Below are 43680 nucleotides of genomic sequence, written 5' to 3'. Positions count from 1 at the left end.
GCGCGAAATTCCCGCTGTACAAGGGCATGTGAGCATCTGCGCGGGGGGCGCCCCCGCGCGCAGGACCGGCGCGGCGGCGGGGCGGACGGCCCGGCCGCCGCGTTGCGTTTCGGGGTTTTCTCGGCCACGCGGCCGCGATCGCCTTGCGCAGGGCCGCGCCGCCCGTCACGGACGGATCGCCATTCCCGTTCCCGCCCCGCGCCTCAACGGCACAGCGTCGCGACCCACTCCGGCACGACCCGCGTCGCGGGGCCGGTCAGCCGCTCGCCGAAATCGCCCGCGACGGCCGAGGCGGCAAGGTTCAGCTCGACCGTGCGCGCCCCGGCACGGCGCGCGTGCTGCGCCAGCCCCGCCGCCGGATAGACCTGGCCCGAGGTGCCGATGGCGGCAAAGATCTCGGCCGTCTCGACCGCCTGCCAGATCCGCTCCATGTGATAGGGAATCTCGCCGAACCAGACGATGTCGGGGCGGGTCTGCGGCGCGCCGCAATCCGGACAGGCATCCGACATGCGCATGACCAGCGCGGCCGGCCAGCGATGGCCGCAAGCCGCGCAAAGCGCGCCGAGCAGGCTGCCGTGCATGTGGATGACCTCGGCCGAGCCGCCGCGCTCGTGCAGGTCGTCGACGTTCTGGGTGATCAGCGTGACCTGGTGGTGCCGGGCCAGTTCCGCCAGCGCCCGATGCGCGGCATTAGGCTGGGCGCGGGCGGCATCGGCCCGGCGGGTGTTGTAGAAGCGGTGCACCAGCGCGGGGTCGCGGCGAAAGCCCTCGGGCGTCGCCACGTCCTCGATGCGGTGCTCCTCCCACAGCCCGTCGGTGGCGCGGAACGTCCTGATCCCGCTTTCGGCCGAGATCCCGGCCCCGGTCAGCACCGCGATGCGCATCGGATCATCCTCAGCGCGCGCAATAGGCCTCGGCCGCTGACGCGAAATTCTTGTAGCGCGCCCAGAAGGCGTTGTCGGAATCGCTTTTCGACATGCGCACCTCCTGCGCCGCATCCGCGTCGCGGAAGAAGCGCGCGGCGCGGCGCTGGTCGGCGCGCGACAGCGTCTGGTCGGCAACCTGCTGGATGCAGCCGCAGGTCTGGCGGTTGCTGGCGCCGCGATCCGACCGCATGCAGGCGGAATCGATGGGACCGGCGACGGCAAGCGGCGCGGTCAGGACCACCGCGGCGGCGGCGATCATCAGGCGGTTCATCATCTCTGTCTCCTCGGCTCCTGCCACGGCGATGGGGTTCATGCCCCTTTGAGGCCGCAGATCTTATCCGCAGGACTCTAGCAGAAGCCCGCTCTCGGCTCAATCGCGCGGCCGTGACCACGGATCGCGGCGGCGCGAGGGCAGAGACGCAAGATATGCGCCAGGCCCGCCGCTGCCGCTCAGGCCGGCTGCGGCGTATAGCCGGCGTCGCGAATCACCTGCACGGCGCGCTCGGGCTCCAGCCCCTCGACGCTGACGCTGCGCGCGGCCAGGTCGGTCACCGCCCTGCCGCCGGCCTCGGCCACGGCCTTTTCGATGGCGGCGGTGCAATGGCCGCAACTCATGTCCTCGACGCGGAATTTCATTCGCCCATCCTTTCGCCCATCCTTTCGCTCGGTCGCTGATCTGCCTATGATCGCGGCAAGGCGCCACCGGCGCAATTCCCCCCTTTAGCACGAAGGCTGCGGCTGATGGTCACCGAAAATTTCCGCGGCGCGATCCTGATGGTCGTCTCGATGGTGCTGTTCGCCTTCGAGGACATGTTCATCAAGCTGCTCTCGGCCGAGCTGCCCTTTGCACAGGTGCTGGGCCTGATCGGGCTTCTGGGCTTCCTCGCCTTCGCCGCCATGCTGAAGCTCAAGGGCGGGCGGCTGTTCACCCGCGACCTGATGCGCCCCATCGTGCTGTTTCGCGGCTTGATGGAGGCGGTGGGCTCGATCGGCATCGTGGTGGCGCTGGCGCTGACCGAGCTGTCCTCGACCTCGGCGATCATGCAGGCGCTGCCCCTGGCCATCGTGCTGGGCGCGGCGCTGTTTCTGGGCGAGCCGGTCGGCTGGCGGCGCTGGAGCGCGATCATCGCGGGCTTTCTCGGCGTGCTCTTGGTGATCCGGCCGGGGCTGGCGGGGTTCCAGCCGGTGTCGCTGATGGCGCTGCTGGCGGTGCTGGGCCTGGCGGCGCGCGACATCGCCACCCGCCGCGTGCCCGCGCATATCCATTCCGACCAGCTGGCCGCCTCGGCCTTCTTCGCCATCCTGGTCGCCTCGGTGCTGATGGGGCTGGTGCTGGGGCAGGACTTCGTCATGCCGAGCCCGCGGCAATGGCTGCTGTTCCTGGCCTGCATCACCGTCGGCGTCGGCGGCTATGCGCTGCTGGTCGCCGCCACCCGGCTGGGCGAGGCCTCGGCGCTCGCGCCCTATCGCTATGCCCGGCTGGTCTTTGCCCTGTTCCTCGCCTTCCTGGTCTTCGCCGAGCGGCCCGACACGCTGACCCTGACCGGCGCCGCGATCATTGTCGCCTCGGGCTGCTACATGATGTGGCGCGAGGCGGCGCTGCGCCGGCGGCAGCTGCGCGAAGCCGGCTTCGCGACGCTCTGAAACCCCCTTTCCGCAACGCCAAAGCCCCTGTATAGCCCGGCCATGACCGACCTTGACCTCATCCGCAATTTCTCGATCGTGGCCCATATCGACCACGGCAAATCCACCCTGGCCGACCGCCTGATCCAGCTGACGGGGACGGTGGCCGAACGCGACATGAAGGCCCAGCTGCTCGACAGCATGGACATCGAGCGCGAGCGCGGCATCACCATCAAGGCCAACACGGTGCGCATCGAATATCCCGCGCGCGACGGGCGCACCTATGTGCTGAACCTGATCGACACCCCCGGCCACGTCGATTTCGCCTATGAGGTCAGCCGCTCGATGCGCGCGGTCGAGGGCTCGCTCTTGGTCGTCGATGCCAGCCAGGGTGTCGAGGCGCAGACCCTGGCCAACGTCTACCAGGCCATCGACGCCGGGCACGAGATCGTGCCGGTGCTGAACAAGATCGACCTGCCGGCCGCGGAACCCGAGCGGGTCAAGGAAAACATCGAGGAAGTCATCGGCATCGACGCCTCGGACGCGATCCCGATCTCGGCCAAGACCGGGCTCGGCATCCCCGACGTGCTGGAAGCCATCGTCACCCGCCTGCCCGCCCCCAAAGGCGACCGCAACGCGCCCTTGAAGGCGATGCTGGTCGACAGCTGGTATGACGCCTATCTGGGCGTGGTGGTGATGATCCGCGTCATGGACGGCGTGGTGAAAAAGGGCGACCGCATCCGCATGATGCAGACCAATGCCGTCTATGGCATCGACAAGCTCGCCGTGCTGCGCCCGCAGATGCAGGACATCGCCGAGCTTGGCCCGGGCGAGATCGGCGTGTTGACCGCCTCGATCAAGCAGGTCCGCGACACCCGCGTCGGCGATACCATCACCCACGAACGCAAGGGCACCGACACGCCGCTGCCGGGCTTCAAGCCCGCGCAGCCGGTGGTGTTCTGCGGCCTCTTCCCGGTCGATGCCAACGATTTCGAGGCCCTGCGCGACGCCATCGAGAAGCTGGCGCTGAACGACGCGAGCTTCTCCTACGAGATGGAGACCTCGGCCGCCTTGGGCTTCGGCTTCCGCTGCGGCTTCCTGGGCCTGCTGCACCTGGAGGTGATCCGCGACCGGCTGGAACGCGAATACGACCTGGACCTGATCACCACCGCGCCCTCGGTGGTGTTCCGCCTGCACATGAAGGACGGCGAGGTGCGCGAGTTGCACAACCCCGCCGACATGCCCGACCTGACCTATGTCGACCATATCGAGGAGCCGCGCATCAAGGCCACGATCATGGTGCCCGACGAATATCTGGGCGACGTGCTGAAGCTGTGCCAGGACCGCCGCGGCATCCAGATGGACCTGACCTATGCCGGCAACCGCGCCATGGTGGTCTATGACCTTCCCTTGGCCGAGGTGGTGTTCGACTTCTATGACCGGCTGAAATCGGTGACCAAGGGCTATGCCAGCTTCGACTACCAGCTTTCGGAATACCGCGAGGATTTTCTGGTCAAGATGTCGATCCTGGTGAACGACGAGCCGGTCGATGCGCTGTCGATCATGGTCCACCGCGACCGGGCAGAATCGCGCGGCCGGGTCATGGTCGAAAAGCTGAAAGAGCTGATCCCGCGCCACATGTTCAAGATCCCGATCCAGGCCGCGATCGGCTCGCGCGTGATCGCGCGCGAGACGCTGTCGGCGATGCGCAAGGACGTGACGGCGAAATGCTACGGCGGCGACGCGACGCGCAAGAAGAAGCTGCTGGAGAAGCAGAAGGCCGGCAAGAAGAAGATGCGCCAGTTCGGCAAAGTGGAGATCCCGCAGACGGCGTTCATCCAGGCGCTGAAGATGGACGGGTGACGGCGCGACTCACGTTTCCTTGATGGGAATTGGTCCAAGCCACGGCGTCTGGCTGGCCCGCCGGGGGACCACCGATCCCGGTGCGGGCCGGTCGCTGGAACCGCTGCCGAGCAATCTTGAACGTGAAAGGGCCGGGATATGTCCCGTTGGCGGGTGCCACTAAAGCGCAAGGCAGGGAAGTGACCGTCCAGCTGAAGGATGACCCGGTCAACTCCTGGTCGATCGACGATCTGACGCATGCTCGACATCCTCTGGCTTCTTTGCGACATGACCGGCTTCCTTCACGCCAAGGGATGACTGGCTGATTGCTGGGTTCTGCAGGGTTTCGACATCGACAGCGTCAAGGTCGGATCCAACGGTAGCGGCATGAACAACGACGCCGGCGGCATTTTTCCAGCGGGCGAGACCACGTGGCGCCAGCGCGGCTGGCGGCTTGACGAATACGGCGAGTGTCCGAGCAATCGGACGGGTTGCCTTACTGCTTACAGCCCTGAGTTTCGCTTGATCCTCACGGTCCCTTGATTCCCTTAGGACATGCCGGGGGAACCCTGCCACGCCCTGTTTCGTTTGTCCCCCGGAAGCCAATCAGGGAGGGCAGGAACATGGTTCCGATGCTGAGACTGCTTCTGGTTCATATCTGGGTCGGCTGTGTCGCCGGCGTGGTGGTGATCGCCGGCCTGTCAATGGGTTACGACAATTGGGCGACCTTCGTCTGGGCAGCCGTCATCGGCCTTGCGCTGGGCATCCCGGGCGGGCTGCTGAACTGGGCCTATTTGCGACCCAACCGCTCGCGTCAGATCGGCTGGACTTGGCGCATCGCCGATTGGGTGCGCGCTTACGCGAGGCCGCGGCAGGCCCGGCGCTGAAGCGATACCACAAGTAGAGCGGGCTAACCGGCCGGCCGTCATGCTTACCGCCTTGGCTGCGGGCATCCAAACGACATGGCGCACACCCCCGCATGGCCGCCCGCGCGCGTGCGCGACGGCCAGAGTCCGTTGCGAAAATACCACCAGAGCCGCGTCGCCGATGCCAGGATGCGCGTGCGCCTCCTCTGGCCGCGAGCCTCGATGCGGTGGCATGGCCATCCGGCCGGTGTCGGCGTTGTCGCCATGCTGAGAGCGGAAATCCATCCTAACCGCCGCCCCCGGCGCGGTCCTGACGCTTGCCGGTCACCCCGCTGGTTTCAGGCGCCTGCAGCAGGCCGGCTGACCCTCCCGACCGCGAAAGACCGACAGGCGCAGCCTTACCATTTCCGTCCCTTGGGCGCGGCAGGGAACCACATCGCCAGCCAACTCTCGATCCACAACCTTTGCCAATCCAGCATCATCTGGCGCTGGCTTTTCTGCATCTCGGTCATGATCTGGCCCCGCGCCGGAGCCATCAGGCCATTGGCCGCGGACAGCCAGGCGCTCATCCAGGGGTTCTTCATCGGGTCTCCGTCCTCTTGCGGCAGGGCTCACGGGATTAATCCCCGCCGCGGGCCGGAGTTCCCGGCTCAATACGGCGTCGGCGTCACCGCTGGCCCCGGAGGCGCATAGCTGCCGACCTGGGTCTGGCTTTCCGCCGCTTGCTGCGTCAGCAGCGCGCCGGCGGTCTGCATGTCGCGGCCGGCGCCCTGCATGGTCTCGCAGCCGGCAATCGCGGTGACAGCCACGAATGCGGCCAGTGGGAAAATCCTGCTCATCTCGCCCCTCGGGTCTTTGTTGCTTATGCCGGCGCAGCCTAATGCAGGAGACGCCGCGCGACAGCACACGGAAACGCGAGACCGGAGAAAGCCCCCCGCATCGGCAACTTGTTGCCAAGGGAACGGTGCACGAACGGTGGACGCGCGGTGCATGGCCCGTGCATCGCCGGTGCCATGAAAAAGGCGGCCGGGAAGGCCGCCTGCGGGCTCGTCCGAGCCGCGAGCTACAGCCCCTGCGACTGGACCTCGTGGCTTTCGCGCGATACCGCCTGTCCGGCGGCCTGCATGTCGCGGCCAGCGCCCTGCACGGTCTCGCAGGCGGCCAGCGCCAGCAGGGCAAGGATCGGGGTCAGCTTCATCATCCGGCGCATCTGTCACTCCTGAGAAAAAGATGGTGTGTTCAAAGCCATAACGCCCCCTGTCCGACATTGTTCCCGGCCGGTTAACCTCCTGTTAAGGCTTGGCGTGCAATCTGGCGTGCATGCGTATCCTGATGATTCTGCCACTTTTCCTGCTTGCCGCCTGCGCCTCGCCGGCCCCGCAATTCATCGGCGCGCAGCGCCATGACATCACCCTGGACGGCATCCGCTTCGCCGTCTTCCAGAAAGCGACCGAGGCCGAGGTGATCCGCCTCGGCTATCTGACCCGCAGCCAGCGCGCCCCGGTGCCCGAACTGATGGTCGCGGCGGTCGAGCGTACCACCGGCTGCCGGGTGATCCCGAACAGCCTGCGCAGCCGCATCCCCGGCGACACCGGCGAGGCACGGGTCGCGCTGCGCTGCGACAGCGGCTGAGGCGCTCAGGCCAGGAAAGCCTCGACGGCGGCGGCGACCTCGGCCGGCCGGTCGGCGTGCAGCCAATGCCCGGCGCGCTCGATCACACGGATCTCGGCTTGCGGGAAATGGCGCCGGATCGCCTCGGCCTGCGGCGCGCGGCAATAGTCCGATTCGGCGCCGGCCAGGAACAGGGCGGGGCCGTCAAAGCCGCCCGGCGCGATCTCGGGCCAGCCGACCAGCAAGGGCATCTGGTCGCGCAGGGCGTCCAGGTTGAACTTCCAGCGCGGCGGATCGGCCTTCAGGTCCAGCGATTGCAGCAGAAAGGCGCGCACGCCCGGGTCCGAAACATGCGCGGCCAGCCGGGCATCGGCGTCCGAGCGCAGCCGCAAGCCGGTCAGGTCCACCGCCTGCATGGCATCGACAAGGTCGGTCTGGCTGTGACCATAGGCGAAGGGGGCGATGTCCATCACCACCAGCCGCCGCACCCGCTCGGGCCGGGTCAGCGCCAGCGTCATCGCGGCCTTGCCGCCCATGGAATGGCCCAGAACGTCGGCCTTTCCGCCGCTCGCCTCGATCACCCGGGCCAGGTCCTGGGCCAGTGCCGGATAGCTGTGGTCGGGGTCGTGGAAACTGTCGCCGTGATTGCGCATGTCGACCGAGATCACCCGCCGCGTCTCGGCCAGCCGACGGGCGAGCCCGCCGAGATTGCGCCCGGATCCGAACAACCCATGCGCCAGAAGCACCGGCGGCAGGCTCGAATCCACCCCTGTCTCGATCATGTTCAGCATCATGGCGGCACCCTAACGCCACTGGCGAAGCGGCGCCAGAGGCGCTAGCCTTGCATCAAAGAGGGACGCGCAATGGGGATCGAGCATATCCGGCCGATGGCGGACGAGGTGGCGAGCCTGCTGGCCGCCCGCTTCGGCGGCCTGCGGCGCGGCCAGCAGGCGGAACTGGGCGACATGCTGCGCAAGCGGGGCGGCGCGCTGCCGCGCCGGCTGCGGCGCGAGGCGCGCTTCCTGCAGCAGGCCGACCGCATGGCGGGCCAGCCGAAGCTGGCGCGGCAGGTGGATTTCGCCCGGCTGGACCATGCGCACCGGGCGCTGACCGGCTATTTGCGGCCGCTGGGCCAGGGCCGGCGGCTGCAAGGCGGCGCGCTCGGAGTGGCGGCGAGCGTGGTCCTGGGCCTGCTGGTGCTGGGGGGCGTCGCGGTGTGGATCCTGCTCCAGCGCGGGTTGATCTGAGACGCGCCGGCACTGTCTGCCGCCTTCCGAAAGACATGCTTCCGCCCGAGGCACCCTGCCTGACGGGATCCGCGCGATGCCACCTGCGGCGTGCCGGACGGCCAGCCTGGCCATGGCACCCTGTCCGAAGCGCCGGGACAGGTCGGGCAGGTCCGAACGAAGCGGGGGACAAACCGATCAGCACCGGCGCCGAAGCGGCCATTCGCCGACGTCGCGCCACCGGGGCCTGACACCCTGGGACCGTCGACCGAACGGCAGGGCGCGCGGGATCGGGCGCCGCCTCTCTCCGGGCCAGCCGCCGGCCGATGCCGGGCCGTCCCCCTGCAGCCGACGGCTTGACCCGCCCGCCCCGATCGGCCACCCCTTGCAGACCGCAGCCTCGAAGGTCCGCATGACCCGCACCATCCTTGCCAATGCCCGCCTGATCCTGCCCGACGCCGTGATGCCCGGCGCCGTGACCCTGCAGGGCGGCACCATCGCGGCGATCGCCCCGGGCCAGGGCGTGCCGCCCGGCGCCATCGACCTGGCCGGCGATTTCCTGGCCCCCGGCATGGTCGAGCTGCATACCGACAACCTGGAACGCCACATGCGGCCGCGTCCGGGCGTCGACTGGCCGCATGCCGGCGCCATCCTGGCCCATGATGCCGAACTGGCGGCCTGCGGCATCACCACGGTCTTCGACGCCATGCGCGTCGGCTCGATCCCGAACGAGGCGCCGGATGCCGATTACGACAAATATGCCCGTGCGCTCGCGCATGAGCTGGCCGAGATCCGCGCGCGCGGCGTGCTGCGCATCAGCCATCTGCTGCATCTGCGCGCCGAAATCTGCTCCGAGACCCTGCTGGCCGAGCTTGACGAATTCGGCCCCGGCGACCGGGTCGGCATCATCAGCCTGATGGACCACACCCCCGGCCAGCGCCAGTTCCGCGACATCTCGAAACTGGCGCAATACGTGCAGGGCAAATACAAGCTCGGCGACGCGGAATTCGCGGCGCATGTCGCCCGGCTCAAGGCGCTGCGCGCCCGCCACGGCGACGCCCATGAGGCGGCGGCGGTCCAGATCGCGCACCGGCTGGGCGCGGTGCTGGCCAGCCATGACGACACGACGCCCGAGCATGTCGCGACCTCGGCCGGCCGCGGCGTGCGGCTGGCGGAGTTCCCCACCACGCCCGAGGCGGCGGCCGCGTGCCACGCCCATGGCATCATGGTCATGATGGGCGCGCCGAACCTGATCCGGGGCGGCAGCCATTCCGGCAATGTCCCGGCCGCCGAGCTGGCGCGGACCGGGCACCTGGACATTCTCAGCTCGGACTACGTGCCCTCGGCCCTGCTTGCCGGGGCGCTGATCCTGGCGCGGATCTGGGACGACCTGCCGCGCGCCATGGCGACGGTGACGGCCAATCCGGCCGCCGCCTCGGGGCTGTCCGACCGCGGCCGGCTGGAGGCGGGGCTGCGCGCCGACCTGATCCGGTTTTCCATGATGGATGAAATCCCGGTCATGCGCGAAACCTGGGTGCGCGGTCGGCGGGTCTGACTGCATATCTTCGTTAATTCGCAGATAGATTGACCTGGATCATGCCGCACGCCTTGCCGCCGGCCTAGCCTGCCGTGACAGCAAAGGAGAGCAAGCATGGTCTACCAGGCCAGAATCGACGATATGCGCGCCGAGTTGCGGGTGATGAACAAGGCGATTCCCGATGCCATGAAGGGCTTCGGCGCCCTGTCGAAAGCCGTCCACGACAGCGGCGCGCTGGAGGTCAAGGTCAAGGAGATGATCGCGGTCGGCATGGCCGTGGTGCAGCGCTGCGAACCCTGCATCCTGTTCCATGTGGAGGCGCTGATGAAGGCCGGCGCCACGCGCGAGGAGTTTTGCGACGTGATCGCCATGGCCGTGCAGATGAGCGGCGGGCCGGGCGTCATGTATGCCGCCCATGCGCTGGCCTGCTGGGACGAGCTGGCAGCGGGGTGATGCTTCCCGCCGCCGCCGGTCTCAGGTGATGACGTCGGGCTCGGCCCGGCCGGTGCGGGCGCGGATGCCCGCGAGTTCGTCGGCCAGCCGGATGATTGCCGCCAGCGCCTGCTGCGGGTCGTCCTGCATCCGGGCCGGGTCGGTCTCGACCCGCTCCAGATAGACGCGCAGGGTCGCGCCCTCGGTGCCGGTGCCGGACAGGCGCAGCACGATGCGCCCGCCGCCCTCGGTCATGATGCGCAGGCCCTGGCGCTGGGTGCGCGAGCCGTCGACCGGGTCGTCATAGGCGAATTCATCGGCCGCCTCGATGCGCAGCCCGGCGATGGTCTGGCCGGGCAGATCGGCCAGGCGCGCGCGCAGGGCATCGACCAGCCCGTTCGCGGCCGCGGCATCCACCGCCTCGTAGTCGTGCCGGGAATAGTAGTTGCGGCCGTAGCGCGCCCAATGGTCGGCCATGATCTCGGCGACCGGCTGCTTGCGTTCGGCCAGCAGGTTCAGCCAGAACAGCACCGCCCAGAGCCCGTCCTTTTCCCGCACATGGTCCGAGCCGGTGCCGGCGCTTTCCTCGCCGCAGAGCGTGGCCTTGCCGGCATCCAAGAGGTTGCCGAAGAACTTCCAGCCGGTCGGCGTCTCGTAGCAGGCGATGCCCAGGCTCTCGGCCACCCGGTCCAGCGCGCGCGAGGTCGGCATCGACCGCGCCACGCCTTTCAGCCCGCCGGCATAGGCCGGCACCAGCGTCGCATTCGCCGCCAGCACCGCCAGGCTGTCCGAGGGCGTGACATAGGCGCCCCGGCCGACGATCATGTTGCGGTCACCGTCCCCGTCCGAGGCGGCGCCGAAATCGGGCGCGTCCGGCCCGAACATCTCGTCCATCAGCGGCTTGGCCCAGATCGGGTTCGGGTCGGGATGGCCGCCGCCGAAATCGGGCTGCGGCTCCGCGTTCACCACCGAGCCCGGCGCGGCGCCCAGCTCTCCCTCTAGGATCGCCTTGGCATAGGGGCCGGTCACCGCATGCATGGCATCGAAGCGCAGCCGGAAGCCGCCGGCGAACAGCGCCCGGATCTTGGCGAAGTCGAAGATCTCGCGCATCAGCGCGGCGTAGTCGGCGACCGGGTCGACCACCTCGATCTGCATCCCGCCCAGCGCGGTCGTGCCGGGCTGCGACAGGTCCACGTCCTGCGTTTCGAAGATCCGGTATTCGGTCAGCCTTTTCGTCGCCTCGAAGATCTTTTCGGTCACGCCCTCGGGCGCGGGGCCGCCGTTCGCCATGTTGTACTTGACGCCGAAATCCTCGTCCGGGCCGCCGGGGTTGTGGCTGGCGGACATGATGATGCCGCCGTCCGCCCCCCGCAGCCGGATCAGGTGCGAGGCGGCCGGGGTCGAGAGCAGCGCGCCCTGCCCGACGATCACCTTTTTCGCCCCCGAGGCGGCCGCCATGCGCAGGATGACCTGCGCGGCGCGGTCGTTGAAATAGCGGCCGTCGCCGCCCAGCACATAGGTCTTGCCCTGGGCGCCGCCGGTGCCGTTCCAGATCGCCTGGACGAAATTCTCGAGGTAGTGCGGCTGCATGAAGACCGGGGTCTTCTTGCGCAGGCCCGAGGTGCCGGGCTTCTGGCCCTCGATGGGCTTGGTCGGCACTGTCTGAACGCTCATGAACCCTCCTGACGTTCGTTGTCGCGCATGATGCTGGCAGTTCGCGCCACGCTGGGCAAGGCGGCGAAATCCGCCGCCGGCACCGGCAGGCGCATTTGCCAGTTCGGATATTCCGTCGTGGTGCCCGGCAGGTTCGGCTGCTCGGCCAGGTCCAGCAGCACCTCGGCCTGCACCGCCACCAGCCGGGACGGCGTGCGGGCCAGGAAGCCATGCAGCGCGTCCATGTCCGGCGCGGGCAGCAGCGCGTCGAAACCCGCCACCTCTGCGCCACGCTCGGCCAGTTGCGGCGCCGGGTCGTTACCCGACAGCCGGGCCCGGGCGGCGATGTCGCAGCCCTGGCGCCAGCCGCGCCAGGTCGGCAGGTCATGGGTCGAGAAGCTGGCGATGGCGTCGCGGTCATAACCCTCGGCCGGGCGGAAGCGGGGCGGCTGCCAGCCCTCGCGCTCGAACATCGCCACGCGGCAGCCCAGCACGCCCGAGCCGGCCAGCGCGGCGCGCAGCCCCTCGGGGATATTGCCCAGATCCTCGCCGACGATGACGGCCCCGGCGCGGGCGGCCTCGATGCGCACCACCGCCAGCATGGCGTCGCGCGGCATGGCGACATAGGCGCCGGGCGCCGCCTCGGGCACCCAATAGGCGCGCTCGAAGCCCAGGATATGGTCGATGCGCAGGGCGCCGGCGAATTGCAACTGGCGCCGCAGCGTCTCGGCCAGCGGCGCATAGGCCTGCGCGCGCAGCCCCAGCGGGCTGAAGGGCGCCAGGCCCCAGTTCTGGCCATCGGCCGAGAACGCATCCGGCGGCGCGCCGAGCGAGGCGCCGAAGGCGAAGCTGGTGCGATCCTCCCAAGTCTCGGCGCCGAAGGGATGCGTGCCGACGGCCAGGTCCAGGTATAGCCCATGCGCCATGCCCGCGCCGCGCGCCGCCCGGCCCGCCGCCGCCAGCGCCGTCTCGGCGCGCCATTGCAGCCAGGCGTGAAAGCGCATCTCCTCGGCCAGTTCCGCCCGGGCCGCGACGCCCGCCGGCGTGTCGGGCGAGGCATGGGTCGCCGGCCAGTCGCCCCAGAACGGGCCGAAGCGGTCCGACAGCGCCTGGTGCAGGGCAAAGCGTTGCAGGCTTTCGCCCTCGGCCGCTTGCCAGGCGTCGAAACCGGAATCGCCCGGGAAAGCCGCGAACGCGGCCCGCAGCGCCGCCATGCGGGCGGGAATGTCGCGGGCGTAATCGACCAGCGGGCCGGGCGTGCCCTGCCCCGCCGCGATATGGATCACGTTCAGCCGCCGGCGATGCGAGGGCGTATAGGGGCTGAAAAGCCAGGGCACGGTCGGGAAACCGGCATGGACCGGGTTGATGCCCAGGAAGGCCGCGCCCTGCCCGGCCATTCCCGCAGCCAGCCGGCCGAGGTCGTCATAGCTGCCGATGCCGCTGGCCGAGAGCCCGTAGAGCGGCGCGACCAGCCCCCAGCAACGCCCGGGTTCCGGCAGGCGCGGCGGTGCCGCCAGCAGGGTGAAGTCGCGGCCGCCCGCCTGCAGGCGGTGGATGCCCAGCGGCAGCGCGGGCAAGGCGCCGCTGCCTTCCAGCTGGGTGCCGTCCTCGAAGCTCAGCTGCCATGCGGCGGGGGCGAGATCGGGCCGCGCCCCGGCTTCGCAGATCACGTCCTGCGGCAGCAGGTCGGCGTGGGCGTCCAGCGCCGCCTGCGCCTCGGGCTCGCCGGAGACCGACAGGCCCATGGCGGCCAGCAGCGCGACGGCGCTCTCGACCGAGGTCTCGCGCCATTGGCCGGTCAGGTCGTGAAAGCCCGGCAGCACGCCCATGCGGGCCGCGAGTTGCAGTCGCGCGTCAGTCATCGGCGCGCTCGAGATCGAAGGCCAGCACGCAATGCCCGTCGATGCGCATCGGCGCGCGCCCGACCACCTGCGGCACCAGGCCGGGGCGGCTGCTGTCCAGGTGCAACCGCCAGCGCCAGCCCGTCGGGGGATCGGGCGGCACCAGGTCCAGCGCCGCGCCATTGTTGAAGACCAGGAAGATCGCCTCCTCGCGCTGCGCATATTCCGGGGTGCCGGCGGCGATGCGCAGCTCGGCGCAGAGCACGCACAGCTCGGGGTTGCTCCAGTCGGCGGGAGTCATCTCCTCGCCATCGGGGCGCAGCCAGAACAGGTCGGGCAGGCCGTCGACCAGCCGGGTGCGCGAATGCAGGAAGCGCTTCTGGCGCAGGATCGGATGGGCGCGGCGAAAGGCGATCAGCCGGGCGGTGAAGTCCAGGAAACCCTGGTCCGCCGCGTCCCAATCGACCCAGCCGATGGCATTGTCCTGGCAATAGGCATTGTTGTTGCCCTGCTGGCTGTTGCCAAGCTCGTCGCCGGCCAGCAGCATCGGCGTGCCCTGCGACAGGAGCAGCGTCGCCAGCATATTGCGCCGCCGCCGGGCGCGGGCCTCCAGGACGGCGGGATCGTCGCTCGCCCCTTCGACGCCCATGTTGTCCGAAAAATTCTCGGAATGGCCGTCGCGGTTTCCCTCGCCATTGGCCTCGTTGTGCTTGGTGTCATAGCTGACCACGTCCATCAGCGTGAAGCCGTCATGCGCGGTCAGGAAATTCACCGAACTGGTCGCCGGCCGCCCGGAATGGTCGAATTGCACGGCCGAGCCGGCCATGCGGTCGGCAAGCTCGGGCACCTGCCGCGCATCGCCGCGCCAGAAGCGGCGGATGCCGTCGCGATACTTGTCATTCCATTCCAGGAAGGGCGGCGGGAAGCCGCCCAGCTGATAGCCGCCCGGCCCGATGTCCCAGGGCTCGGCGATCAGTTTCACCCGGGTCAGCACCGGGTCCTGCCGGATCGCGTCGAAGAAGGAGGCGCTGCGGTCGAAGCCGCCCCGCGCCCGCCGGCCCAGCGTCGCGCAAAGATCGAAGCGGAAGCCGTCGACATGCATGACCTCGACCCAATAGCGCAGGCTGTCCATGACCATGCGCAGCACCATCGGGTGGTTCACGTTCAGCGTGTTGCCGGTGCCGGTGTCGTTGATGTAATAGCGCGGATCCTCTTGCAGCCGGTAATAGCTGCGGTTGTCGAGGCCGCGGAAGCTCAGCGTCGGGCCCATCTCGTTGCCCTCGCCGGTGTGGTTGTAGACCACATCCATGATGACCTCGATGCCGGCGGCATGCATGCGGGCGACCATGTGCTGGAACTCGGCGATCTGGCCCTTGGCCAGATAGCGCGGATCGGGGGCGAAGAAGCCCAGCGTCTGGTAGCCCCAATAGTTCACCAGCCCCTTTTCCACCAGGAAGCGGTCGTTCAGGAAGGCCTGCGCCGGCAGAAGCTCCAGCGCGGTGATGCCCAGGCGTTGCAGATGCTCGATCACCGGGTCCGAGGCCAGGCCCAGGAACGTGCCGCGATGGGGCACGTCGGGATGCCCTTCGGTCAGGCCCTTGACATGCGCCTCGTAGATCACCGTGTCGGCGATGTCGTGGCGCGGCGGCTGGTCGGTGCCCCAGGAAAAGGCCGGATCCTCGACCACGCAGCGCGGCATGTGGCGGGCGCTGTCGCGCTTGTCGAAGCTGAGGTCGGCCTCGGGCGCGCCCACGGTATAGCCCATCAGCGCGTCGTGCCAGGCCAAATGCCGGGTCAGCCGCTTGGCATAGGGGTCGATCAGCAGCTTGTGATAGTTGAAGCGGTGGCCTTCGGCGGGCGCATAGGGGCCGTCGGCGCGCAGCCCGTAAAGCTGGCCCGGACGCAGCCCCGGGACATAGCCGTGCCAGACGTCGCCGTCGCGTTCCGGCAGGTCCAGCCGATGCGCCTCGGTCCGGCCGTCGGCGCCGAACAGGCACAGCGTCACCCGCGTCGCATGCTGCGAGAAGACGGCGAAGTTCACGCCCTCGCCGTCGAAGGTCGCGCCCAAGGGATCGGCGCGTCCGGCCAGGATCCGCAGGTTCGGCATCAGCGGGTCATGGTCCTGAAGAGTTCGGCATAGGCGGCGGCCGAGGCGTCCCAGCCCACCGGCTGCGCCATGGCGGCATTCGCCATGCGGCTCCAGACCCGGGGCTGGCGCCACAGTTCGCAAAGCCGGCGCAGCGCGCGGGACAGGGCGCTGGCATCGACGGGGTGGAATTGCAGCCCGGTCGCCACCCCCGCCGCCAGCCCGGCGGCCGAGGCGTTGATGACCGTATCGGCCAGCCCGCCGGTCAGCGACACCACCGGCAGCGTGCCGAAGCGCAGCCCGTAAAGCTGGGTCAGCCCGCAGGGCTCGAACCGCGAGGGCACCAGGATCGCGTCGCCGCCGGCGATCATGCGATGGGCCAGCGCCTCATCATAGCCCAGGCGCAGGCCGACGCCGGGATAGCGCTCGGCCGCGGCGCGAAAGGCCGATTCCAGCGCCGAGTCGCCCGAGCCCAGCACCGCGAGCTGCCCGCCGCAGTCCAGAAGCGTGGGCAGCGCCTCCAGCAGCAGGTCCAGCCCTTTCTGCCCGGTCAGGCGCGAGATCACCACGCAAAGCGGCCCGTCCGCCTCGGGCAGGCCGAATTCCTTGCGCAGCGCCCGGCGCAGCGGCGCCTTGCCGGCGGGCTGGCCATAGGGCGGCTTCCAGGCCTCCAGGTCGATGCCGTTCAGGATGCCGGTGAAATCGCCGGCCCGGTCCGCCAGCACGCCTTCCAGCCCCATGCCGAAGGCGGGCGTCAGCAGTTCCTCGGCATAGGTCGGGCTGACAGTCGAGACCTTGTCGGCAAAGACTATCCCCGCCTTCAGCGCCGAGATCTTGCCCCAGTATTCGAAGCCCTGCGGATTGAACAGATGCGCCGGCAGCTGCAAAGCGCCCAAGAGATGCGCCGGCGCGAGGCCCTGGAAGGCGATGTTGTGGATGGTCAGCAGCGTCTTCACATCGGTCGCGCCCAGCTGGCGCAGATAGACCGGGGACAGCCCGGCCTGCCAGTCGTGCAGATGCAGGATCTGCGGACGCCAGCCCTCGATCCCCTCGGCGGCGATCAGCGCGGCGGCGCGATCCAGCGCGGCGAAGCGTTGCGGGTTGTCGGGCCAGTCCTTGCCGTCGGGGCCAAGATAGATCGTGCCGTCGCGGGCATAGAGATGCGGCGCATCCAGCAGATAAAGCACCGTCTTGCCCAGGGTGCCGCGCAGGATGCGCGCCGGGCCGCCGAACAGCTCCGGGATCTGGCGCAACGGCTCGGCGGCTTGCGCGGCCAGGACGGCCGGATAGCCGGGCAGGATGGTCCGCATCTCGACGCCCTGCCCGGCCAGCGCGGCCGGCAGCGCGCCGGCGACATCGGCCAGCCCGCCGGTCTTGACCAGCGGCACGCATTCCGAGGCGACGGACAGAACCCTCATGAAGACGCTTCCCTTCGATCCAGCATATCCTGCGTGATCAGCGTGACGCCGCCTTCGGACACGCGGAACCATTTCGCGTCTTCCTCGGGGTCTTCGCCGACGATCAGGCCTTCGGGGATTCTGACGCCGCGGTCAATGACCACATTGGTCAGCCGCGCATGCCGCGCGACATTGGCATAGGGCAGCACCACCGCGCCTTCCAGGCTGGCATAGGAATTGGTGTGGACCTGCGTGAACAGCAGCGACTGGCGGATCTCGGTCCCCGAGATGATGCAGCCGCCCGAGACCAGCGAGCTGACGGCACTGCCGCGGCGGTCGGGTTCGTCATGGATGAACTTCGCCGGCGGCACCACCTCGGAATAGGTCCAGATCGGCCAGTCGCGGTCCCACAGGTTCAGCTCGGGATTGAAGTCGGTCAGGTCGATATTGGCGCGCCAGAAGGCATCGACCGTGCCCACGTCGCGCCAATAGACCGGCTCGCCCGGTGCCCGCACGCAGCTGTCGGTAAAGCGATGCGCCTGCGCCTTGCCGCCCTTGACGATGGCCGGGATCAGGTCGTTGCCAAAATCATGGCTGGAGTTTTCATCCTGCATGTCGCGGATCAGGAGGTCGCGCAGGAAGTCCCAGCGGAAGACATAGATCCCCATCGAGGCCAGCGTCACATCCGGATCGTCGGGGGTGCCGGGCGGGTCCTTGGGCTTTTCCAGGAAGCTGGTGATGACGTCGTTTTCGTCGATCGCCATGACGCCGAAGGCCGAGGCTTCGGCCCGCGGCACGGTCAGGCAGCCGATGGTGACATCCGCCCGCGCCTGGACGTGGTGGCGGATCATCAGCTCGTAATCCATCTTGTAGATATGGTCGCCGGCCAGGATCAGCACGTAGTCGACGCCGTAGCTGTCGATGATGTCGATGTTCTGCGCCACCGCATCCGCCGTGCCGCGATACCACATCGATTCGTCATAGCGCTGCGAGGCGGGCAGGATGTCGAGGAATTCGTTGCGCTCGGCCCGCAGGAAGTTCCAGCCGCGCTGGACGTGGCGGATCAGGCTGTGGGCCTTGTATTGCGTGGCCAGCGCCATCTTGCGGATGCCCGAGTTCAGCGCATTGGACAGCGCGAAGTCGATGATCCGCGACTTGCCGCCGAAATAGACGGCCGGCTTGACGCGGCGGTCGGTCAGTTCCCGCAGGCGCGAGCCGCGCCCCCCGGCCAGAACGAAGGCCATGGTTCGTCTGGAAAGCCTCTCCTCACGCGGTGCCATATCAATCCCTCCCTGATGCCCGGCCAGGACCGGGCGTGAAAGCGTCAATCAGTCGTCTGGTCGTCCTTGATGAAGATCACGGTGGAAAGCGGCGGCAGCACCACCGCGGCATGGGCCGGCTGGCCGTGGCTGTCGCCGGGCCTGGCGGTGATGCGGCCCAGGTTGCCGCGACCACCGCCGCCATAGCTTTCGCCGTCGCTGTTCAGCGCCTCGCGCCAGACCCCGGGCTGCGGAAAGCCCAGGACATAGGCCGGGCGTTCGATCGGGGTGAAGTTGCAGGCCACCACCACCTCGGGGTCGCCCGGGTTGCCGCGCCGGATCCAGGCATAGACGGAATGGTCGGCGTCATTCGCCTCGATCCACTGGAAGCCGGCGCCGTCGCAGTCCAGGGCATAAAGTGCCGGCGTCGCGGCATAGAGCCGGTTCAGGTCGCGGACGAAGCCCTGCATGCCGTAATGCAGCGGGTTGCCCAGGCAGGCCCAGTCGATCTCGGCATCGTGGTTCCATTCCGCGCCCTGGGCGAATTCCTGGCCCATGAACAAGAGCTTCTTGCCCGGATGGCCCCACATGAAGCCGTAATAGGCGCGCAGGTTGGCGAATTTCTCCCATGCGTTGCCGGGCATGCGGGCCAGCATCGAGCCCTTGCCATGCACCACCTCGTCATGGCTGATCGGCAGGATGAAATTCTCGGAAAAGGCGTAGTGCAGGCCGAAGGTCATCTGGTGGTGATGGTGCCGGCGATGGACCGGGTCGCGGCCCATATAGTCCAGCGTGTCGTTCATCCAACCCATGTTCCACTTGAAGCCGAAGCCCAGGCCGCCTTCATGCACCGGGGCGGAGACCTTGGGGTATGAGGTCGATTCCTCGGCCACCGTCATGATGCCCGGCGCCTCGCCATAGGTCAGGCGGTTCATCTCTTGCAGCATGGCGATGGCTTCGTAATTCTCGCGCCCGCCGTGCTTGTTCGGGACCCACTCGCCCTCGGCGCGGGAATAGTCGCGATACAGCATCGACGCGACCGCATCGACGCGCAGCCCGTCGACGTGATATTCCTGCAGCCAGTACAAGGCGTTGGCGGTCAGGTAGTTCATCACCTCGGCGCGGCCGTAATTGTAGATCAGCGTGTTCCAGTCCTGGTGAAAGCCCTCGCGCGGATCGGCGTGCTCGTAAAGCGCGGTGCCGTCGAACCGCGCCAGCCCGTGCGGATCGGTCGGGAAATGCCCGGGCACCCAGTCGAGGATCACGCCCAGCCCCGCCTTGTGCGCCGCGTTCACCAGGTCGCGGAACTCGTGCGGCGGGCCGAAGCGGATCGTCGGCGCGAACAGTCCGACGGGCTGATAGCCCCAGGAGCCGTCGAAGGGATATTCGCTGATCGGCAGCAGCTCGATATGGGTGAAGCCCATGCCCTTGGCGTATTCGACCAGTTCGACCGCCGCCTCGCGATAGGAGATCGGCCGGCCGCCGTCCTTGCGCCGCCAGCTGCCCAGATGCACCTCATAGATGCTGATCGGCCGGTCGCGGCGCTGCGCCTCGGCCCGCGTGCCCATCCAGCCGCCGTCCGACCAGCCATAGCCCGCGATGTCGCGCACGACCGAGGCCGTGGCCGGCGGATGCTGCGCGCCGAAGCCGACCGGATCCGCCTTTTGCGCCAGGCCGCCATAGGCGCCCATGATCTCGTATTTATAGGCGGTGCCCTCGCCCAGCCCGGGCATGAAGAATTCCCAGACGCCGGTGGCGCCGCGCCGGCGCATGACGTGGCGCCGGCCGTCCCAGGCGTTGAAATCCCCGATCAGCGAGACGCGGCGCGCATTCGGCGCCCAGACCGCGAAATGCGTGCCGCGCACGCCCTCATGCGTGATCACATGCGCGCCGAGCACGGTCCAGAGCCGGCGATGCGTGCCCTCGCCCAGCAGGTATTCGTCCATCTCGCCCAGCACCGGGCCGAAGCGATAGGCATCCTCGACCAGCCATTCCTGGCCCTCGGCGCGGCCGCGCAGCAGATAGGGCCCGGCGCCGGGCACCTTGCCGGAAAACAGCCCCGGCCAGCCCTGGACCGGCGCCAGCGGATGCGCCTTGCCCTCGACCACGGCCGCCATCTCGGTGGCGCCGGGGTCGAAGGTGGTGACATGCCGGACGCGGCCGCGCTGGTGCGGCCCCAGCACGGCAAAGGGGTCGTCAAAGCGGCCCTGCACGATCCGGTCCAGGATCGCCCTGTCCGCCACAATCTCCGGGTCGCTCGCTGCCATGGTATCCCCCTTCGCGTGGCGCCGCCGATGTCATTCCTGGGTGAGCAGGCTCCGCGCGCCCCAGATGTCCTGCATGTAGCCCCGGATCGTGCGGTCGGACGAGAACCAGCCCGAGCGCGTCATGTTCCAGGCCGCCATCCGCGCCCAGCCCTCGTGATCGGCATAGGCGAAATCGACCTCGCGCTGCGCCCGCCAGTAATCGGCGAAATCCGAGGCGACGAGGAAATAGTCCGACTGCGTCAGGTTCTGCACGATGCCGGCATAGCGGTCGGGCTCGCCCGGGCTGAAGGTGCCGCTGCGGATCGCCTCGATGGCGCGCGACAGGCGCGGATCGCCGGCCACCGCCTTGGCGGCATGGTCGGGAACGGTGCGGCGGGCCTCGGCCTCTTCGGCGGTCAGGCCGAAGAGGAAGAAATTCCGCGCCCCGACCCGCTCGCGGATCTCGACATTGGCGCCGTCCAGCGTGCCGATGGTCACCGCGCCGTTCAGCGCCAGTTTCATGTTGCCGGTGCCCGAGGCCTCTTTCCCGGCGGTCGAGATCTGTTCCGACAGGTCCGCCGTCGGGATCAGCCGCTCGGCCAGGGTGACGTTGTAGTTCGGCAGATAGATCACCTGCAGCTTTTCATTCGTCGCCGCATCGGCGTTGATGACGGCGGCCACGTCGTTGATCAGCCGGATGATGTCCTTGGCGAAGAAATAGCCCGGCGCCGCCTTGCCGCCAAAGATCTTGACCCGCGGCGTCCAGTCCGAGGACGGGTTCTCGCGCATCTCCTGCCACAGCGCGATGGCTTCCAGGATGTTCAGGTGCTGCCGCTTGTATTCGTGGATGCGCTTGATCTGGATGTCGAAGATCGCCTCGGGGTTCAGCATCAGCCCGTGCTCGCGCGCCACCCAGTCGCAAAGATCGGCCTTGTTGTCGGCCTTGACCCGGGCGAAGCGCGCCAGCCAGTCGGCATCCTCGACCAGCGGCTCCAGCCGCGCCAGCTGCTCGAGGTCGGCGACCCAGCCCTCGCCGATGCTTTCGGTGATCAGCCGAGACAGCCGCGGGTTGCAACTGTGCAGCCAGCGGCGCGGGGTGACGCCGTTCGTCTCGTTCACGATGCGGTCGGGCCAGATCCGGTTCTGGTCGGCAAAGACCGTGGTCTTCATCAGCCCGGTATGCAGCGCCGAGACGCCGTTCACCCGATTCGACATGATGAAGGACAGCTCGCCCATCCGCACCTTGCCGTCGCTGCGCGCGGCATTCCTGCGGTCGGGATGGGCCTTGGCGTCCGCCTCGTCGATGCGGTCGATGATCTGCAGGTGGCGCGGCAGCAGGCTGGCGAACAGCGCCTCGCCCCAGCTTTCCAGCGCCTCGGGCAGCAGGGTGTGGTTGGTATAGTTGACGCAGCCGCGGGTGATCCCGACCGCCTCGTCGAAGGGCAGGCCGCGTTCGTCATGCAGGATGCGCACCAGTTCCGGCGCGGCGACCGCCGGGTGGGTGTCGTTCATCTGGATCGCCACGCGCTGCGGCAGCAGGCGCAGGTCGGTGTGGTCCTGTTCGAACCGGCGCAGGATGTCGCGGATCGAGGCGGCCGAAAAGAAATATTCCTGCGTCAACCGCAGCCGCTTGCCCTTTTCGGTCGAATCCTCGGGGTAGAGCACGCGCGAGATGGTGCGGGCCAGCGCCTCGGCCTCGGCGGCGGCGGCGAAATCGCCGGCGTTGAAACGCGCCAGGTCGAAGGGATCGACCGCCCGCCCGGCCCAGAGCCGCAGCGTATTGGCCCAGTCGCCCTTCCAGCCGACGACCGGCGTGTCGAAGGCCTCGGCCTGGACGAAATCCTCGGGCTGCCACAGCGCCTTGCCGTCGCGGGTGACGACCTCGCCGCCGAAGCCCAGGGTAAAGCGGGATTCGGGACGCTCGAACTCCCAGACGTTGGGCTGGCGCAGCCAGTCCTCGGGCGCCTCGTGCTGGCGGCCGTCCACGAAGCTCTGCCGGAACAGGCCATTCTCGTAGCGGATGCCATAGCCATAGGCTGGGCAGCCCAGCGTCGCGAGCGATTCCATGAAGCAGGCGGCCAGCCGGCCCAAGCCGCCGTTCCCCAGCGCCGCGTCGGGTTCGTCGCGCAAGACCGCGTCCCAGTTCAGGCCAAAGCCTTCGATCGCCGCCCGGGCCTGGTCGGCCAGCTGCAGGTTGGCGATATTGTCCTCGAGCAGCCGGCCGATCAGGAATTCCATCGACAGGTAATAGACGCGCTTCGGATCGGCGCGATAAGTGCGGCGGGTCGACTCCATCCAGCGGTCGACGATGCGGTCGCGCACCACATGGCTCAGCGCCAGCCGCCAGTCGAAGACCTGCGCATGTTCGGGATCCTTGCCCAGCGTATAGGTCAGATGCCGCAGGATCGCATCGCGGAATTCGGTGGTGGGCATATCCTTGGCCATTCGCTACCTGTCAAAAATCAATACGCCAGCGCGCGCCGGCGCCCCAAGCCAAGTCTGCTTAAAGCACCAGCGAGCGCAACCCGCGCAAGGAAAAATGTTAGCGTTAACCGGAATTCTGGCCGGCGTGGCATGGCTGCGTCAGCGGATTTTCCGCCCCCGCGCTGAAATCACCCGAGGTTTGGCCGGTAAACAAAAGGCAATGCGGGATATTCCCAAAGCGCCGGATTTCCGCTCAGAAATCCAGCCCCAGGTCCAGCGTGCGGGCAGAATGCGTCAGCGCGCCGACCGAGATGTAATCCACCCCCGTCGCCGCCACCTCGGCCACCCGGCCGAGTCGCATGTTGCCCGAGGCTTCCAGCACCAAACGGCCGGCATTCATCGCCACCGCCTCGGCCAGCGTCGGTGTGTCCATGTTGTCCAAGAGCACGACATCAGCGCCGCCCTCATCCAGCACCTCGGCCAGCTGGTCGAGGCGGTCGACCTCGATCTCGACCCGCATCATATGCGAGGCGCGGGCCTTGACCGCCGCCAGCACCGGCCGGATGCCGCCCGCCGCCGCGATGTGGTTGTCCTTGATCAGGATGGCGTCCGACAGGCTGAAGCGGTGGTTGAAGCCGCCGCCATGCAGCACCGCCTGCTTTTCCACCAGCCGCAGGCCCGGCGTGGTCTTGCGGGTGCAGGTGATGCGGGCTTTCGTGCCCCTGGTCGCGGCCACGAACGCGGCCGTCATCGTGGCGATGCCGGTCAGCCGGCCGGCAAAGTTCAGCGCCACCCGTTCCGCCGACAGGATCGAGGCCGCCTCGCCCGCGATCTCGGCCAGCACGGCGCCCTTGTCGAAACGCCCGCCATCCGCGACCAGGGCGCGGAATTGCAGGGACGGATCGACCAGCCGGAAGGCGATGGCCGCCAGCTGCATGCCCGAGGCGACGCCCGGCTCGCGCGCGACGATGCGGGCGGTGTAATGCGTGCCGGCCGGGATCACGGTGCGGGTGGTGATGTCGCCATAGGTGCCCAGATCCTCGGCCAGGGCGGCGCGGATCAGCGGTTCCAGGACCAGGTCGGGCAGCGGGGGCATCGCGGTCATGTCGTCTCCGGTTCAAGGCGGGCGCGGATCGCCAGCGCCTCGGCAAGCCGCAGGCGCGAGCGGCGGGGCGTGGCGTCGGTCTGCGGAAAGTCGCTGCGGCAATGCGCGCCCCGGCTTTCGCGCCGCATCAGCGCGGCAGCGGCGATCAGCGTGGCCGTCGCCGTCATGTTGAGCAAGGCCGGGCAATCGGGCTGGGCGGCCTCGACGGCGGCAATCTCGCGCAGGCAGCGGGTCAGGCCCGCGGCGTCGCGGACGACGCCGGCGCCCGCCGTCATGGCCTGGCGCAACCGGGCGACCAGCGCCGGGTCGGGTCCCGGCGCGGGGGCCAGTTCGGGCAGCACCACCGGCGCGGCATCCCCGGCCTCGGGCAGCGCCGCCTCGATCGCAAGCGCGCAGCGGCGGGCATAGACCAGCGCCTCCAGCAGCCCGTTCGAGGCCAGCCGGTTCGCGCCATGCAGCCCGGTCGAGGAGGCCTCGCCGCAGACCCACAGGCCCGGCAGGCTGGCCCGGCCATCCGCGTCCACCGCCACCCCGCCCATGTGGTAATGCGCGGCGGCCGCCACCGGGATCTGGGACTGGGTGGGGTCGATCCCCGCCCGGGCGCAGGCCCCCGCCACGGCCGGAAACTCGGTCAGGATGCGCGGACCCAGACAGGCGCGCGTGTCCAGCGCCGGCCGCAGCCCGGCTTGCGTCTGGGCATAGATCGCGCGCGCCACCACGTCGCGAGGCGCCAGTTCCGCATCGGGATGCAGCGCCAGCATGAAGCGCTCGCCCAAGGCGTTGACCAGATGCGCGCCCTCGCCGCGCAGGGCCTCGGTCGCCAGCGGCGCCGGATCCTCGCCGCAGTCGATGGCGGTCGGGTGGAACTGCACGAATTCCGCATCGGCGATCACCGCGCCCGCCCGCGCCGCCATGCCGATCACCTGGCCGCGGATACGCGGCGGGTTGGTGGTCAGCGCGTAAAGCCCGCCCGAGCCGCCGCCGGCCAGCAGCACCGCCGGCGCTCGGATCAGCACCGGCGCCGAGCCCTGCGGCCCGGCCTGCGTCACCTCGACGCCCGCCACGCGGCCCGCTTCGACGCGCAGGCCGGTGGCCATCACCCCCTCCAGCACCTGCACCGAGGGCGTCTCGCGCACCTGGGCGACCAGCGCCCGCATGATCTCGGCCCCGGCCTGGTCGCCGCGCACCCGGACCACGCGGGCAAAGCTGTGCGCCGCCTCGCGCGACATGACATAACCGCCATCCGGCTTGCGGTCGAAGGGCGTGCCGAGCCGGGTCAGGTCCAGGATATGCGCGCGCGCCTCTTCGGTGACCAGCCGCGCGACATGCGCATCCACGGTTCCCGCACCGGCGCGCAAGGTGTCGCGGGCATGCGCCTCGGCGGAATCGGCCGGGTCCATCGCCGCCGCCACGCCGCCCTGCGCCCAGGCCGAGCTCGCGCCCTGCCCCAGCACCTCGGGCGAGATCATCAGCACCGGGTGCGGCGCCAGCTTCAGCGCCGCGTAAAGCGCGCCGAGGCCCGCACCGACGATGACCACGCGCCCCGTGGCAAGCGTGGCCATGTTCACGCGGCCAGCCTGCGCGACAGGTCGATCATGCGCTGCACGGCGCGGCGGGCCGGTTCGGCGACGGCCGGGTCGACCTCGACCACGCCAGTCATGGAATGCAGCGACCACAGCACCTTTTCCAGGGTGATCTTCTGCATATAGGGGCACATGTTGCAGGGCCCCAGGAACTCGACTCCCGGGTTCGCGTCCGAGATGTTCGAGGCCATGGAACATTCCGTCACCAGCATGACCTGCTTCGGCTGCTCGGCCGTCACCCAGTCCTGGATATTCGCGGTCGAGCCGGCGTAATCCGCCTCGGCCACCACCTCGGGCGGGCATTCGGGATGGGCGATGATCTTCAACCCCGGGTTCCAGTCGCGGAAGTCGCGCAGGTCCTGCGCCGTGAACTGCTCATGCACAATGCAGGCGCCGTCCCACCAGACCACGCGCTTGTTGGTGACCTTGTTCGCCACGTTCTGCGCCAGCCACTTGTCGGGGGTCATGATGACCGTGTCACCCTCCAGCGCCTGGACGATCTGCACCGCGTTCGCGCTGGTGCAGCAGATGTCCGAGGCGGCCTTCACCTCGGCGGTGGTGTTGACGTAGCTGACCACCGGCGCGCCCGGATAGCGTGCGCGCATCTCGGCGATTCCCGCGGCGGTGATGCTTTCGGCCAGCGAGCAGCCTGCCTCCATGTCCGGCATCAGCACGGTCTTTTCCGGGTTCAGGATCTTCGAGGTCTCGGCCATGAAATGCACGCCGCATTGCACGATGATGTCGGCCTCGACCTCGGTCGCCTTGATCGCCAGGTGCAGGCTGTCGCCCACCACGTCGGAAATCCCGTGATAAATCTGCGGCGTCATGTAGTTATGCGCCAGCACCACGGCATTGCGCTGCTTCTTCAGCGCGTTGATGGCGCGGACATAGGGGGCGTGGATCGCCCAGTCCGGCCAGGGCATCACCCGGCCCATGCGGGCATGGATGTCGGCCATCGACTGCGCGAGCTCCAGCGAGGGCTCGAGGTCGTAACAGGCGGCAAGCTCGCCCCGAATGGTCGTCAGATCGAGCATGATATCCCCCCGGCTCTGCCCGCGTCGCAACGCCCCCTGCATATAGCGCTGCCGGGCCCTGATGCCAGAGCCGCCGGGGACGTAATGCGCGGTTCCTAAAGGAAGCATGACGCTGGGGCAACGGCATTGCCGGCCGCCCGGCCCGGCCGGCGCGATTTTCCCGGGCGCATTGCCCGCAAAACCGGCAGGTGGTCAGCCGGCCCAGGTGGCCGGCATCAGCCCGCGCAGCGCATTGCCGACCCAGAGCCGCACGCGCGGCAGGTCGTCGCCCGCCAGCAATTCCTCGCGGCAGGCACGGCTCGCCAGCATCTCGGCCCGCAAGACGCCGTCGAGCAGGCCCGAGGCCAGCGGCGGCGTGCAGAGCCCCTCGCCCCGGTCGAAGAAAACCGTGGTGATGGTGCCGTCGCAGACCTCGCCGCGCTGGTTCAGGAAGATCGCCTCATGGATGCCCGGCGGCAGCGCGGCACGGGCGGCGTCGTAATGCGCCCGCCGCGTGGTCTTGAGCCGCAGCCAGGGGTCGTCCGCGTCCAGCCGCGCCCCGGCCAGCGCCAGGTGCCACAGCGGCGGCGAAGGCGGCAGCGCGGCCTGCGTCACCGCGACGCGGCCGGCGCGGTCCAGCGTCAGCCGCAGCCGGGCGGGCTGGCCTTTCGGGCCGGTCAGCGCCGCGCCGGCCTGGGCCGTATCGCAGGGCCAACCCAGCGCCCGGGCGCCGCGCGCCAGCCGTGCGAGGTGGCCGGCCAGCCGGGGACAGACGGCGCCGTCCCACAGCGCGGTCTCGATCAGCCTCAGCTGCGGGTCGTCAGATCCTGCGCGTAACGGGCTTTCCACAGCGCCTCCTCCCATTCGCCATCGGCGGTCGAATCCTGCACCACGCCGCCGCCCACGTTCAGCGTCACCGCGCCGTCCGGCCAGACCGACAGCGTCCGGATCGCGACCGAGAAGGCGGCCGCGCCATCGGGCGCCATCCAGCCGATCGCGCCGCAATAGACGCCGCGCGGGAAGGGCTCGACCTCGCGGATGATCTGCATGGCGCGGATCTTGGGCGCGCCGGTGATCGAGCCGCAGGGAAACAGCGCCCGCATCATCGCGCCCAGATCGGCCGGCTGCGCAAGCTGGCCCACCACGCGCGAGCTCATCTGGTGCACGGTGGCGAAGCTGTCCACGGCGAAAAGCTCGGGCACCCGGACCGAGCCCACCCGCGAAATCCGGGCGATGTCGTTGCGCAGCAGGTCCACGATCATCAGGTTCTCGGCCCGGTTCTTTTCCGAACCCGCGAGCCCCGCCGCCAGCGCCGCATCGCGCGCCGGGTCGGGGTCGCGCGGCGCCGTGCCCTTCATCGGCCGCGCCTCGATCCGGCCCTGCGCGTCGAGGCTGAAGAACAGCTCGGGCGAGCGCGAGACAACGACCGGCCCGGTGCCCATGTCCAGATAGGCGCCGTAGCCGACCGGCTGGCGCGCCGCCAGCGCCGCATGAAGCTGCCAGGCCGAGCCATGCCGCAGCTGCGCCTGCAACGGAAAGGTCAGGTTGATCTGGTAGCAATCGCCGGCCGCGATATAGTCCAGCGTGCGGGCAAAGGCCTTGCGATAATCCTGGCGGGAAATCATCGGGCTTATCGGAGAAAGCTCGACGGCGTCGAAGTCCGGCAGGACCGGCGCCGGCTCGGGCCCGTCATAGGCGGCAAAGGCCATCAGCGGCGTGCGCCGCGCGGGCGGCATGGCCTCGGCCAGCACCGGCTCCAGCGCATAGCCCAGCTCATAGGACAGATAGCCCGCGATCCAGGCGCCCTGCCGGCGCAGCGCCTCAAGCCGGGCGAGCGCCGGCGCCACCGCCTCGGGCCGCTCGACCAGCACCAGTTCGCGCGGCTGTCGGAACAGCGCCGGCTGCCCGCCGGGACCGAATTCGCAAAGGATCACACCCGCCTCCGTTCTCGCGGCGCGGATTAGCACGGCGGCCGGCCCGCGAACAATGGGGCATCAGCCCGAGGCGAGCGGCATCGAGAAGGTGAAGCGCGTCTCGGCCTCGGACGATTGCACGCTCAGCGACCCGCCATGCGCCCGCGCGATCTGCGCGGCGATGTAGAGCCCCAGTCCCAGCCCGCCATGGACCGCGCCGTCCTGGCGGAAATACGGCTGGAACAGCCGCTCCTGCGCCTCGGCCGGGATCGGCTGGCCGCCATTCGCGACCGAAAGCTCGAACCGTCCGGCCACGCTGGCGGCGCTGACGCGGATCGGCGTGTCGGGGCAGCCATGCGTCACCGCATTGCCGAGCAGGTTGGAAAACATCTGCGCGAAACGCAGCGGATCGACCGCCGGCTCGGCCGCGATGTGCAGGTCGGTCTCGATCCGGCGCTCGGGATGGGCGCGGGCGATCTCGTCCAGCACCGCGCCCAGCGTCCGGGTCAGCGGCACGTCGCTGGCCGGGTCGATGCGGATGCCGCCCGCCAGCCGGCCGCGCGCCAGGTCCAGCAGGTTCTCGACCAGTTGGGTCATACGCTCGGTGGTCTGGCGCATGGCATCGACCAGCTCGCGATGCTCGTCGTCCAGATCGCCGCGGCCCAGGATATTGGTGCCGGCCCGCAGCGCCGCCAGCGGATTGCGCAGGTCATGGCCCAGCACGGCCAGGAACTGCTCGCGCAGCCGGGCGGTCTCGCGCGTTTCGGCCAGCTCCTGCCGGCTGGCCCGCAGCGCGCGGCGATCCTCGATATGGCGGGCGATGAGCTGGGCGAACAGCCCGAACAGGCCGGGCACGGCGCTGTCGCGCAGCCGGTTGGGGCGGGCATCGAAGCCGCAGAGCGTGCCGAAGACCAGGCCGTCCGGCAGGGTGATCGGCACCGAGATATAGCTGACGATGCCGTATTGCCCCGGCAGCGGGTGCGTGGAATAGACCGGATCGTTCGGCGCATCGTCGAAGATCACCGCATCGCCGGTTGCGCAGACGCCCTGGCAGAAGGTCTGCGCCAGCGGCAGCTCGGTGCCGGACGCCAGGCCGAAGCCGATCCGGTCCCGGGCATTGCAGGCCATCCAGCGTTCGCGGGTCACATGCGCCACCGCGACGACGCCCAGCCCGGTGATCTGGCAGATGACCTCGAGAATCTCGTCGATAGCGGCGATGTCCGCGACCTCGGCCGCCCAGTCCTCAACACTCACCGACACGTCATCCCTCCCGACCCAACAGGCGGACGCTAGAGCGCGGGTGCAGCGCCGTCACGCGAAATCGGCGGGGTTGACGCCGGGACAGCCCCCGGCGCCGACACTCAGCCCTTGAGCAGCGCGCGCAGGCTGGCCATGGCACGCTCGGGATCCTCGCGATAGCCGATCAGCCCGGCATATTCGCCCTGATCGTCGAAGAGCAGCATGGTCGAGGAATGGTCCATGCTGTAGCCGCCGCCCTCTTGCGGCACCTTGCGGGCATAGATGCGGAAGGCCTTGACCGCCTTGGCGACCTCCTCCGGGCTGCCCGAGACGCCGATCACCCCCGGCGCCCAGGAGACATAATCGCGCAGCGTCTCGACCGAGTCGCGCTCGGGGTCGACGGTGACGAAGAACACCCGCAGCTTGTCGGCATCAGGGCCCAGCTCCTCGCGCCAGCCGGTGACATCGCCCAGCGTGGTCGGGCAGACGTCCGGGCAATGGGTGAAGCCGAAGAACACCGCCGAGGCCTTGCCCTTCAGCGCCGCCTGGCTGAATTCGCTGCCGTCGGTGGCCTGCAGGCGATAGTCGCCGCGCCCCAGGGCGGCGGTGCCGGTGTCCGAAAGCTGCGTCAGCCGGGGCGAGACGACCTGCGTCCAGCCCACGATCCCCAGCGCCACCACCACCAGCGCCCAGAGCAGGTAACGCAGCTTGCGCAGCGATCCGCCGCGATCAGTGCCCGCCATGTCCGCCTCCTTTCGCGTCATGCTTGCCCGAACCCATCGGACCCACCGTCATCGGCAGCTCGACCGGCCCGGCCTTTTCGAACTCCAGCGTGACCGCCACGGTCTCGCCCTCGGCCAGCGGCTTCTTCAGATCCATGAACATGATGTGATAGCCGCCGGGTTTCAACTCGACCGTGCCGCCGGCGGGGATGGCCAGGCCGTCGGGCAGCGCGCGCATCTGCATCACCTCGCCCTGCATCGCCATTTCGTGGATCTGGGCGTCGTCGCTGACCTCGGGCGCGCGGACGGCGACCAGCCGGTCCTCGGCACCGCTGTTGGCGATGGTCAGGAAGGCGCCGCCGACGGGTGCGCCGGGCGGCGTCGCGCGCGCATAGGCGCCGCTGATCTTCAGCGTGCCCAGCACCACCGGCGCGGCGGCCGGGGCATGACCGTGGCCGCCGGCCTTGGCCTCGGTCACCGTGACCGCGGGCGCGGGGTTGGGCAGTTCCTCGTTGCCCGAGACATCGGTCCAGTCCGCCTTGCCCGAGGCGCATTCCTGCACGGTCGGGAAATACAGCACCGTGCCCGGCGCCACGTCCTTGCCGACGGTGCCGCGGATGACGAATTCGTCATACCAGTCGTCCTGCAACTCGCCGCCCGACCAGACCACCTGGCGCGTGCCTTCGGTCATCGGCGTGCCGTGGTTGTCGAAGGGTTTGGCATAGGCGCCCTTGACGGTTTCCAGCGTCCAGCCGGCCTTGGGCATCGGCTTGGCGTTGTAGAAGCCCTCGGGCAGATCGACCCGCAGCGCTTGGGTGGCCTGGCCATCGCAGCCATGGCCGATGCGGATGACCGCGCGATAGGCGGCGCCGGCCGGGGTCTCGGCCGCTTCCAGCGTGGCATGGGCCAGCGCCGGCACGGCGGCAAGGCCCAGGGTCGCGGCGCAGAGGGCGCCAAGGATAGGATTTTGCATGATAATTCTCGTCTGACGGGGTGGGCCGCGCCGCATGGGCGCCGGCATGTCGGTCTGCGGTGTCGGTCAGACGAGGCCCGGCGGCCCCCGAGCCGGGGCGGCGCGCACCACCGCGCGATGCAGATGCCCAGGCCGTTCCGCCGCCCGCGCGATGCGATGCGGCTGCGGCACTGGCGGCAGGGCGGCTGTCGGCGCCGCCTGCAGCAGCGGCTGGTTGTGCGGCGCCCAGTGGCAGGGATGCTGGTCGCCGTCGGGGGATTGCGCCGGCTTGACGCTGCCGTCGGCGGCCATGACCATCTCGACCATGTCGCCGCCGGCGCAGAGCACGACGGTCACGCCGCCGGCGGCATCGCGGGCAAGCATGTTGCCCGGCACGATCAGCGAGGCCAGCAGGAACGGCAGCACGGCCAGCCAGACCGTCAGTCGGCGGGTGATGCTGCCTTGGCGATGCCGGGCCCTGGAGGTCATGGTTCCTGCGCGAAAGCGGTCCTGTCCCTTGGGGATGGCAGAAAACCCCGCGCCGGGAAAGGGACAATGTGCCGCAGCACCCGCCCGGCTTGAGCCTGCCGCGCCTTGCGCTAATCTGGCCGCACCCAAGCGAGAGGCATTGCCATGGCCGAGATCACCCTGCTTGTCGGCAAGGCCGCCCCCCTGCCCGGCTCCGACCAGACCAGCGGCATCGACAAGCATCCCGTCGACCGGCCGCTGCGGCTTGGTCCGGAGGGATTCGAAGGCGACGAGCAGGCCGACCGCCGCGTGCATGGCGGCCCCGAGAAGGCGGTGCATCATTATGCCTTCGATCACTATGCGGGCTGGGCGCAGGAACTGGCGTCCTTGGCGCCGGGGATTCCACACCCCCGGACCCGCGAGATACCGGGGGTTTCACACCCCCGGACCCCCGTGGGATATTTCTCCAAGAAAGAATTGCTCGGGGCGCCCGGGGCCTTCGGCGAGAATATCTCGACGCGGGGGCTGACCGAGGCGGATGTGGCGGTGGGCGACGTCTTCCGGCTGGGCTCGGTGCTGGTCCAGGTCAGCCAGGGGCGGCAGCCGTGCTGGAAACTGTCGCGGCGCTTCGGCGTGGCGGACATGGCGCGCCGGGTGCAGGACAGCGGCCGCACCGGCTGGTATTACCGCGTGCTGGAACCGGGGGTCGTCGCGCCCGGAGACCGCATCGAGCGGATCGACCGCATGGCGCCCGAGTGGTCCCTGGCCCGGCTGTGGCGCGCGCTTTACGTCGATCGCATGAACCTGGCCGAATTGCAGGGCATCGCCGCGCTCGAGGTGCTGGCCGAGGGCTGGCGCCGCTATGCCGTCCGCCGGCTGGAGAGCGGCCGGGTCGAGGACTGGTCGCGCCGGCTCGAGGGCGGCGCATGAGCCTGGTGATCTCGATCCAGAGCCAGGTGGTCATGGGCCATGTCGGCAATTCCGCCGCCGTCTTTCCGATGCTGGCGGCGGGGCTCGAGGTCGCGCCGGTGCCGACGGTGATCTTTTCCAACACGCCGGATTATCCCACGCTGCGCGGCCGGCCGCTGCCGGCGGATTTCTTCGCGGAGCTGCTGCAGGGCCTGTGGGACCGCGAGTTGCCGCAGCGCGCCGACTTCCTGCTTTCGGGCTATATCGGCTCGGTCGAGGTCGCGGGCCTGCTGGCCGATTTCGTCGCCCGCGCCAAGGCGGCGAACCCGCGCCTGCGCTATTACTGCGATCCGGTCATGGGGGATGAACTGCCCGGCCTGTATGTTCCGCACGCCATCGCCGACACCTTTCGGGACCGGCTGCTGCCCCTGGCCGACATCGCCTCTCCGAACCCGTTCGAGGTCGCGCATCTGACCGGGCAGCCCGTCGCCGAACTGGCCGATATTCCGCGCGTGGCCCAAGCCCTGCGCATGGCGCCCGGCGCAGAACTGATCGTGACCGGCTGCCGGCTGCGCGAAACGGCCGAAGGCATGCTGGAAAGCGTCATCCACGGCCCCTCGGGCCTCAGCCGCCACCCGACGGCGCATCTGCCCCTGGCGATGGCGGGGACGGGCGACCTGTTCGCCGGCCTCGTCACCGCCGCCCTGGGCCGAGGCCGGCCCCTGCCCCAGGCGGTGGACTTTGCCCAGGTCCAGACGGCCCGCGCCCTCAAGCGCGGCGCAGAACTCGGCACCAAAGAGGTCGTCCTGACCGACCCCGATTTCCGCGCGGCGCTTCTGACCCTCTAGCCCTTCTCCGTTTTCCAAGTACCCCGGGGGAGGCGCGCGGAACGCGCGACGGGGGCAGAGCCCCCTAGCCCTTCTTCAGCGCATTCATCAGCGCCGCCCCCAATGCGCCCGGCGCGCCGCTGGCGGGGCCGGCCGATTTCGGGCCCCGCCCGGGCTGCGCCTTGGGTGCACGCTCGGCCTGCGCATCGCGCGCGCTCGCGCCGCCGTCCTTGCGCATGGTCAGGCCGATGCGCTTGCGGACCACGTCCACCTCGGTCACGCGCACCTTGACCACGTCGCCGACCTTCACCACCTCGTTGGGATCCTTGACGAAACGGTCGGCGAGCTGGCTGATGTGCACCAGCCCGTCCTGGTGTACGCCGATATCGACAAAGGCGCCGAAGGCCGCGACATTGGTCACCGTCCCTTCCAGGCTCACGCCGGGTCTCAAGTCCTTGATGTCCTCGATCCCCTCGGCAAAGCTCGCGGTAACGAAGCTCGGGCGCGGGTCGCGGCCGGGCTTTTCCAGCTCGGCCAGGATGTCGCGCACCGTCGGCAGGCCAAAGCTTTCGTCGACGAAGGCTTCGGCGCGCAGGCCCGCCAGCGCCTGCGGCTGGCCCATGATCTGGCGGATGTCGCGGCCGCAGGCAGCGACGATGCGGCGCGCGAGACCGTAAGCCTCGGGGTGGACCGAGGAGGCGTCGAGCGGCTCCTTTCCGTCGCGGATGCGCAGGAAGCCGGCGGATTGTTCAAAGGCGCGTGGCCCGAGCCCGGTTACCTTTTTCAGCGCCGCGCGCGAGGGGAAGGCGCCGTTCTGGTCGCGCCAGGCGACGATGTTCTGCGCCAGCGACGGCCCCAGCCCCGCGACATGCGCCAGCAGCGGCGCCGAGGCGGTGTTCAGGTCGACGCCCACCGCGTTCACCGCATCCTCGACCACCGCCTCCAGCGTGCGGGCCAGCTGGCGCTGGTCGACGTCGTGCTGATACTGGCCGACGCCGATCGATTCCGGCGGCACCTTGACCAGTTCGGCCAGCGGATCCTGCAAGCGCCGCGCGATCGAGACCGCGCCGCGCAGGGACACGTCCAGGTCGGGGAATTCACGCGCCGCCAGCTCGGAGGCCGAATAGACCGAGGCGCCGGCCTCGCTGACGATGACCTTGACCGGCACCTTGACGCCTTGGGGCAGGCGCTTGAGCACATCGGCGACCATGCGCTCGGTCTCACGGCTGGCGGTGCCGTTGCCGATGGCGATCAGCTCGATCTTGTGGCGCAGGATGGCGGCGGCCAGCGCGGCCTCGGCGCCGCGCAGGTCGGATTTCGGCGGAAAGGGATACAGCGTCGCCGTCTCGACCAGCTTGCCGGTCGCATCGACGGCGGCCAGCTTGACGCCGGTGCGGATGCCGGGGTCAAGGCCGACGGTCGGGCGCGGCCCCGCGGGCGAGGCCAGCAGCAGATCCTTGAGATTGCGGGCGAAAACCCGGGTCGCCTCGGCATGGGCGCGGCTGCGCAGCTCGGCCAGCAGGTCGATGTACATGGTGTTCGACAGCCGTACGCGCCAGCACCAGCCGGCCATCTTGCGCAGCCAGGCATCGCCCGGCAGGGTGCCCAGCCGCCCCAGCGCCTGGGCAACGATGCCCTCGGCCCGGGCCGCGCCGGTCTCGGGTTCGGGGGCGATCTCGACCGTCAGCACCTCTTCCTTGACGCCGCGCAGGATCGCCAGGGCGCGATGCGCGGGAATGGCGGACCATTTCTCGGCATGGGCGAAATAGTCGCTGAACTTGGCGCCGGCCTGCTCCTTGCCCGGCACCACACGCGCCGAAACGACGGCCTCGGCCTGCATGAATTCGCGCAGCCGGCCCAGCAGGGCGGCGTTTTCGGACAGCTCCTCGACCAGGATGTCGCGGGCGCCGTCCAGTGCCGCCTTCACCTCGGGCACCGTCTCAGTCAGATAGGCGGCGGCCAGCGTCTCGGGCGGGGCGGCCCGGTCGGCCTGGATGGCGCGCAGCAGCGGCTCCAGCCCGTTTTCGCGCGCGATCATCGCCTTGGTGCGGCGCTTGGGCTTGAAGGGCAGGTAGATGTCCTCGAGCGCGGCCTTGGTCTCGGCGCCCGCGATGGCGCGGGCCAGATCCTCGGTCAGCTTGCCCTGGGACTGGACCTGGTCGCGGATCGCCAGGCGCCGCGCCTCGAGCTCGCGCAGATAGGCCAGCCGTTCCGACAGGTTGCGCAGCTGGGTGTCGTCAAGGCCGCCCGTCACCTCCTTGCGGTAGCGGGCGACGAAGGGCACCGTGGCGCCACCGTCCAGAAGCCCGGTCGCGGCAACGACCTGCGCCGGGCTTGCGTTGATTTCCTGGGCGATGATGCGGGCGATGCGGTCGGCTGCGTCCAATTCCGGCGTCCTTTCCTGCTGGACCGCCAGTCTTACCCAAAGCCGCCGCGCCCGCCAAGCGCCGCGGTTCAGCTCAGCCGCAGGGCCGAGCGCAGCTGGGTTTCGAAGCCGGCGTCCAGACGCGGCAGGCGCATGTCGCCCTGCGTCGTCTCCATCGCGCGCCACAGGTTGGCGACCGCTTGCCAGTTCAGGTCCGGCTCGACCTCGGTTTCGACCAGATGCAGCTGGCCGGCCAGCCAGCGGAAGGCTACCCCCGCCAGCAGCGCGTTGGCATGGGCCAGCGCCTGATCGGCCAGATCGTCGTCCAGCTGGGCCTCGGCGATCGACAGGAAGCCGCCGAGATCCTGTTCAAGGAAAAGATTCTGCGCCTCGATCAGGTAGCTTTCGCAGATCGAGAAGCCCAGTTCGCACCATTCCGGCACCGAGCCCGTAAAGCCCAGCCCGGCGATTTCGATGCCCGAGCCATGCAGATGGTCGAACACCCATTCGCCAGCCGCTTGCGCCGCGCCTGCAACATGCAGGGACTTACCATTCACCACCATCACCCACCAACCGAAAATTGAGACCATTCAATGAAATACAATTAAAGCGATCTCGGGTCCCGGAGGCCAGTTAACCTTTGGGACAGGTGTGACCGGTGTCCTGACGGTGAGTCAGGCCACTGAAAAGGCGAAACTTTCCAGCCCCTCGCCTGATCAGGGACTGAGCTTTCCGGTTGTGCGAACCAAGGGAAAACCCAACCCCAACCTGCAAGGGCACGATTCGATGCGCGGCCGGACACCCCGGCCGCACACCCGCGTCAGTTGAAGTCGAAGACGTTCGACAGCAGGATCGTGTCGCCGGTGTTGAAGGTCAGCAGCGTGCCCCGCGCCACCTCCGAGACCGAATAGCTCATCCCGCGGTCGAATTGCAGGATGTCCACGCCCTCGTCGAAGGCCAGCACGGTGTCGTGGCCGAAGCCGGCGTGGAAGACCAGCGTGTCGACGTCGCCGTCGCCCTGGGCCTGCCAGCTGTTGAAGTCGCCATTGGCCGAGATCAGGTCGTTGCCGCGCCCGCCCTCGATGGTGTCGCGATCCTCGCCGCCCTCCAGCGTGTCGCGGCCATTGGTGCCGATCAGCAGGTCGTTGTCCCAGCGGGTGTTGAACTGGATGCCGGTCGCATTGACGCCGACACTGGCATTGGCACCGGTCACCGTGTCGCGGCCCTGGTGGGTCCAGCCCTGCTCCATGCCCTGGAAGTGCAGCACGCTGTGGACATCGCCCATGTCGGTATAGGCGCGGCCCTTCGAGCTGGTGATATATTCGACATAAGCGCCGGTGTGATCCGGCTCGACCGACCAGATGTTGATCAGGTCGTGGCCGCCGCCGCCATAGATCGTGTCATTGCCCGGCGCCACGTCGTCGCCCAGGCCCCAGCGGATGTTTTCATCGCCGGCGCCGCCATAGATCAGGTCGTGGCCGGTCGAGGACTGGATGAAGTCGTTGCCGGCCCCGCCCCAGATCGAGTCGTTGCCCGCGCCGCCGTCCAGCACGTCGTCGGTCGCGGTGCCGGTGATGATGTCCTGGCCGGCCCCGGCATAGATGGTGACGCCATGCACCGGCGTGCCGGAATGCGCCTCCTTCAGGATCGAGCCGGCGGCGCGGATCGTGTCATTGCCGCTGGTGCCGTAGAAACGCTCGATTCCCTCGAATTTCAGGCTGTGGCCGCCGACCTTGGCCAGCCCGTCTTCGGTGGTGGCGAAGCGGACGTTGACCCCGGCATTGCCCTGGATGTGCAGCTGGTCGCCGCCCGAGCGGTCCAGATAGGGGTTCGGATCATAGCGTTCGCCCTGGTCGCCGCCGATGAACGTATCCCGGCCGCTGGGGGTCCAGTAGAAGGTATCCGCGCCGGTCAGCCCCTGGATGCGGTCGTTCACAGACGTGCTGTAGATGAGATCGTCGTTGTTTGTTGGCATGTGGTGTCCTTTCTCGGGGCTTGGCTAAGCACGCGAGGCTTCCGCCGGTAAAGCTGGCCGATTCGGCTGCGGCGCCATCGCGCCGAAAGCCTGTGACCCGCTTGGCAAGAAGCTGCTGGCCTGTCCTCCTCTATGCTTGCGCAGGCTAAATTGGACATATTAAGGACGGGTGAATTGCGGGGAGATTCACTCTGGGCGTGCAAAAATCGTGCGATACCCACAGGATAAGTCATGCCTGCCCGATGGCCCGATGCACGGAAAACCTGCGCAGGACGCGAATCGGCCGTGACTGGCCGCTCTGCGGATGATCCGGTGCTGTTTCGGTGGTGCGGGTAGAGGGACTTGAACCCCCACGCCTTGCGGCGCCAGGACCTAAACCTGGTGCGTCTGCCAATTCCGCCATACCCGCGGCGCGATCCGGGGGCCAGGGCCGGCGGATCGCTGCCGTCATAGCAAAGCCCCTCGGCGCGTGCGAGCGGAAAAGTCAGCCCGCCAGCCGGCGCAGCACCGCCGGAAGGCGCTCGGGCAGATCCTCTGCGATCAGGCCGGGGCCGAAATCGCGCGCCGCTTCGGCATGCAGCCAGGCGCCGGCACCGGCGGCGGCCAGCGGCGCCAAGCCGCGCGCCAGCAGGCCGGCGACAATCCCGGTCAGCACGTCGCCCGCCCCCGCCGTCGCCAGCCAGGGCGCCGCGTCGGCGCCCAAGGCGGCGGCGATGCAGGCGGTGCCGTCCGGGGCCGCGACCACCGTGTCGGGCCCCTTAAGCAGGACCGCGCAGCCGGCCCGCGCCGCCGCCAGCCGCGCCGCGTCCAGCCGCGAGAAGGCCGGCCCCGCCTCGGCCGGCGCCGCAAGCCGGGCGGCGAGATCGGGAAACAGCCGGGCGAACTCGCCGCCATGCGGCGTCAGCAGCACGCGGGGGTGCAGCGCCGCGAACAAGGCCTCGGGGCGGTCGGCAAAGGCGGTCAGCGCATCGGCGTCGAGCACCGCGGCGCGGCCCGAGCCCAGCGCCTCGGGCACCAGCGCCCGGGCCCGTTCGAGGCCCAGCCCCGGCCCCAGCGCCACGGCGCTGAGCCGCGCATCGCGCAGCAAAGCGCGCAGCCCGGCGGCATCGGCCAGCGGCGTCAGCATCACCGCATCCAGCCGCGCGGCATTTTCCGCCAGCGCCTCGGGCGGGCAGGCCAGCGTCACCAGCCCGGCACCGACCCGCAGCGCCGCCCGGGCCGAAAGCCGTGCCGCGCCGCCATGGCCAGGCCCTCCGCCCAGCACCAGCGCATGGCCGTGGTCATATTTGTGCCCGGCCCGTTTCAGCAATCCCGGCAGCGGCCCGGCCAGGCCGGCGCAGGGACCGGCGCGGTCCTGCCATGGGCCGAGGCCGATGTCGGCGATGCGCAGGCGCCCCGCCAGCATGCCGCCACGGTCCAGCACATGGCCCAGCTTGGCGCGGTGAAAGCTGACGGTCAGCGCCGCCGGCGGCAGGTCGGCATCGCCGAGCATCCGGCCGCTGTCGGCGCAGATGCCGCTGAGGATGTCGACCGCCACGATGCGGCCGCCCCGCGCCGCCGCCCGCAGCAGCGCGGCGATTTCGGGCGCCAGCGCCCGCTGCAACCCGGTCCCGAAAAGCGCATCGAGCCACAGCACATCGGGCCCCAGCTCGGCCGTCTCCAGCGCCTCCAGCGGCAGTGCCTCGCCGCCCCATTCCGCCGCGGCCGCCCGCGCGTCCGGCGTCGCCGGCGGCGCCAGCGCGGCAAGCCGCACCCGCCAGCCGCGCAGCGCCAGAAGCCGCGCCACGACATAGCCGTCGCCGCCGTTGTTGCCCGGCCCGCACAGGATCACCGCCTGCCCCGGCCGCATCGCCAGCGCGGGCCACTGGGCCAGCAGGGCGGCCACCACCCCGGCCCCGGCCCGGCGCATCAGCGCCAGCCCGCTGACCGAACCCGAGCCGATGGCCGTATCCTCGACCGCGCGCATCTGTCGAGTCGTCAGGATCTCGGGCCAGCCGGCCATATCGTCGCTCATAATTTAGGCATTCCGCACAATATTAAGGCAGCCATTCGGGATTTGCCGGTTTCATGCCGCATTCCCCGCCAAGCCGCATGGACTGGCCCCATCAAACCCGCCAATCAGGGCGCAGGCAAGTCGCGAGAGAAGGATCAGGCGATGAAGAAAGTCGAAGCCATCATCAAGCCCTTCAAGCTGGACGATGTGAAAGAGGCCCTTCAGGAAGTCGGCGTGCAGGGCCTTTCGGTCACCGAGGTCAAGGGCTTCGGCCGGCAAAAGGGCCATACCGAGCTTTATCGCGGCGCGGAATATGTCGTGGATTTCCTGCCCAAGGTGAAGATCGAGATGGTGCTGCCCGACGACCTGGTCGAGGCCGCCGTGGACGCGATCATCTCGGCCGCACGCACCGAAAAGATCGGCGACGGCAAGATCTTCATCCTGCCCGTCGAACAGGCGATCCGCATCCGCACCGGCGAGACCGGCGACGACGCCGTCTGATCCCCCGCGCAGTTTTTCGATGACACTCGCCCGGCGGCGGCGCCGGGCCGACTGATGGAGGAAGGAACCCCAATGCAAGTCAAGGACGTTCTGGATCTGATGAAGACGGAAGAGGTCGAATATGTCGACGTCCGCTTCACCGATCCCAAGGGCAAGCTGCAACATGTCACGCTGGTCGCCGACCTGGTCGACGAGGACTTCTTCGAGGAAGGCTTCATGTTCGACGGCTCGTCGATCGCCGGCTGGAAGTCCATCGACCAGTCCGACATGAAGCTGATGCTCGACCCGTCCTCGGTCTACATCGACCCGTTCTATGCCGAAAAGACGCTGTGCGTGCATTGCAACGTGGTCGAGCCCGACACCGGCGAAGCCTATCCCCGCGATCCGCGCGGCACCGCGGTCAAGGCCGAGGCCTATCTGAAATCCAGCGGCATCGGCGACACCGCCTATTTCGGACCCGAGGCCGAGTTCTTCCTGTTCGACGACGTGAAATACCAGATCTCGCCGCAGAAGGTCTCGTTCGAGATCGACTCGGTCGATGCCGCCTGGAACACCGACACCGCCTATGAGGACGGCAACCTCGGCCACCGCGCACCCCACAAGGGCGGCTATTTCCCGGTGAACCCGATCGACGCGGCGCAGGACATCCGCGGCGAGATGCTGTCCACCATGAAGCGCATGGGCATCAAGGTCGACAAGCACCACCACGAGGTCGCCTCGGGCCAGCACGAGCTGGGCATGATCTTCGGCGGGCTGGTCCAGCAGGCCGACAACATCCAGAAGTACAAATACGTCATCCACAACGTGGCGGCGGCCTATGGCAAGTCGGCGACCTTCATGCCGAAGCCGATGAAGGGCGACAACGGCTCGGGCATGCATGTCAACATGTCGATCTGGAAGGACGGCAAGCCGCTGTTCGCCGGCGACAAATATGCCGACCTGTCGCAGGAGGCGCTGTGGTTCATCGGCGGCATCCTCAAGCACGCCAAGGCGCTGAACGCGCTGACAAACCCGGCGACCAACAGCTACAAGCGGCTGATCCCGGGCTTCGAGGCCCCGGTGCTGCGCGCCTATTCGGCCCGCAACCGCTCGGGCTGCGTGCGCATTCCGTGGACCGAATCGCCGAAGGCCAAGCGCGTCGAGGCCCGTTTCCCCGACCCGGCCGCGAACCCCTACCTGGCCTTCGCCGCGCTGCTGATGGCCGGCCTGGACGGCATCAAGAACAAGATCGACCCGGGCCCGGCCTCGGACAAGGACCTGTATGACCTGCCGCCCGAAGAGCTGGCCGAGATCCCGACCGTCTGCGGTTCGCTGCGCGAGGCGCTGGAGGAGCTGGAGAAGGACATGGACTTCCTGCTGGCCGGCGACGTCTTCACCCGCGACCAGCTGGAGGGCTACATCAAGCTGAAATGGGAAGAGGTCTATGCCTATGAGCATACCCCCCACCCCATCGAATACGCGATGTATTACAGCTGCTAAGCCGGCTGGACAGTGATCCGGAAAGCCGCCCTTCGGGGCGGCTTTTTCGTGCGCTTTTCAGGCAGACAAAAGCAGACAATTGAAATAAATGAAAAATTCTGCGCGGAAATCCGCTTAGGGCTTGCTATCTTGGTTAATTTCGCCTTCTGATTGAGCGGCATCCTTCGGCTTCTCTGGCCGGCGGTTGCTGCCTTCCAGCCTTCGGCAAGGGTCCTCCCTGCCTGTCACAGGAGCTAAGAATGCCTTATTACACACCAATTCCCGACGCGACCATTGATCTGAACGCCGAAACCCCGGTGCTCGGCCTCGGCAACAACCTGCTGCTCAACGAGCTCAGCAGCTCGACCCAGTTCGCCCAATATGACGTAGACGCGACCGAGGCCACCACGCTGAGCCGCGGCGACGAGATGTCGCTGGTCGATGCCAATGGCGATTCGCTGGCCGCCGGCACCTTTGCCGGCACGGGCACGATATCGACGGCGGCGGTGGGGTTGAACCTTGGCCTCGCCTCGCTCTCGATCGAGCTCAATCCGATCAGCGGCTCTTTCATGACGGCCAGCGATGGCACGGTCCAATTCGTCAGCGACGAGCCGCTGGATGCCGATCACCTGGGGCTGAAGATCACGGGCACCATCGGTATTCCGCCCTTTGACACGAGCATTAACCTGGCCGACATCAATATCTCGGATCTCGCGGACAATGCCCTGCTGGCACCCTTTGCGGGTGCGATTCAGGACCTGCTCGACACCGTCGTGGTCAATGTCGCCTATGACGCGGAAGGCACGCTGCCGCTGGACGAGGACGATGTCTTCCCCTGCTTCACCGCCGGCACGCTGATCGACACGCCGCGGGGCACCGTCGCGGTCGAGACGCTGACGGTCGGCGACCTGGTGCTGACCGCCGACCATGGCGCCCAGCCGATCCGCTGGATCGGACGCCGGCGCTTCGATGCCGGCAAGCTCGCCGCCAATCCGGCGCTGGTGCCGGTGCGGATCAAGGCCGGCGCGCTGGGACCGAACCAGCCGGCCGCCGATCTGCTGGTCTCGCCGCAGCATCGCATCCTGCTGCGCTCGCGCATCGCCCGGCGCATGTTCGGCACGGACGAGATCCTGGTCGCGGCCAAGCAGCTGCTGCTGATCGAGGGCGTCGACCTGGCGCATGACCTCGAGGCGGTGGAATATGTCCACCTGCTGTTCGACCGCCACGAGGTCGTGCAGGCGAATGGCGCCGCGACCGAGTCGCTCTATCTGGGTCCGCAGGCGCTGGAATCGCTGCCCGCCAAGGCGGTGGCCGAGATCATGGCGATCTTCCCGGAACTGGCCGAGCGGCTGCACGAGCCCCTGGGCGCCCGGCTGCTGGCCTCGGGTCGGCAGGCGCGCAAGCTCGCGCATCGCCACGCGCAGAACGGCCAGCCGCTGGTCGCCTGAAAAACCAAGGCCGCGCCCACCCGGCGCGGCCTTTTTCGTCAGGGCGCGAAGCTTTCCACCCAGTCGATCAGCCGCGGCAGGCTGTGCCGCTTGAGGTCATAGCCGTCCAGGATCGTCTGCCGCGCCGCCGCCTTCAGCCGCGCCGCCTCGGGGTCGCCGGCCAGGGCCTGGACCAAAGCCGCCTCCAGCGCCGGCTGGTCGAAGAACGGCACCAGCCGGCCATTCTCGCCATCCCGGACC

40 protein-coding genes and 1 tRNA gene (1 of these 41 only partly in view) are annotated in these 43680 nt (G+C 69.0%); 12 read left to right on the top strand and 29 right to left on the bottom strand.

The features are described from left to right. Positions 1-203 precede the first annotated feature (203 nt). From E3D03_RS07185 to E3D03_RS07175, 3 genes are all read right to left on the bottom strand, one after another. A complete protein-coding gene (locus E3D03_RS07185; RefSeq protein WP_263566395.1) occupies positions 204-884 on the bottom strand; it encodes an NAD-dependent deacylase in 681 nt (226 codons plus the stop codon). A 10-nt stretch (positions 885-894) separates the two neighbouring features. Next, positions 895-1200 carry a hypothetical protein gene (locus E3D03_RS07180; RefSeq protein WP_411969799.1) on the bottom strand — a complete coding sequence of 102 codons (306 nt, stop codon included), beginning with the start codon at positions 1198-1200 and terminating at the stop codon, positions 895-897. A gap of 176 nt (positions 1201-1376) precedes the next feature. Beyond that, a complete protein-coding gene (locus tag E3D03_RS07175) occupies positions 1377-1562 on the bottom strand; it encodes a heavy-metal-associated domain-containing protein (protein ID WP_263566394.1) in 186 nt (61 codons plus the stop codon). Positions 1563-1667: 105 nt separating this feature from the next. Here E3D03_RS07175 and E3D03_RS07170 point away from each other — a divergent pair, with 105 nt between their 5' ends. The 3 genes from E3D03_RS07170 (at position 1668) to E3D03_RS07160 (ending at position 5278) form a co-directional block, all read left to right on the top strand. Beyond that, on the top strand, positions 1668-2570 hold the full coding sequence (locus E3D03_RS07170; protein ID WP_263566393.1) for a DMT family transporter: 903 nt from the start codon (positions 1668-1670) through the stop codon (positions 2568-2570). A gap of 42 nt (positions 2571-2612) precedes the next feature. Beyond that, positions 2613-4412: a translation elongation factor 4 gene (lepA, locus tag E3D03_RS07165; RefSeq protein WP_062560428.1), complete on the top strand. Its 1800-nt coding sequence runs from the start codon at positions 2613-2615 to the stop codon at positions 4410-4412. A 611-nt stretch (positions 4413-5023) separates the two neighbouring features. Next, entirely contained in the window at positions 5024-5278 is a 255-nt protein-coding gene (locus E3D03_RS07160; RefSeq protein WP_263566392.1) for a hypothetical protein, read from the top strand. 377 nt (positions 5279-5655) lie between these two features. Here the strand turns inward: E3D03_RS07160 and E3D03_RS07155 are convergent, their stop codons facing one another. The 3 genes from E3D03_RS07155 to E3D03_RS07145 all read right to left on the bottom strand — a co-directional run bounded on the left by E3D03_RS07155 (position 5656) and on the right by E3D03_RS07145 (position 6458). Next, positions 5656-5841 (bottom strand): hypothetical protein, encoded by a 186-nt coding sequence (locus E3D03_RS07155; RefSeq protein ID WP_263566391.1) that lies wholly within the window; start codon positions 5839-5841, stop codon positions 5656-5658. A gap of 66 nt (positions 5842-5907) precedes the next feature. Then, on the bottom strand, positions 5908-6096 hold the full coding sequence (locus tag E3D03_RS07150) for an entericidin A/B family lipoprotein (RefSeq protein ID WP_062560426.1): 189 nt from the start codon (positions 6094-6096) through the stop codon (positions 5908-5910). Positions 6097-6320: 224 nt separating this feature from the next. Further along, a complete protein-coding gene (locus tag E3D03_RS07145; RefSeq protein WP_018000300.1) occupies positions 6321-6458 on the bottom strand; it encodes an entericidin A/B family lipoprotein in 138 nt (45 codons plus the stop codon). Positions 6459-6589: 131 nt separating this feature from the next. On the opposite strand from E3D03_RS07145, the gene E3D03_RS07140 reads away from it, so the two are divergent. Further along, positions 6590-6889, top strand: coding sequence for a hypothetical protein (locus tag E3D03_RS07140; RefSeq protein WP_263566390.1), 300 nt, complete (start codon positions 6590-6592; stop codon positions 6887-6889). Between the two features lie 5 nt (positions 6890-6894). On the opposite strand, the gene E3D03_RS07135 is transcribed toward E3D03_RS07140, so the two are convergent. Further along, the gene (locus tag E3D03_RS07135) at positions 6895-7659 is read right to left on the bottom strand and encodes an alpha/beta fold hydrolase (RefSeq protein ID WP_411969801.1); all 765 of its coding nucleotides are present in this window, start codon (positions 7657-7659) and stop codon (positions 6895-6897) included. 72 nt (positions 7660-7731) lie between these two features. Here E3D03_RS07135 and E3D03_RS07130 point away from each other — a divergent pair, with 72 nt between their 5' ends. From E3D03_RS07130 to E3D03_RS07120, 3 genes are all read left to right on the top strand, one after another. Further along, complete coding sequence (locus E3D03_RS07130; protein ID WP_263566388.1) at positions 7732-8115, top strand: hypothetical protein; 384 nt, start codon at positions 7732-7734, stop codon at positions 8113-8115. Between the two features lie 391 nt (positions 8116-8506). Further along, entirely contained in the window at positions 8507-9649 is a 1143-nt protein-coding gene (locus E3D03_RS07125; RefSeq protein WP_263566387.1) for an alpha-D-ribose 1-methylphosphonate 5-triphosphate diphosphatase, read from the top strand. Between the two features lie 96 nt (positions 9650-9745). Continuing rightward, a complete protein-coding gene (locus tag E3D03_RS07120) occupies positions 9746-10084 on the top strand; it encodes a carboxymuconolactone decarboxylase family protein (RefSeq protein ID WP_263566386.1) in 339 nt (112 codons plus the stop codon). Between the two features lie 21 nt (positions 10085-10105). On the opposite strand, the gene E3D03_RS07115 is transcribed toward E3D03_RS07120, so the two are convergent. The 16 genes from E3D03_RS07115 to E3D03_RS07040 form a co-directional block, all read right to left on the bottom strand. After that, on the bottom strand, positions 10106-11737 hold the full coding sequence (locus E3D03_RS07115; protein WP_263566385.1) for an alpha-D-glucose phosphate-specific phosphoglucomutase: 1632 nt from the start codon (positions 11735-11737) through the stop codon (positions 10106-10108). Beyond that, the gene (locus E3D03_RS07110; protein WP_263566384.1) at positions 11734-13578 is read right to left on the bottom strand and encodes a 4-alpha-glucanotransferase; all 1845 of its coding nucleotides are present in this window, start codon (positions 13576-13578) and stop codon (positions 11734-11736) included. Before E3D03_RS07110 ends, E3D03_RS07115 begins: the two co-directional genes overlap by 4 nt. Continuing rightward, positions 13571-15664 carry a glycogen debranching protein GlgX gene (gene glgX, locus E3D03_RS07105; RefSeq protein ID WP_263566383.1) on the bottom strand — a complete coding sequence of 698 codons (2094 nt, stop codon included), beginning with the start codon at positions 15662-15664 and terminating at the stop codon, positions 13571-13573. Before glgX ends, E3D03_RS07110 begins: the two co-directional genes overlap by 8 nt. Then, positions 15664-17061 carry a glycogen synthase GlgA gene (glgA, locus tag E3D03_RS07100; RefSeq protein ID WP_263566382.1) on the bottom strand — a complete coding sequence of 466 codons (1398 nt, stop codon included), beginning with the start codon at positions 17059-17061 and terminating at the stop codon, positions 15664-15666. The genes glgX and glgA overlap by 1 nt, the downstream gene beginning before the upstream one ends. Next, complete coding sequence (glgC, locus tag E3D03_RS07095; RefSeq protein ID WP_263566381.1) at positions 17058-18320, bottom strand: glucose-1-phosphate adenylyltransferase; 1263 nt, start codon at positions 18318-18320, stop codon at positions 17058-17060. Before glgC ends, glgA begins: the two co-directional genes overlap by 4 nt. Before the next feature lie 44 nt (positions 18321-18364). Continuing rightward, positions 18365-20566 carry a 1,4-alpha-glucan branching protein GlgB gene (gene glgB / locus E3D03_RS07090; protein ID WP_263566380.1) on the bottom strand — a complete coding sequence of 734 codons (2202 nt, stop codon included), beginning with the start codon at positions 20564-20566 and terminating at the stop codon, positions 18365-18367. A 30-nt stretch (positions 20567-20596) separates the two neighbouring features. Next, the gene (locus tag E3D03_RS07085) at positions 20597-22990 is read right to left on the bottom strand and encodes a glycogen/starch/alpha-glucan phosphorylase (RefSeq protein WP_263566379.1); all 2394 of its coding nucleotides are present in this window, start codon (positions 22988-22990) and stop codon (positions 20597-20599) included. A gap of 232 nt (positions 22991-23222) precedes the next feature. Next, complete coding sequence (gene nadC, locus E3D03_RS07080) at positions 23223-24074, bottom strand: carboxylating nicotinate-nucleotide diphosphorylase (RefSeq protein ID WP_263566378.1); 852 nt, start codon at positions 24072-24074, stop codon at positions 23223-23225. Continuing rightward, positions 24071-25636 carry an L-aspartate oxidase gene (locus E3D03_RS07075; RefSeq protein ID WP_263566397.1) on the bottom strand — a complete coding sequence of 522 codons (1566 nt, stop codon included), beginning with the start codon at positions 25634-25636 and terminating at the stop codon, positions 24071-24073. The genes nadC and E3D03_RS07075 overlap by 4 nt, the downstream gene beginning before the upstream one ends. Positions 25637-25638: 2 nt before the next feature. After that, entirely contained in the window at positions 25639-26691 is a 1053-nt protein-coding gene (nadA, locus tag E3D03_RS07070) for a quinolinate synthase NadA (protein WP_062560412.1), read from the bottom strand. Positions 26692-26883: 192 nt separating this feature from the next. Further along, positions 26884-27519 carry an aminotransferase class IV family protein gene (locus E3D03_RS07065; protein ID WP_263566377.1) on the bottom strand — a complete coding sequence of 212 codons (636 nt, stop codon included), beginning with the start codon at positions 27517-27519 and terminating at the stop codon, positions 26884-26886. Then, complete coding sequence (locus E3D03_RS07060; RefSeq protein ID WP_263566376.1) at positions 27477-28604, bottom strand: aminodeoxychorismate synthase component I; 1128 nt, start codon at positions 28602-28604, stop codon at positions 27477-27479. The genes E3D03_RS07065 and E3D03_RS07060 overlap by 43 nt, the downstream gene beginning before the upstream one ends. Positions 28605-28664: 60 nt before the next feature. After that, the gene (locus tag E3D03_RS07055) at positions 28665-29843 is read right to left on the bottom strand and encodes a GAF domain-containing sensor histidine kinase (RefSeq protein WP_263566375.1); all 1179 of its coding nucleotides are present in this window, start codon (positions 29841-29843) and stop codon (positions 28665-28667) included. A 101-nt stretch (positions 29844-29944) separates the two neighbouring features. Beyond that, positions 29945-30565, bottom strand: a complete 621-nt coding sequence (locus E3D03_RS07050) for an SCO family protein (protein WP_263566374.1) — start codon at positions 30563-30565, stop codon at positions 29945-29947. Continuing rightward, positions 30552-31517, bottom strand: coding sequence for a DUF1775 domain-containing protein (locus E3D03_RS07045; RefSeq protein WP_263566373.1), 966 nt, complete (start codon positions 31515-31517; stop codon positions 30552-30554). The genes E3D03_RS07050 and E3D03_RS07045 overlap by 14 nt, the downstream gene beginning before the upstream one ends. Before the next feature lie 66 nt (positions 31518-31583). After that, positions 31584-31985 carry a DUF2946 family protein gene (locus E3D03_RS07040; RefSeq protein WP_263566372.1) on the bottom strand — a complete coding sequence of 134 codons (402 nt, stop codon included), beginning with the start codon at positions 31983-31985 and terminating at the stop codon, positions 31584-31586. A gap of 144 nt (positions 31986-32129) precedes the next feature. On the opposite strand from E3D03_RS07040, the gene E3D03_RS07035 reads away from it, so the two are divergent. Continuing rightward, complete coding sequence (locus E3D03_RS07035) at positions 32130-32894, top strand: MOSC domain-containing protein (RefSeq protein ID WP_263566371.1); 765 nt, start codon at positions 32130-32132, stop codon at positions 32892-32894. After that, positions 32891-33721 (top strand): pyridoxal kinase, encoded by an 831-nt coding sequence (gene pdxY / locus E3D03_RS07030; RefSeq protein WP_263566370.1) that lies wholly within the window; start codon positions 32891-32893, stop codon positions 33719-33721. The genes E3D03_RS07035 and pdxY overlap by 4 nt, the downstream gene beginning before the upstream one ends. A 64-nt stretch (positions 33722-33785) precedes the next feature. Here the strand turns inward: pdxY and E3D03_RS07025 are convergent, their stop codons facing one another. From E3D03_RS07025 to E3D03_RS07005, 5 genes are all read right to left on the bottom strand, one after another. Then, a complete protein-coding gene (locus tag E3D03_RS07025; RefSeq protein WP_263566369.1) occupies positions 33786-36086 on the bottom strand; it encodes a Tex family protein in 2301 nt (766 codons plus the stop codon). Positions 36087-36154: 68 nt separating this feature from the next. Further along, positions 36155-36655 (bottom strand): hypothetical protein, encoded by a 501-nt coding sequence (locus E3D03_RS07020; RefSeq protein ID WP_263566368.1) that lies wholly within the window; start codon positions 36653-36655, stop codon positions 36155-36157. A gap of 230 nt (positions 36656-36885) precedes the next feature. After that, on the bottom strand, positions 36886-38040 hold the full coding sequence (locus E3D03_RS07015) for a calcium-binding protein (RefSeq protein ID WP_263566367.1): 1155 nt from the start codon (positions 38038-38040) through the stop codon (positions 36886-36888). 324 nt (positions 38041-38364) lie between these two features. Beyond that, positions 38365-38449, bottom strand: a tRNA-Leu gene (locus E3D03_RS07010). 75 nt (positions 38450-38524) lie between these two features. Next, the gene (locus E3D03_RS07005) at positions 38525-40054 is read right to left on the bottom strand and encodes an NAD(P)H-hydrate dehydratase (RefSeq protein WP_263566366.1); all 1530 of its coding nucleotides are present in this window, start codon (positions 40052-40054) and stop codon (positions 38525-38527) included. Positions 40055-40195: 141 nt separating this feature from the next. Here E3D03_RS07005 and E3D03_RS07000 point away from each other — a divergent pair, with 141 nt between their 5' ends. The 3 genes from E3D03_RS07000 (at position 40196) to E3D03_RS06990 (ending at position 43440) form a co-directional block, all read left to right on the top strand. After that, positions 40196-40534 (top strand): P-II family nitrogen regulator, encoded by a 339-nt coding sequence (locus tag E3D03_RS07000; protein ID WP_010398051.1) that lies wholly within the window; start codon positions 40196-40198, stop codon positions 40532-40534. Positions 40535-40606: 72 nt separating this feature from the next. Further along, positions 40607-42013, top strand: a complete 1407-nt coding sequence (glnA, locus tag E3D03_RS06995) for a type I glutamate--ammonia ligase (RefSeq protein ID WP_318013712.1) — start codon at positions 40607-40609, stop codon at positions 42011-42013. Positions 42014-42252: 239 nt separating this feature from the next. Then, entirely contained in the window at positions 42253-43440 is a 1188-nt protein-coding gene (locus E3D03_RS06990; RefSeq protein ID WP_263566364.1) for a Hint domain-containing protein, read from the top strand. Positions 43441-43478: 38 nt separating this feature from the next. On the opposite strand, the gene E3D03_RS06985 is transcribed toward E3D03_RS06990, so the two are convergent. Next, a protein-coding gene (locus E3D03_RS06985) for a glycosyltransferase (protein WP_263566363.1) crosses the window boundary here: on the bottom strand, positions 43479-43680 show its end. Its footprint extends 1016 nt past the window's final position; 202 of the gene's 1218 nt are visible here — the last part of the coding sequence; its start codon lies beyond the right edge, outside the window — the gene reads right to left on this strand; the stop codon is at positions 43479-43481.

This window comes from Paracoccus sp. DMF, assembly GCF_004407025.1.
GTDB lineage: Bacteria > Pseudomonadota > Alphaproteobacteria > Rhodobacterales > Rhodobacteraceae > Paracoccus > Paracoccus aminovorans_B.
Note: the sequence above shows the minus strand (reverse complement) of the source record. Positions and strands in the feature narration are given on the sequence as shown.

What these genes read in the sequence shown, in the direction of transcription:
- E3D03_RS07000 (WP_010398051.1), top strand. Translation starts at nt 40,196, where the DNA reads ATGAAGAAAGTCGAAGCCATCATCAAGCCCTTCAAGCTGGACGATGTG.
- E3D03_RS07020 (WP_263566368.1), bottom strand. Translation starts at nt 36,655, where the DNA reads ATGGTCTCAATTTTCGGTTGGTGGGTGATGGTGGTGAATGGTAAGTCC.
- E3D03_RS07050 (WP_263566374.1), bottom strand. Translation starts at nt 30,565, where the DNA reads ATGGCGGGCACTGATCGCGGCGGATCGCTGCGCAAGCTGCGTTACCTG.
- lepA (WP_062560428.1), top strand. Translation starts at nt 2,613, where the DNA reads ATGACCGACCTTGACCTCATCCGCAATTTCTCGATCGTGGCCCATATC.
- E3D03_RS07120 (WP_263566386.1), top strand. Translation starts at nt 9,746, where the DNA reads ATGGTCTACCAGGCCAGAATCGACGATATGCGCGCCGAGTTGCGGGTG.
- E3D03_RS06990 (WP_263566364.1), top strand. Translation starts at nt 42,253, where the DNA reads ATGCCTTATTACACACCAATTCCCGACGCGACCATTGATCTGAACGCC.
- nadC (WP_263566378.1), bottom strand. Translation starts at nt 24,074, where the DNA reads ATGACCGCGATGCCCCCGCTGCCCGACCTGGTCCTGGAACCGCTGATC.
- pdxY (WP_263566370.1), top strand. Translation starts at nt 32,891, where the DNA reads ATGAGCCTGGTGATCTCGATCCAGAGCCAGGTGGTCATGGGCCATGTC.
- glgA (WP_263566382.1), bottom strand. Translation starts at nt 17,061, where the DNA reads ATGAGGGTTCTGTCCGTCGCCTCGGAATGCGTGCCGCTGGTCAAGACC.
- E3D03_RS07110 (WP_263566384.1), bottom strand. Translation starts at nt 13,578, where the DNA reads ATGACTGACGCGCGACTGCAACTCGCGGCCCGCATGGGCGTGCTGCCG.
- E3D03_RS07150 (WP_062560426.1), bottom strand. Translation starts at nt 6,096, where the DNA reads ATGAGCAGGATTTTCCCACTGGCCGCATTCGTGGCTGTCACCGCGATT.
- E3D03_RS07175 (WP_263566394.1), bottom strand. Translation starts at nt 1,562, where the DNA reads ATGAAATTCCGCGTCGAGGACATGAGTTGCGGCCATTGCACCGCCGCC.
- E3D03_RS07170 (WP_263566393.1), top strand. Translation starts at nt 1,668, where the DNA reads ATGGTCACCGAAAATTTCCGCGGCGCGATCCTGATGGTCGTCTCGATG.
- E3D03_RS07130 (WP_263566388.1), top strand. Translation starts at nt 7,732, where the DNA reads ATGGGGATCGAGCATATCCGGCCGATGGCGGACGAGGTGGCGAGCCTG.
- glgC (WP_263566381.1), bottom strand. Translation starts at nt 18,320, where the DNA reads ATGGCACCGCGTGAGGAGAGGCTTTCCAGACGAACCATGGCCTTCGTT.
- E3D03_RS07085 (WP_263566379.1), bottom strand. Translation starts at nt 22,990, where the DNA reads ATGGCCAAGGATATGCCCACCACCGAATTCCGCGATGCGATCCTGCGG.
- E3D03_RS07145 (WP_018000300.1), bottom strand. Translation starts at nt 6,458, where the DNA reads ATGATGAAGCTGACCCCGATCCTTGCCCTGCTGGCGCTGGCCGCCTGC.
- E3D03_RS07005 (WP_263566366.1), bottom strand. Translation starts at nt 40,054, where the DNA reads ATGAGCGACGATATGGCCGGCTGGCCCGAGATCCTGACGACTCGACAG.
- E3D03_RS07180 (WP_411969799.1), bottom strand. Translation starts at nt 1,200, where the DNA reads ATGATGAACCGCCTGATGATCGCCGCCGCCGCGGTGGTCCTGACCGCG.
- E3D03_RS07115 (WP_263566385.1), bottom strand. Translation starts at nt 11,737, where the DNA reads ATGAGCGTTCAGACAGTGCCGACCAAGCCCATCGAGGGCCAGAAGCCC.
- E3D03_RS07015 (WP_263566367.1), bottom strand. Translation starts at nt 38,040, where the DNA reads ATGCCAACAAACAACGACGATCTCATCTACAGCACGTCTGTGAACGAC.
- glgB (WP_263566380.1), bottom strand. Translation starts at nt 20,566, where the DNA reads ATGGCAGCGAGCGACCCGGAGATTGTGGCGGACAGGGCGATCCTGGAC.
- E3D03_RS07185 (WP_263566395.1), bottom strand. Translation starts at nt 884, where the DNA reads ATGCGCATCGCGGTGCTGACCGGGGCCGGGATCTCGGCCGAAAGCGGG.
- E3D03_RS07040 (WP_263566372.1), bottom strand. Translation starts at nt 31,985, where the DNA reads ATGACCTCCAGGGCCCGGCATCGCCAAGGCAGCATCACCCGCCGACTG.
- E3D03_RS07155 (WP_263566391.1), bottom strand. Translation starts at nt 5,841, where the DNA reads ATGAAGAACCCCTGGATGAGCGCCTGGCTGTCCGCGGCCAATGGCCTG.
- E3D03_RS07045 (WP_263566373.1), bottom strand. Translation starts at nt 31,517, where the DNA reads ATGCAAAATCCTATCCTTGGCGCCCTCTGCGCCGCGACCCTGGGCCTT.
- glgX (WP_263566383.1), bottom strand. Translation starts at nt 15,664, where the DNA reads ATGCCGAACCTGCGGATCCTGGCCGGACGCGCCGATCCCTTGGGCGCG.
- E3D03_RS07125 (WP_263566387.1), top strand. Translation starts at nt 8,507, where the DNA reads ATGACCCGCACCATCCTTGCCAATGCCCGCCTGATCCTGCCCGACGCC.
- glnA (WP_318013712.1), top strand. Translation starts at nt 40,607, where the DNA reads ATGCAAGTCAAGGACGTTCTGGATCTGATGAAGACGGAAGAGGTCGAA.
- E3D03_RS07075 (WP_263566397.1), bottom strand. Translation starts at nt 25,636, where the DNA reads ATGGCCACGCTTGCCACGGGGCGCGTGGTCATCGTCGGTGCGGGCCTC.
- E3D03_RS07035 (WP_263566371.1), top strand. Translation starts at nt 32,130, where the DNA reads ATGGCCGAGATCACCCTGCTTGTCGGCAAGGCCGCCCCCCTGCCCGGC.
- E3D03_RS07160 (WP_263566392.1), top strand. Translation starts at nt 5,024, where the DNA reads ATGCTGAGACTGCTTCTGGTTCATATCTGGGTCGGCTGTGTCGCCGGC.
- E3D03_RS07135 (WP_411969801.1), bottom strand. Translation starts at nt 7,659, where the DNA reads ATGCTGAACATGATCGAGACAGGGGTGGATTCGAGCCTGCCGCCGGTG.
- E3D03_RS07140 (WP_263566390.1), top strand. Translation starts at nt 6,590, where the DNA reads ATGATTCTGCCACTTTTCCTGCTTGCCGCCTGCGCCTCGCCGGCCCCG.
- nadA (WP_062560412.1), bottom strand. Translation starts at nt 26,691, where the DNA reads ATGCTCGATCTGACGACCATTCGGGGCGAGCTTGCCGCCTGTTACGAC.